We start from the raw sequence: 55,241 nt of genomic DNA, 5'->3' as shown, positions 1-55,241 counted from the left end.
TTTCCCCTAACGACCATGATGATCATCGGGCGGATTATTGCTTGCAGTGGTCCTGCGATTTGCCTGACCCTGCTTTTCGCTGACGTGAGGAATGTAGTTGCGTTGCTGGGCCCTTGCATTCTGGTTGGCATTGGCAATGGCTTGACCATGCCGAGCGCCAATGCCGGTGCTCTCTCCGTTCGACCTAACCTTGCTGGCAGTGCAGCCGGACTGGCCGGCGCGATTACGCTTGCAGGTGGGGCTACCCTAGCCTCGATCACGGGCGCCGTGCTGACAGAGGGCAACGCACCCTATGCGCTGTTTATCATCATGCTTCTTTCCACCGCGTTCGCGCTAATGGCGTCGGTTCTCGCTGCGCTCGCCGAGAAGCATAGCTCCATAGCTACGACATAACTTACAACCTGCCTTGCCTGGAACGATCAATGATGGATCAGACACCAATCTTAGCAGCTAGCGCCGTAATTCTCGATGGGCAGAAGCGCATCCTTCTGGTTCAACGGGCCAACCCGCCAGATAAAGGATGCTGGACCTTGCCCGGTGGGCGCGTCGATCCTGGCGAAACATTGGAGCTGGCTGCAATCCGTGAGACCTTCGAGGAAACAGGGCTGGTGATCAAGATCGTCAATGAGCTGGGAAGATTGCATGTCCCCGACGGCAAAGGAGGCATCTATGAAATTCACGATTTCTTGGCCGAAAAAATCTCCGGGGAAGCCTCCGCCGGCGACGATGCCGCAGCCATTGGTTGGTTCAGGAATGACGAGCTTTCCGAGCTTCCGCTCACGCCAGACTTGCTTCACTATTTGAATCTGTACGGCGTCTATCCATAGTCGCGCGAAGCGACACTCTTGCGGCGGCGCATGACCGGTTTGGGCCGAATGCAGCCGACGATGTGCCTGGTCCCAGCGAGAGTCACACCTCACTCAATCTCATACGGCATCGGGTTCCTAACCCGATGATCCACCACCAGCTTCCTTTTCAGCGGCGGCACGGCGCGGCTGGTGCATTTGACGCGTTCGCAGATGCGGCAGGAAATGCCGATGGGGTCAAAGGCGCCGCGGTTGGAGAGGTCGAGGTCGTCGGCATAGACGAAGGCACCGGCATAGGAGATCTCGCAGCCGAGCGCCAAGGCATAGCGCGGATTGGCGGCGCGGAAGCCGGCGGAGCCTTTTGACACTTGCGTCGCGATGCAGAGATAGCGCACGCCATCGGGCGTTTCCGCCGTCTGGCGGATGATCCGGCCGGGCATCTCGAAGGCCTGATGGGCATTCCACAGCGGACAGGCCGCCCCGAAGCGGGCGAACTGCAGGCGGGCCGCACTGTGCCGCTTGGTGATGTTGCCGGCCCGGTCGATGCGGGCAAAGAAGATCGGCACGCCCTTCAGCCCCGGTCGCTGCAGCGTCGAGAGACGGTGGCAGACCTGCTCCAGCGAGGCCTCGAAACGGGCGGCGAGCAGTTCGATATCGTGGCGCAGGTCCCGCGCGGCGGTGAGGAAGCTGCGATAGGGCAGGATCAGCGCGCCGGCGAAATAGTTGTAGAGCCCCATGCGACAGATCTCGACCGCCTCTTCGCTGCGGAAATTCGCCTGTTTCAGCACCTGGTCGATCTTGGTGGCCGCCGCGAGCTGCGCGATCTGGATGGCGATCTGGAAATCGCGGGTCGGGGCGGAAGCATAGCGGCTGACGGTCAGGATCCGCCCGACCGGATCGAAGCGGCGGATCGCCTCGTCTCCCGCCTCGCTGCGCACCACGCGCACGCCGTGGCGCGCTTCGAGATGGCCTGAAAGGGCTGCGTAATTCTCCCCCTCCCCGAGCTTCAGTTCCGTCGCCAGCTGCTCGGCGGCGAGGTCGAGATCGTGGATGTAATTGTCGACGAAATGGAAGAAGTCGCGCACCTCGTCGTAAGGCGTCACCTCCTGGCTGGGCGCTGCCCCCAGCCGGTCGTCGAGGCTCGCCAGCTGCTCGTTGCCGCGCCTGTAGGCCTGATGCGCGGCAATCAGCGCATGGGCAAAGCCGGGGGCGTTCTGGGTAACGAGCTTCAGCTCCTGCAGGCTCGGCGAATAGGTCTCGAACAAGGGATCGGACAGCGCCTCCGTCAGCGCCGACATCAGCCGGTCGTTCTGGCCGGAGGACAGCTCGGTGATATCGATGCCGAACTTTTCCGCCAGCGACAGCAGCACCGAGGCCGAGACCGGGCGCTGGTTGTTTTCGATCTGGTTGAGATAGCTGGTGGAAATGCCGACCATATCGGCAAATTGCGCCTGGGTGGCACCGTTTGCCTGGCGGATGTCGCGGACCTTGCGGCCGATGAAGAGTTTCCCGATGGCCATTTCGCAAATTCGCAATTTTCACTTTGCAAATTCATAAATCCACAGATGCACCTGTTCAACCGTTTTCTTCTGCGGCACAGTGCAATAGGTGTCACACAAGGCTCAAAGCCAAACAGATCATTCCGGAGGAAGCATGTCGACGATCCTGGACCAGCTCGAAGCCCGTCGCGACGAGGCCCGCCTCGGCGGCGGCGAAAAGCGCATTGCCGCCCAGCACGGCAAGGGCAAGCTGACCGCCCGCGAGCGCATCGAGGTCCTGCTCGACGAAGGCTCGTTCGAAGAATACGACATGTATGTCACCCATCGCTGCACCGATTTCGGCATGGCCGAGCAGAAGGTGCCGGGTGATGGCGTCGTCACCGGCTGGGGCACGATCAATGGCCGCCAGGTCTATGTCTTCTCCCAGGATTTTACCGTGCTCGGCGGTTCGCTGTCCGAAACCCATGCCCAGAAGATCTGCAAGATCATGGACATGGCAATGAAGGTGGGCGCACCGGTCATCGGGCTGAATGACTCGGGCGGCGCCCGCATCCAGGAAGGTGTCGCCTCGCTCGCCGGTTATGCCGATGTCTTCAAGCGCAATGTCGATGCGTCAGGCGTCATCCCGCAGATCTCCGTCATCATGGGCCCCTGCGCCGGTGGCGCCGTCTATTCGCCCGCCATGACCGATTTCATCTTCATGGTGCGCGATAGCTCCTACATGTTTGTCACCGGCCCAGACGTGGTGAAGACCGTCACCAACGAGATCGTCACGGCGGAAGAACTGGGCGGCGCCTCGACGCACACCAAAAAATCCTCCGTCGCCGATGGCGCCTATGAAAATGACGTGGAAGCGCTGGAACAGGTCCGCCTGCTCTTCGATTTCCTGCCCTTGAACAACCGCGAAAAGCCGCCGGTCCGCCCCTTCCATGACGATCCGGCCCGCGTCGAAATGCGGTTAGACACGCTGATCCCGGACAGTTCCAACAAGCCCTATGACATGAAGGAGCTGATCTACGCGCTGGCCGACGAAGGCGATTTCTTCGAGATCCAGGAAGCCTTTGCGAAGAACATCATCACCGGCTTCATCCGGATGGAAGGCCAGACGGTCGGCGTCGTTGCCAACCAGCCCATGGTGCTCGCCGGCTGCCTCGACATCGATTCATCACGCAAGGCCGCCCGCTTCGTCCGCTTCTGCGATGCCTTTTCAATCCCGATCCTGACGCTGGTCGACGTGCCCGGCTTCCTCCCCGGCACAGCCCAGGAATATGGCGGCGTCATCAAGCACGGCGCGAAACTCCTCTTCGCTTACAGCCAGGCGACCGTGCCGATGGTGACCCTCATCACCCGCAAGGCCTATGGCGGCGCCTATGACGTCATGGCCTCCAAACATATCGGCGCCGACATCAACTATGCCTGGCCGACGGCCGAAATCGCCGTCATGGGCGCCAAGGGGGCGACCGAGATCCTCTACCGCTCGGAACTCGGCGATGCCGAAAAGATCGCGGCGCGGACCAGGGAGTACGAAGTCAACTTCGCCAACCCCTTCAAGGCGGCCGAACGCGGCTTCATCGACGAAGTGATCATGCCGCATTCCTCGCGCCGCCGCATAGCCAAGGCTTTTGCGAGCCTCCACAACAAGCAGGTCGGCACGCATTGGAAGAAACACGACACGATCCCGCTGTGAGGCCCATTGTGAGGCTCTGTGTGAGGAAGGCGAGATGCCGACGATCTTCGAATGGAAAGGCTGGAAATTCTTGTTTTTCAGCCTGGATCGGGCCGGACCGCCTCACATCCATGTCCGGAAGGATCGCAAGGAACTGAAACTGTGGCTAGATCCCGTGCGCGTGGCGTATAATCGCCGAGTGGCAGATCACGAGGTCAACGCCATCATTGATGTCGTGAATGAACATCGGAAGGAGTTCATTGATGCCTGGAAGCGCTATTTCGGATGAGAGCTGGGAAGAGTTCGAACCGGTTGAGGCGACATGCAGCGACAGCGAGCTGATTGTCGTGCTTGCGAATGGACTGAAGCTCTCGACGCCTTTGTGGTGGTATCCGCCGCTGCTGGCGGCGAACACGGAAGCGCGAAACCGCATCGAGCTTTCGCCCTCGGGCGTTCATTGGCCAGAACTCGATGAAGATCTCAGCATCGACGGGATGCTGAAAGGCCAAAAATATCCGGGCGCGAAACCGCCCGCAGAAGCTGCGGAGTAAGGTGGACGGACGACGAACGACAGAATAGGGGCTGAGGCGAAGCGCCATCATCGCCTATATAGAACCCTGTAGCGCTGTTCGCGCCCCCACCAAACAAGGATCCGATTTCATGACCGACGAAAAAATCCCGCCCGAGAAGAACCTGCCAGCCGGCTACGTGCCCCCGAAGGTCTGGACCTGGGAGCCCGGCAATGGCGGCCAGTTCGCCAGCATCAACCGCCCGACGGCCGGCGCGCAGACGGAGGTCGAGCTTCAGGTGGGCAGACATCCGCTGCAGCTCTATTCGCTGGCAACGCCGAACGGCCAGAAGGTGACGATTCTTCTGGAAGAACTGCTGGCAGCAGGTCATGACGGCGCTGAATACGATGCCTGGCTGATCAATATCGGCAAGGGCGACCAGTTCGGCTCCGGCTTTGTCGAGATCAACCCGAATTCGAAGATCCCGGCGCTCGCCGACCATGCACCTGTCGATGGCGGCAAGCCGATCCGCCTGTTCGAGTCAGCCTCGATCATGACCTATCTGGCGGAAAAATTCGGTGCCTTCCTGCCGTCGGAAACCCGCGCCCGCGCTGAAGCGCTCAACTGGCTCTTCTGGCAGATGGGCTCGGCCCCCTTCGTCGGTGGCGGTTTCGGCCACTTCTTCTCCTATGCGCCGATGAAGATCCAGTACGCGATCGATCGTTACGCCATGGAGGCCAAGCGCCAGCTCGACGTGCTCAACCGCCAGCTCGCCGACAACGAGTTTGTCGCAGGCAAGGACTACACCATCGCCGACATGGCGATCTGGCCCTGGTATGGCCGCTTGGCGCTGGACGAATCCTATGCCGATGCCGGCACGTTCCTGTCGACCCATGAATATGCGCATGTCCTGCGCTGGGCAAGGCAGCTGGCTGCCCGTCCCGCCCTCAAGCGCGGCATCATGGTCAACAAGACCTCCGGCCCGCTTTCCGAACAGCTGCATGAACGTCACGACGCCTCCGACTTCGACACGAAGACGCAGGACAAGATCGAGAAGGCGTAAGGAGATCATCATGGCCAGTCTGCCCGACATGACGAAACATCGCGGATTTCCCGGCGGCATGCCGGGCACTGGCGTGCAATTCACCATCCGCCGCGCCAATCCGCGCGGCGTGACCCCGATCAAGGCCCTGCCAAGAAAGGCGAGACCAGGCACCAAGGAACACCGCATCGACGCGGCCTTCCTGCATGCGCTCTGGCACCATTTCGGGGCGGAGCCTTTCGAGCGTGGCAATCTGGACGCCGCGCGTTTGAGCCTGCTCTTCGGCCGCGAGGTCGTGTCCGCCACCAAGGAATTCGACCCGCTCTCTTACGAAGCCATGCTCGTCATCGACGAGAAGGTGGCGCGCAAGAACTTCCCCGAATCCTTCGACGACGTGTTCGAGGTCTAAACGGATGGCCAAGGACCCGCTCATGCCGAAACACCAGGGCTTTCCGCTCGGCCTGCCCGGAACGCAATGGCAGTTCACGATCCGCCGGCCGAACCCGAAGGTGACGCCGCTCACCAACTGGCCCCGCCACCGCACGATGGACAAGACGGTGGCGCTGGCCGACCTCGGCTTCGTCCAAGCACTCTGGCAGTTCTTCGGCACGGAACCATTCGAGCGCGGCAATCTCGACGGCGAACGCCTTTGCCGGCTGTTCGGACGCGAGGTGATTGCGGCCGAACGCGGCTTCGATCCGCAATCCTATTTTGCCAAGCTGAAGCTGAATGAACCGCTGGCGCGGAAGAACTTTCCGGAAGCGTTCGAGGACCTGAAGGACGAGCAGAGCGTGGCGAAGGGATTGAAGAAGAAGGTGCGGGAATAGCGGACATGCCGACACTCCTTCTTTGGAAAGGACATCGTTTTCTTTTCTACTCGAAGGAGATCGGCGAGCCGCCACATATTCACGTCCTGAAGGACGGAAAGCAGTTGAAAGTGTGGTTGCGGGATCTCGGTGTCGCCCGCAACGCAGGCTTCGCGGCCCATGAGGTGAACGCAATCCTCAAGGTTGTCGCGGAACACCGGCAGGGTTTCGAGGAGGCGTGGAATGACCACTTTGGACATTGACGAGCGACAACTGCAAGTCCGTTCCGTAGACGTCACGGAGGACAGCATCATCTTCGATATGGTGGACGGGCGCAGGATCGTGGCGCCGCTCTGGTGGTATCCGCGCCTCGCAAAGGCATCCTCAGAGCAGCGCGCAAAGGGTGAAATCTTGCCCTTCGGCGATGCCGTCGGCTGGGAAGAGATCGACGAATACATCAGCGCCAAGGCCCTCATCATCGGAGGTGCCGCTCCCGGCGCCATCCCACCTGCTCAAGCTGCCGAGTGACAACAATGATCCAGAAAATCCTCATCGCTAACAGGGGCGAAATCGCCTGCCGGGTCATCAAGACCGCGAAGAAGCTCGGCATCAAGACGGTCGCCGTCTATTCCGATGCCGACCGCAATGCACTGCATGTCGAGATGGCCGATGAGGCGGTGTTTATCGGCCCGGCGCCGTCGAATCAGTCCTATATCGTCATCGACAAGATCCTCGATGCCATCAGACAGACCGGCGCCGATGCCGTGCATCCCGGCTATGGCTTCCTCTCGGAAAACGCCGCCTTTGCCGAAGCGCTGGAAAAGGCGGGCGTGACCTTTATCGGCCCGCCGGTGGGCGCCATCCAGGCCATGGGCGACAAGATCACCTCGAAGAAGCTCGCGGCCGAAGCCGGCGTCTCGACGGTGCCCGGCCATATGGGCCTGATTACCGATGCCGACGAGGCGGTCAAAATCTCCGATCAGATCGGCTATCCCGTGATGATCAAGGCGTCTGCCGGCGGCGGCGGCAAGGGCATGCGCATTGCCTGGCACGCGGAAGAAGCCCGCCAGGGTTTCCAGTCGTCGAAGAACGAAGCGAAGAATTCCTTCGGCGACGACCGCATATTCATCGAGAAATTCGTCGCCGAGCCGCGCCATATCGAAATCCAGGTGCTCGGCGACAAGCATGGCACAGTGCTCTATCTCGGCGAGCGCGAATGTTCGATCCAGCGGCGTAACCAGAAGGTCATCGAAGAGGCCCCCTCGCCCTTCCTCGATGCCGCCACCCGCAAGGCCATGGGCGAGCAGGCGGTCGCGCTCGCCAAGGCTGTCGGATATCACTCGGCTGGTACAGTCGAATTCATCGTCGATGGCAAGCAAAACAAGTTCTACTTCCTCGAGATGAACACCCGCCTGCAGGTCGAGCATCCCGTGACCGAGCTGGTGACCGGGCTCGATCTCGTCGAGCAGATGATCCGCGTGGCCGCCGGCGAGAAACTCGCCTTCGGCCAAGGCGACGTGAAGCTGAACGGCTGGGCGATCGAAAGCCGGCTTTATGCCGAAGACCCTTATCGCAACTTCCTGCCCTCGATCGGCCGACTCACCCGCTACCGTCCGCCGGCAGAGGGAACGAGCGCTGACGGCACCGTGGTTCGCAACGACACGGGCGTCTTAGAAGGCGGCGAGATCTCGATGTATTACGATCCGATGATCGCCAAGCTCTGCACTTGGGCCCCAGACCGCCTCACCGCCATCGAGGCAATGAGCGAAGCGCTCGACAGCTTCGAGGTCGAAGGCATCGGCCACAACCTGCCCTTCCTCTCGGCTGTCATGAACCAGGAGCGTTTCCGCTCCGGCAAGATCACCACGGCCTATATCGCCGAGGAATTCAAGGACGGCTTTACCGGCGTCACCCCGGATGCGGCCTCGGCCGAAAAGCTCGCAGCGGTCGCTGCCGTGATCAACCACCGCCTACAGGCGCGCGCGATCCAGATCTCCGGCACCATCGGCAACCATACCCGCAAGCTCGGCAAGGATTGGGTCGTCAATCTCGCCGGTAGCGACCATGGGCTGACCGTCACCGAAGGCACCGGCAACACGCGCGTCGCCTTCGAAGCCGGCAACGAGCTGGTGATCGCCACCGACTGGCAACCGGGTCAGACACTCGCCCATGCCGACATCGGCGGCGAGACGCTCGCGGTTAAGGTCGACCTCAAGGGCCCCGCCATCCGGCTCCGCTGGCGCGGCATGGATTTGACCGCCCGCGTCCGCTCGCCGCGTGTCGCGGCGCTTGCCAAACTCATGCCCGAAAAGCTGCCACCGGATACGTCGAAGATGCTGCTCTGCCCGATGCCGGGCGTTATCACCGGCGTTGCGGTCAAGGAAGGCGAGACCGTGGAGGCTGGTCAGGCACTCGCGACAGTCGAGGCGATGAAGATGGAGAACATCCTGAAGGCCGAACGTCGGGGTACGGTGAAAAAGATCGTCGTCAAGCCGGGCCAGAGTCTCGCGGTCGATGAACTGATCATGGAGTTCGAGGGGTGAGGACGCCGTCGACAATTGCGGTCGGGGTACCCCCCTCTGTCGGCTACGCCGACATCTCCCCCTCAAGGGGGGAGATTGGCCGCTGGCGTTTCGTCCACCTTTACCACTCGACGTCAGCAATCCGGCAGAAGGCAAGCCCCCCTACAATCTCCCCCCTTGAGGGGGAGATGTCCGGCAGGACAGAGGGGGGTGATGCATCCGCTGCGGTCGACGTCGGTCAGCATGCCTCAGGACAGACGCTTCAGCATATGCCGCTGATGGTCCTGCCCGCCGAAGAAGACGGCGATAACTTGAATGGTGTGCGTCGCCTCGTAGACGTCGAAATAGATGACTGCGCGGTTCTTGGTGACGTGACGCAGACCGTCGCCAATCTCCTTCGACAATGTCCCCTGATAGGGCGCTTTCCCGAGACCAAAGATATCGCTGCGGATTCGGCGAACGCGTTCAGATGCTTGATCAAAGGCATCTTCGAGAGGTTCACCCAACTGGGTGTAGGACTGAACAAGATGATCGAAGATCTGCTTGAGATCGCTCTCGCTTTCTTCCGAAAGTTCGACCTCAAAGGCCATACTCGGCCTTCTTTGCAGCAATCATCGCCTCGATCCGCTCGTGGCTTTCAGCCTCAGAGAGGAATGGCCCCTTGCGCCGACGCTCAATTAGCGCCCGCAACGCCTCCACATCCTCTTCCCGCATCTCCGTCTCTTCGCGCACCAGATCCAGCCCTCGCTCGACGACAGCGGCAAGGCTTGGAAAATGGCCGTCCTCGACCAGCTTGCGGGCGAATTCTTCCTGCTGGGGCGAGAGCGAGACAGAGGCTTTCACGGTCATGGCAAGGCGCTCCGGTTAAGGCCTTCAGAATAGCCCGGACCCCAAATCCCGTCAAACTGACCTCCCTCGGCGAACAGCCGAACCGCGCAGCCTTCAGATAAGGATCGCATCGATGACCAAGAAAACCATCGCCGACTGGCAGGCGCATGCCGAAAAGGAGCTGAAGCGTCCGGCCGACGCGCTCACCTGGCACACGCCAGAAGGCATCGACGTCAAGCCGCTCTACACGGCGGACGACATCGCCGGCATCGGCCACCTCGACAGCCTGCCGGGCTTTGCCCCCTTCGTGCGCGGGCCGCGCGCCACCATGTATGCCGGGCGCCCCTGGACGATCCGGCAATATGCCGGCTTCTCGACCGCGGAGGAGAGCAATGCCTTCTACCGCAAGGCGCTTGCCGCTGGTCAGCAGGGCGTCTCCGTCGCCTTCGATCTTGCCACCCATCGAGGCTATGACTCAGATCATCCCCGCGTCGAGGGCGATGTCGGCAAGGCGGGTGTGGCGATCGACAGTGTCGAGGACATGAAGATCCTGTTCGACGGCATTCCGCTGCAGGACATCTCGGTGTCGATGACCATGAATGGCGCCGTCATCCCGATCCTCGCCAACTTTATCGTCACCGGCGAGGAACAAGGTGTCTCGCGCGAAAAACTGTCCGGAACCATCCAGAACGACATCCTCAAGGAGTTCATGGTCCGCAACACCTATATCTACCCGCCCGAACCCTCCATGCGGATCATCGCCGACATCATCGAATACACGGCGAAGGAGATGCCGAAGTTCAACTCGATCTCGATCTCCGGCTATCACATGCAGGAGGCCGGGGCGACGCTGGTGCAGGAGCTTGCCTTCACGTTGGCCGACGGGCGCGAATATGTCCGCGCCGCCATCGCCAAGGGCATGGATGTTGATGAATTCGCCGGCCGCCTCTCCTTCTTCTTTGCCATCGGCATGAACTTCTTCATGGAGGCGGCAAAGCTGCGCGCCGCCCGCCTGCTCTGGACCCGCATCATGCAGGAATTTGAGCCGAAGAAGGCGTCCTCCCTGATGCTGCGCACCCATTGCCAGACCTCGGGCGTGTCGCTGGCCGAACAGGACCCCTACAACAACATCATCCGCACCGCCTTCGAGGCGATGTCGGCAGCGCTCGGCGGCACGCAGTCGCTGCACACCAATTCCTTCGACGAGGCAATTGCGCTGCCGACGGAATTCTCCGCCCGCATTGCGCGCAACACACAGCTCATCCTGCAGAACGAGACGGGTGTCACCAAGGTCGTCGATCCGCTGGCCGGCTCCTATTATGTCGAGAGCCTGACCAACGAACTCGCGGAAAAAGCCTGGGCGCTGATCGAGGAAGTCGAAAGCCTGGGTGGCATGACCAAGGCTGTCGATGACGGCCTGCCGAAGCGTCTGATCGAGGAAGCCGCCACCCGCCGCCAGGCCGCCGTCGACCGGGGTGAGGAGGTGATCGTCGGGGTCAACAAGTTCCGTCTGGAAAACGAAGAACCGATCGACATCCTGCAGATCGACAACACCGCCGTCCGCCTGTCGCAGATCAAGCGCATCGAGCAGACACGCCGGCAGCGCGACCCGAAGCGGGTGAGCGAAACGCTCGCGAGGCTGACGGACGTCGCCAGAACCGCCAACGGCAACATCCTCGAAGCAGCCGTCGACGCGGCCCGCGCCCGTGCCACCGTGGGCGAAATCTCGGACGCCATGCGCGCCGTCTTTGGCGATCACGTCGCCGTCCCCGAAGTCGTGCATGACATCTATGGCAAGGCGTACGAGGGCGATCCGGAAATGGAGACGCTCACGACCCGCCTCAAGGATTACGGAAAGGCCGCGTCCAAGCCGCGTATCCTGATCGCCAAGCTCGGCCAGGATGGCCATGACCGCGGCGCCAAGGTGATTGCATCCGCCTTCGGCGATATCGGCTTTGATGTCGTGGCAGGTCCCCTCTTCCAGACACCGGAGGAAGCAGCGGGCTTGGCCGTGGCCAACAAGGTCCAGGTCGTCGGCATGTCCTCGCTCGCCGCAGGCCACAAGACGCTGGCTCCGCAGCTGGTCGAAGCGCTGAAGGCCAAGGGCGCAAACGACGTGATCGTCGTCGTTGGCGGCGTCATTCCGCGCCAGGACTACGACTTCCTGCTGGAGCATGGTATCTCCGCCGTTTTCGGCCCCGGAACCAATGTCATGGATGCCGCCCGCTCCGTGCTTGACCTCCTGGAGGGTCGCCTACGAAACAGTTGAGACGCAGGCAGCGCTCGGGGAGGAGCATGGAGACCTACGATTACATCGTCATCGGCGCCGGCACCGCCGGCTGCCTGCTCGCGAACCGGCTCTCCGCCGATCCCATGCGGCGCGTGCTTTTGCTCGAAGCCGGCGGCAGCGATAACTATCACTGGATCCATATCCCGGTCGGCTATCTCTACTGCATCAACAATCCGCGCACCGACTGGTGCTTCAAGACGGAAGCCGAACCGGGGCTGAACGGCCGGGCCATCGGCTATCCCCGTGGCAAGGTGCTCGGCGGCTGCTCCTCGATCAACGGCATGATCTATATGCGCGGCCAGGCCCGCGACTACGACCAGTGGCGCCAGATGGGCTGCGACGGCTGGGGCTGGGATGACGTGCTGCCCCTCTTCAAGAAGACCGAAGATTTTTACAAGGGGGCCGACGACAAGCATGGCGTGGACGGCGAATGGCGGGTGGAAAAGGCCAGGCTTCGCTGGGAGGTCCTGGAAGCCTTTCGCGAGGCCGCCAGACAGGCCGGCATTCCCGAGACCGCAGACTTCAACCGTGGCGACAACGAAGGCTCCGGCTTCTTCGAGGTCAACCAGCGCTCCGGCATTCGCTGGAACACGGCAAAGGCTTTTCTGAAACCGATCCGTCACCGCAAGAACCTGACGATCCTCACGCGCGCCCATGTGAAACGGCTGACCATCGAAGGCGACCGCGTGACCGGGGCCGAAGTGTATCACGATGGCGAATTGAAGCGTTTTGCCGCCCGCCGCGAGGTGGTGCTGTCAGCGGGTGCCATCGGCTCGCCACAGATCCTCGAACTCTCCGGCATTGGACGCGGCGATGTGCTACAAAGTGCGGGGATCGAGACAGTGCGTGAGGTGCCAGCCGTTGGCGAAAACCTGCAGGACCACCTGCAGCTCCGCCTCGTCTTCAAGGTAACGGGCGTGCCGACGCTCAACGAACGTGCCTCAAGCCTTTACGGCAAGGCAATGATCGGGCTGGAATATGCGCTCCGCCGCTCGGGCCCGATGTCCATGGCGCCGAGCCAGCTCGGCATCTTCACCCGCTCCGGCCCGGACAAGGAGACCGCCGACCTCGAATACCACGTCCAGCCGGTCTCGCTCGACAAGTTCGGCGATCCGGTTCACCCCTTCCCGGCGATGACGGCCAGTGTCTGCAATCTCAGACCAGAAAGCCAGGGATCGGTGCACATATCGGGGCCGGACTTCGCGGCCCAACCAAAGATCGCGCCGAACTATCTCTCGACAGCTGCTGACCGCGACGTCGCCGTCCGCTCGATCCGGCTGACCCGCCGCATCGCTTCCCAGCCCGCCTTTGCCCGCTACCAGCCCGAGGAATATCGTCCCGGACCTGATCTCGAAAGCGATGCGGAATTGGAACAGGCAGCAGGCGACATCGGCACGACGATCTTTCACCCCGTCGGCACCTGCCGCATGGGAGCGGATCCGGACAGCGTCGTCGATCCACGCCTGCGGCTCCGCGCCTTGAAGGGCCTGCGCATCGCCGATGCCTCGGTCATGCCGACCATCACCTCGGGCAACACCAATTCCCCGACCCTGATGATTGCCGAAAAGGCATCAGCGATGATCCTGGAGGATCACCGCTGACCGGTAAACATGCCATTGGCTTGGAAATGGGTCTCCGCTTGGTGTAGCACTGGCCTTCTTGCCGCAGCGCTTCATCCGACTCGCGAGGACACCCGCGCAGAGGCACGGCACCGACAAAGGACAAGACCATGCCCGCCGCACACTTCAATCCGCTCGTCGCAGATCTCTCGGCTCCGCCGGTCCCCTCCGTTTTTGCCTGGGCACGCGCCTATGATGGCGCTCGCGGCCGGATGATCGACTTGAGCCAGGCGGTCCCCGGTTATCCGCCGCACCCGGATCTCTTCGCCTGGCTGGCCGAGGCTGCATCGAGCCGCGCCAATGCCGGATACGGCCCGATCGAGGGCGAGCCTCCGCTGCGCGAGGCCTATGCGGCCGAGGTTTCAGCCGTCTATGGCGCACCGGTGACGGCCGAGAACATCCATATCACCGCAGGCTGCAACCAGGCCTTCATGGCTGTGATGTCGGCGATTGCCGCAAGCGGCGATGCGGTGGCGCTGACAGATCCCTTCTACTTCAACCAGGAGACCACGCTGGCGATGATGGGCATCCGGCGCGAGCTGATCCCGCTCGACCCGGCAACCGGCTTCGTGCCCACCATTGAAGGCATCGAGGCGGCATTGGCCAAAGGCATCAAGGCCGTGGCCCTGGTCTCGCCCAACAATCCGACCGGTGCGATCTATCCAGCGGCTCTCTTGCATCAGGCCTTCGAGGCCTGCCGGAAGGCCGGTGCCTTCCTGATCCTCGATGAGACCTATCGCGACTTCCTCCCCGGCGAAGGCCGCACGCATGATCTGCTCTCGGTCGAAGGCTGGGAAGAGAACCTCATCCTGCTCTACTCCTTCTCCAAATCCTTCTGCATCCCCGGCCATCGCCTCGGCGCGATCACGGCCGGGCCTCGCGCGGTCTCCGAAATCGCCAAGGTGATGGATAACCTGCAGATCTGTGCGCCCCGCGCGCCGCAGGCGGCTGTCGCCAAGGCCATTCCGGCGCTGAAGGCGTGGCGTGACGACAACCGGATCGAAATCCTCAAGCGCGCCGATACGCTGAAAGGCGTGATGGCCAAGCTTCCCGCCTGGAAGATGGACTCGCTCGGCGCGTATTTCGCCTTCATCCGCCATCCCTTTGAAGGCCAGGACTCCGCGCATGTCGCCGAACGGCTGGCAAAACAGGCCGGCGTGCTCTGCATCCCCGGCGCCTATTTCGGCGACGACTGCCAGGATTACCTGCGCTTCGCCTTCGCCAATGCCGACAGTACGACGATCGAAGGCCTGGTTGATCGCCTCTCGACCTTCACACCGGACTGATCCGCAATGGCAAAGAGCGTGGCGATCATCGGCGGCGGCCCGGCGGGCCTGATGGCGGCGGAACATTTGGCCGCCAAGGGCCATGCCGTCACCATCTATGACGCCATGCCGACAGTGGGTCGCAAGTTCCTGCTCGCCGGAAAGTCGGGCTTGAACATAACGCATGCCGAGGACTATGCGCGCTTCGTCACCCGCTATGGCGCGGCCAACGAAAGGCTACGCCCGGTGCTGGACCTGATGACACCCGAGGCAATCCGCGTTTGGGCAGCGGATCTCGGTACAGAGACGTTTGTTGGAACCTCCGGCCGCGTCTTCCCGACGGTGATGAAAGCCTCACCGCTGTTGCGTGCCTGGCTGAAGCGGCTGGAAGGGCTGGGCGTGACCATCCTCACCCGCCACCGCTGGATCGGTTTCGACAAAGATGCCCTGCTTTTCGAGACACCAGAGGGTCCGAAGCAGGTCATCGCGGACGCGACACTTCTCGCCCTCGGCGGCGCAAGCTGGCCAAAACTCGGCTCGGATGCGGCCTGGGTGCCGCTGCTTGCAAACGAAGGCGTCGCCATTGCCCCGCTTCGCCCAGCCAATTGCGGTTTTGACTGCGACTTCTCAGAAAGCTTCAACGGCCGCTTTTCCGGCCAGCCGGTGAAATCGGTGAAGGCCACATCGACGGCCGGCACCACCCAGGGCGAATTCGTCATCAGCCGCGGCGGCATCGAGGGGAGCCTGATCTACGGCCATTCGGCCGCACTCAGGGATGCGCTCGAGCGTGATGGGCACGCCGAGCTTCTGCTCGATCTCGCGCCGGGCCGCACTGTGGAGAAACTGGCAGCCGATCTCGACCGCCAAGACCGCAAGACAAGTTTCTCGACCCGCCTGAAGAAGGCCGCCAATCTTGATGGGGTGAAGATCGCGCTTCTGCGTGAGGTCAACCCCGAGGCCAACCAGCTGACGTCGGGCGCACTGGCACGCCTCATCAAGGCACTGCCCCTCCCCGTCAAACGCCCACGCCCGATCGCCGAGGCGATCTCGACCGCAGGCGGCGTAACCCTCAACGCGATCGACAATGGCTTCATGCTGAAAAACCGACCGGGCACCTTCGTCTCAGGCGAAATGCTCGACTGGGAGGCGCCAACAGGCGGCTATCTACTCACCGCCTGCTTTGCGACGGGCATTGCCGCGGCAGATGGCATCGACCGCTGGCTTCTGCGATCACAGGGGTGAGGCCTAGCGGCTTGCCGTCTTGTGCGAATAGCCGGGCTTGCGGAATTCGACGGTGGTCTTTGCGACCGGGATGCCGAACTTGGTGACAAGCGCCGTGTTCAGCACCGTACCGTCCTGACGCAGCACCATCTTGTCCCAGAAGCGCACCTTGTTGCCTTGGGTCTCGGGGCTGAGATAGACGAGGTAGTTGAAGCGCGCGACGGCACCATTCAGCCGCACGGTTGTCTCGCCAATGACGTCCTCGCGCGTGCCGCTATAGGTCGTCGGGCTGGTCTTGGTGAAGCGCCAAGTCTTGCGGTCTTTTGTGCCGTCATCGAAGACGAAATCTTCGCGCAGTGTCAGCGTCTTCCCATCCCACTTGCCGGTCAGATCGACCGTGAAGCTGCGCTTGACGCCGTTGATGGCGCTGAACGAACCGACGGCTTCGGTGCGGCCTGAGAAATAGTCTTCAAAGGTAAACTTCTCGGCGGCCTGTCCGGTGACCGGCAGCAGGCTCAGGGCAAGCCCGACAAGGGCCAAGCTGAACTTCGGCATGGGGCGTCTCCATCGTTGGCGCGTTTGTGCACCCACTACGGCGCCGCTCGCCCAACGGATTTGGAGTGGCTCCCAGAAACGAATTCGTGAAGACGCTTGCCGCCTCTTGACCGGTTTCACTTGCTGTCGCGCTGATAGATCCAGTCGTGGTCGGGATGGTTCTGGAAGCGCCATTTGCGCAAGGGGCCAGCCATGACGTTGAGATAATACATTTCGTAGCCATGCGGCACGCCACAGGGGTGATGCCCCCTAGGCACCAGCACCACATCGCCATCGGACACCGCCATGGTCTCGTCCAGCGAGCCATCTTCGGTAAAGACACGCTGGAAGCCGAAACCCTGGGCGGGGTTCAGCCGGTGGTAATAGGTTTCCTCAAGATAGGTCATCTCGGGGAAATTGTCCTCGTCATGCCGATGCGGCGGATAGGACGACCAGTTGCCCGAGGGGGTAAAGACCTCCGTCACCAAGAGGCTGTCGGCCACGTCCCGGTCTTCCATGGCGATCGGATAGATGTGGCGGGTATTGGCGCCTTTGCCGCGCTCGACGAGCGAAATGCCCTCCGGCCCGATCTGCTGCGCCTCGCGGCCGGGCATGGCCGGTGCGGTACAGACAGCCAGCACGCAGTCGGTCGTTGCCTTGGCAGACCAGTCGGCACCCGCCGGCACGTATACGCAATGCGGCGGGGTTTTCTCGAACACCGACATGCGCTGACCGAGTTCGCCGAAGTCCTTGCCACCGCCTGATATCGTGGCCTTGCCCTCGACAAGCACCAGAATGACCTCTGTTTCGCCGGTCGGCTCGGCAGCGGTCTCGCCCGCCTTCAGGCGATAGAGCCCGAAGCCGACATAACCCCAGCCGGCGCTGGCCGGCGTGATGTCATGCACCTTGCCGGATGTGTTAGAAGGCTTGCGCAACAGGTCGGCCATGTCTCGTCTCCCAAATTTCGGCGCTCAGTCCGCGTCCGGCCGTTCAGCTTCGGCTGCGATCCGCGCCCGCTCGGCCTCCGCCTTGGCTTCGGCCTTTTTCATCGTGTGCTCATACATGAACAGCAGTTCGTAACCGGCATAGAGACCGGTGGCGGTGAAGATCATCGCCCAGCCGGTCGCACCGTTCGAATATTCTACCCCGGCCCAGGCGAGCGGCAGCACCGTGCAGAGAAGGCGGATCCACAGCGGCTTGAAAAACGGATGGGTCGGATCGAGGATCTGGAACTTCAAGGCTTTGCTCCCGGCAGTCTTGTGAATGGGTCGCCTGCAATAGAGCCCAAATCCGTGTGCTGTCAAAACACGGGGCGGAGATAAGTCGCCGCCCCGGCTTCACTATCAGATCAGGCCGGCATCTTTGGCGAAACCCTTGAGCGATTTCAGGCCGAGGCTCTGATATTCGAAGGGATTGCGCACGTCAGGGTCCTGCTCGGCTTCGATGACGATCCAGCCTTCATAACCATGTTCGGCCGCGATCTTGAGCACCGGCGTAAAATTCACGCCACCTTCGGTATCGCCGGGAACGGTGAACACGCCGCGACGCACGCCTTCGAGGAAGGAGAGCTTCTCGCTCCGCACCTGATCGGCGATGACGGGACGGACATTCTTCGCGTGGATATGGCCGACGCGGTGCATGTATTTTTTCGCAACGGCTTCCGGATTGCCACCGCCGAAATAGCAATGGCCGGTATCGAGCAGCAGCTTGGCATGCGGGCCGGTGTGTTCCATCAGCTTGTCGATCTCGGCCTCGGTCTCGACGACCGTGCCCATGTGGTGGTGATAGACCAGCGAGATGCCCTGGGAAGCCGAGAATTCGGCCAGCGCCTCGACGCCGGCGCCGAACTTGGCCCATTCGGCATCGGACAGAACCGGGCGGTCGGCAAGTGCCGCATCATCGGCGCCATGGATGGCGTTCGAGGTTTCGCAGACGATGATGACCTTGCAGCCCATGGCTTTGAGCACATCGAGGAAGGGCTGCATGGCGGCCTTTTCTTCCTCGATTGAGTTGGTGAGCAGGTTCAGCGAATGCCAGCCGGAGACGAATTTCAAGCCGCGCGGCTCCAGCACCGACTTGAGACCCGCAGGATCGGTCGGCAGCTTGTGGCCCTTCTCGATGCCGTCGAAACCGATCTTGGCGGTTTCGTCCAGGCACTGTTCGAGGCTGATATGGGCGCCGAGACGGCGGTCGTCGTCGTTCGACCAGGCGATCGGGTTGGTTCCGAAAAGGATCATGATCAGGTTCTTTCCTTCAGAGCCGCTTCATAGGCAATGCGGGCTTGATTGACTTCGGCGCGGGCCGAGACTTCCGGCACCGCGACATCCCACCAATAGCCGCCGGCTCCGGTGGTTGGATAAGGATCGGTATCGATGACGATGACGGTGGTCTCGGTCGCCTCGCGGGCGGCATCGAGGGCTGTTTCGAGCTCTGATATCGACGACACCTTCTGGGACCGCGCACCCATCGATGCCGCGTGTGCCGCGAAATCGATGCCGATCGGGCTGACATTGGTATGGGCGTAGAGATTGTTGAACTGCGCGCCCCCGGTGCCCATCTGCAGCCGGTTGATGCAGCCGTATCCCCTGTTGTCGGTGATCACCAGCGTGATCTTGACGCCCATGCCGACCGCCGTTGCCAGCTCCGAATTCATCATCATGTAGGAGCCGTCGCCGACCATGACGATCACGTCGCGATCGGGCTCGGCCATCTTGATGCCGAGACCGCCGGCAATCTCGTAACCCATGCAGGAGAAGCCGTATTCCATGTGATAGGAGAGCGGCAGCTTTGACTTCCACAGCTGATGCAGCTCGCCCGGCATGGTGCCGGCGGCGCACATGACGACGGTATTGTCGCGCGAGGCGCGCTGCACGGCGCCGATCACCTGCATGTCGGTCGGCAGCGCATTGCTGTCGACAGGCGCTGCCGTCACGGCATCCGCCTTGGCGAACCAGGAGGCCTTGAGACCGGCATCGGGTGCGGCATACGTGTGATCGCCGAGTGCTGCCGAGAGCTTTTCGAGGCCGATCTTGGCATCCGCCACCAGCGGGATCGCATCATGCTTGGCGCTGTCGTAAGGCTGCACGTTGAGCGCCAGGATCTTGCGATCAGGGTTCTTGAACAGCGCCCAGGAGCCGGTGGTGAAATCCTGGAAACGCGTGCCGACACCTATGACGAGGTCGGCTTTTTCGGAAACCACATTGGCGCTTTCGGCACCGGTCACGCCGACAGGACCGAAATTGAGGCCATGGTCCCAGGCGAGCGCCGACTTGCCGGCCTGCGTCTCGACGACAGGGATCTGGTGCTTCTCGACAAAGGCCTTCAGCGTCTCCGTGGCGCCTGCAAAATGCACGCCGCCACCGGCGACGATGACAGGGTTCTTGGCCGCCTTGAGCGCCGCAACTGCCGCTTCGAACTCGAAGACATCAGGCTCCGGACGACGGAAGCGCCAGGTCTTTTTGGCAAAGAAGCTCTCGGGATAATCATAGGCCTCGGCCTGAACGTCCTGGCAGAAGGCGAGCGTCACAGGACCGCAATCGGCGGGATCGGTCAGCGTGCGCATGGCGCGCGGCAAAGCGGTCAAGAGGTGTTCCGGCCGCATGATCCGGTCGAAGTAGCGCGAGACAGGGCGGAAGCAGTCATTCGCCGACATCGTGCCGTCGCCGAAATCCTCGATCTGCTGCAAAACCGGATCAGGGCCACGATTGGCGAAGACGTCGCCGGGGATGAAGAGCACCGGCAGACGATTGACATGCGCAAGCGCCGCCGCCGTCACCATGTTGAGCGCGCCGGGCCCGATCGAGGACGTCACGGCCATGGCGCGGCGACGGCCGAGCTGCTTGGCATAGGCGATCGCCGCATGGGCCATCGACTGCTCGTTCTGGCCGCGATAGGTCGGCAGTTCCTCACGGATGCCGTAAAGCGCCTCGCCGATACCGGCGACATTGCCGTGACCGAAGATCGCCCACATGCCGGCGATATAGGGAACGCCATCCTCATTCATCTGGTTGGCGAGGTAACGCACCATCGCCTGTGCGGCGGTCAGCCGGATCGTCTTCATGTTTTTCCTCCCTTGGCGGAAACCGCCTTCTGCCGCGCAGCGTCCCAGATTGCACAGAGGCTCTGGTAACGCGCGGCCATATCCTCCACGGCAGCGGCATCGCTCAGCGAACCGGCGAGCCACTTGCGCGCGGCATCGCCAAAGATCGTGCGGCCGACGGCAAAACCCTTGACCAGATCGAAGCCGGCGGCAAGCTGGAAGCTCGCCTCCAGTTCCGCCTGCGGCGCATCAAGCCCGAGCACGACGATGCCGCGTGTATAGGGGTCGTTGCGCTCGATCGCATTGCAGGCATTGGCCCAGGATGCCACCGTCTTCATCGGCTCCAGCTTCCACCAGTCGGGATAGACGCCGATTTCGTAGAAACGCTCGATGATCTTGGCCACCGTCTCGTCATCGCAGGCCCCCACCTTGGACGGAATGACCTCCAGCAGGAATTCCAGCCGGTTGCGGCGCGCCGAATGGAAGAGCCTGAGCACCGTCTGTTCCTGCTCCGCCTTCATCTCGGGCGTATCGTCAGGATGATAAAAGGCGAGAACCTTCACCACATGATCGACAGGCCATTCGACCAGACCGCCGAAATCAGGGCCGATTTCCGGCTCCAGCGTCAGCGGCCGCGACCCCGGCCATTCGACCGGACGACCGATCCACAACCCCGTGCCGGCGGCGCGGTAGAGCGCATCGCGACCCAGGCGGCTGTCGCAGAGCAGGCCATAACCGGCTTTGCCATCGGAAACCTTGAGGGCGGCATCCAGGCAGAGGTTCTTGAAGGCACCGATCCGATGTTCGGAAACGCCCGCCTCCTTGGCCATGGCTTCAAGCTGCATGCGGTGATCGAAGGCAAAGACCCGCATGGTCGACCAGTCACCCTTGCGGTTGGTCGACCAGTGCACCTGCTCAAGCGCTGCATCCTTGCGCAGCGCCTTGTTCTTGATGCCGGTGCGAAAGAAGTATTGAAGCTCTTCCCAGCTCGGATAGGCCGGCGTGCAGCCGTGGCGCGAGACGGCAAAGGCACCGCAGGCATTGGCGAACTTCAGCGAGGTCGGCCAGTCTTCACCCGTCAGCCAGCCCTTGAGAAGGCCCGACATGAAGCCGTCGCCGGCGCCGAGAACGTTGAAGACTTCGATCGGGAACCCCTCCCCGGCCTGCCCCTCGTCCAGACTGTCGGGAATGGCATCTTCAAAAACCACAGCGCCCATCGGCCCGCGCTTGCAGACCAGCGTTGCCGGCGAGACCTGGCGCACGGCGCGCAGAGCTTCGATCGTATCGGTCGAGCCACCGGCAATATGGAATTCCTCTTCCGTGCCGACGATCAGGTTGAACAGATGCAGGGTCGACTGCAGTTTCCGCGTCACCTTCTCGGATTCAACGAAGCGGCTTTCGCCATCGCCGTGACCGGCAAGGCCCCAGAGGTTCGGGCGGTAGTCGATGTCGAGTGCCGTGAGCCCGCCATATTCGCGAGAGATCGCCAGCGCCTTGAGGACTGCCTGCTCGGTACGCGGATTGGACAGATGTGTGCCGGTGACACAGACGCAACGCGCCTCGGCAACGAAATCCGGATCGATATCGTCTTCCGACAGCGCCATGTCGGCGCAGTTCTCGCGGTAGAAGATCAGCGGAAACTGGTGTTCGTCCCGGATGCCGAGCAGCACCAGCGCCGTCAGCCGCTCCTTGTCAGTCTTCACGCCGCGCACATCAACGCCCTCGCGCACCAGCTGCTCGCGGATGAAGCGGCCCATATGCTCGTCGCCGACGCGGGTGATCAGCGCCGATTTCAGCCCGAGCCGTGCCGTGCCGGCTGCGATATTGGTCGGGGAGCCGCCGATATACTTGTTGAAGGAGGCCATATCCTCCAGCCGACCGCCGACCTGGGCCCCGTAAAGGTCCACGGACGAGCGGCCGATCGTGATCAGATCGAGCGAAGCCAAATTGTCCTCCCTGCTGCGGGATCTACCTGCCCCGCTCTCCACCGGCCATTCCATGGAATGGAACGGCCATTCTTCAAAATGGACTATAAATTCTATTTTTCAGAATTTCAATACGGACGTTCAATCTTCCTGCCGCGCCGTACCCACGGCAACAGACAAAGTAATGGCGAGACAAAGGGTCGCGGAGAGCGACCGGAAGGCGCCGAAATCCACTTCCGAGACTGAGAGCAAAGTGGCATTCATCCGCCGGAGCGGGCTGACGACCGTATCGGTGACGGCAACCACGGGAATCCCCCTGCTGGCGACGTCTTCCACGAGATCCAGCGTCTCGGCGGAATAGGGCGAAAAGGTCACGGCGAGCAGCGCATCGCCCTCGCGAATGGCGTGGTGATTGTCGAGCCGCCCGACCACGCTGTGCAGCATGGCCGGCACACCCATCTTCTCAAAGGCATAGGCCATGTAACTCGCCACCGGAAAGGAGCGCCGCAAGCCGATGATATGGATCATCCGCGCCCTGGAGAGCAACCCGACAGCCGCCTCAAGTGCCTGAGGATCAACGGTTTTGACGAGATTTTCCAGCGACATGCGGCCGGCCTCGACGAATTCGGCGAGAAGCGCAGACGGCGTGCCTTCCTGCATCTCCCGCAGGTGCTGAAGCCGCGTCGAATAATCCGGCCAGCCGCCGACAAAGCTCTCGCGAAACAGCTTCTGCATTTCGGAAAAGCCGGTGAAACCCATGATCTGACAGAAGCGCATGAAGGCCGAAGGCTGCACGCCCGCCCCTTCCGCCATCTCGGCTACGGTCGACACGGCGATGCGGTCCTTGTTGGCAGCGACATAGTCGGCACACTGCTTCAGGCGCTTCGGCAGCGTGCTCGACACCTCCAGCAGCCGGTCCTCGAAGGCCTTGATCGTCTGTGGCCCGACACTCTCGTTCATCCCGCCCCCGTTTGCCTGAACTTCGCTTGACATGATCAGTGTCACGATCTAGCAAAATAGAACATATATTCCAAATCGTCACATTTGCCAGCGCGAAATGGAACAGAGACAGAGTGCTCGGCGCGAGCGCCTGACAACACAACAATCGCCTCGTCTGCGAACAAGACCGGGCACAGGGAGGAATGATCATGGTCACGAGACTGGCCCTTCTGGGCGCCGGGCGTATCGGCAAGGTTCACGCAAAAGCCATTGCCGAAGACAAGCGCGCCAAGCTGGTCGCCGTTGCGGACGCCTTTGCAGACGCTGCCAACGCCATTGCGGCCCAGACCGGCTGCGCGGTGAAGACGATCGAGGAGATCGAGGCTGACAAGGACATCGACGCCGTCATCATCTGCACGCCGACCAACACCCATGCCGACCTGATCGAACGTTTCGCCAAGGCCGGCAAGGCGATCTTCTGCGAAAAGCCGATCGATCTGGATGTTAACAGAGCCAAGGCTTGCCTTGAGACCGTGCGCGCCGTTGGCGGCAAGGTCATGCTCGGCTTCAACCGCCGCTTCGATCCGCATTTCCAGGCCGTGCGCAAGGAAATCGACAAGGGCTCGATCGGCAAGGTCGAGATGGTGACGATCACCAGCCGCGATCCGGGCGCGCCCCCGGCCGAATACATCAAGGTCTCGGGCGGCATCTTCCGCGACATGACCATTCATGACTTCGACATGGCCCGATTCCTGCTCGGCGAAGAGATCGAAACGGTCCAGGCCTCGGCTTCCGTTCTGGTCGATCCCAAGATCGGCGAACTCGGCGATTACGACAGCGCCTCGCTGATTTTGACGACGAAGAGCGGCCGCCAGGCGATCATCTCCAATTCGCGCCGCGCGTCTTACGGCTACGACCAGCGTATCGAAGTGCATGGTTCGCTCGGCTCGGTCTCGGCCGAAAATCAGCGCCCGGTCTCCATCGAAGTTGCCAACAAGGACGGTTACACCCGCCCGCCGCTGCACGACTTCTTCATGACCCGCTACACGGCAGCTTACGCGGCCGAAATCTCCGCCTTCATCGACGCGCTCGACAACGGCACGCCGATGGCGCCGTCTGCCGAAGACGGCCTGATCGCGCTGGCGCTTGCTGACGCGGCCGTAAAGTCCGCCAAGGACAAGTCGGCTGTCACGGTCAGCTACTGAGCCACAAGCTCCTGCGCTGCCATAAGGTTGCGCAGAATGGAAACGCCGCCCGAACCTCCTCGGGCGGCGTTTTCGTGTGTGTGAATGAGAGAACCCTCAGATGGCGAGTTCGCGCCGCTCGACTTCCGTCAGCATGGCAAGGTCGAGGATCTTCTGCAGGTTCGCCGCATGGCGGAAGTTCGGCTCCTGGGTATAGCCGGACTGGATGGCCGCAATGAACTTCTGATAGTTCGTCTGCACCGGATCGACCTCGATCGCGCGCCAGACTGCCTTTTCAACGTCTTCCTGAAGGCAGGCCCTGAGGGTCGATCCATCGAGACGATGGATAACCTCGAGCGCGCCCTTGTCGCCATGCACCCGGAGACGAAGCTCGTTGAGATGGCCCGTCGCCCAGCGGCTGGCATGGATGACGCCCATGGCCCCGTTGGTGAACTCCGCCGTCATGGTGAAGCTGTCATTGGCATCCAGATCATACTCGCCGATCTTGTTGCCAGGCGCCTTCTCGAAGGCCTTCAGCCGGGCAAAGACATGATCGATGTCGGTGGCGGCACCATAACCGACGAAGTCGAGGATATGGATGCCGACATCGCCGAGCACGCCGTTCGAGCCGTGTTTCGTCGACAGCCGCCAGAGCCATTGGCTCTCGGTTGCCCAGTCACCCCAGGCCTTGGAGACGAGCCAGCTCTGCAGATAGGAGGCCTCGATATGGCGCACCTTGCCGATCTCGCCGGCCAAGACCATCTGCCTTGCCTTCTGCACCTGCGCCACGTTGCGATAGGTGAGGTTGACCATGTTGACGAGGCCGGAGGTTTCCGCCGCCGTCGCCATTTCATCGGCCTTGGCATAGTTCTCGGCGAGCGGCTTCTCGCACATCACATGTTTGCCGGCCGCCAGGAGCTTGAGCGTGGTCGGATAATGGACCTTGTCAGGCGTGACATTGGTGACCGCATCGAACTCGCCCCAGGCAATCGCCTCGTCGAGCGAGGTGAAGGTGTTGGGTATGTTGTGACGGGCGGCAAAGGCCCGCACCGTCGCCATGTCCAGATCGACGGCCGCCACAAGCTGCACGTCGGTAATCGTGGAAAAATTCATGGCATGGCTATTGGCCATGCCACCCGTGCCAAGGATCAACAGGCGTATGGGGGCAGTGCTCATTTGTAGCCTTCCTCGCCGGCCTGATGAAGACGAGGGCCGCGCTCGGTGATCGGCTCGAGCGCCATTTCGACCGGCACATTCGGGGCGTCATGCACGGCGCCGTATCGCGGCATCGGATTGTACGCCCATTTCACCCCGTTGCGGATGACCTGCTGGACGGTCGCATCGTGATAGGTCGGATAGGTCTCGTGGCCGGGCCGGAAATAGAAGATATTGCCAGCACCGCGCTTCCAGGTCAGCCCTGAGCGGAAGATTTCGCCGCCGGCAAACCAGGAGATGAACACGGTTTCGAGCGGCTCGGGAACCGAGAAGAACTCGCCGTACATCTCCTCGTTTTCCAGCACGAAGTTTTCCGGGATTCCCGCTGCGATCGGATGGCCGGGATTGACCGTCCAGATCCGCTCGCGTTCACCCGCCTCGCGCCATTTCAGCGCACAGGGCGTGCCCATCAGCCGCTTGAACGGCTTGGAAAAGTGGCCGGAATGCAGGACCAGCAGCCCCATGCCTTCCCAGACCCGGCGTGCAACCCGCTCGACGATCTCATCGGAGACTTCGCCATGCGCCTTGTGGCCCCACCAGACCAGCACATCCGTCTCCGCCAGCCGCTCGACCGACAGGCCGTGTTCCGGCTCTTGCAGGGTTGCGGTGGTCGCCTCGATCTCGCTGTCGGTATTGAGGGCAGCCGCAATCGTCGAATGCATGCCATCGGGATAGATCCCGCGGACGATGGCATTTTCCCGTTCGTGGACGTTTTCGCCCCAGACAACTGTTCTGATCGTCATCTGAATTCTCCTTCGGTATCGGTCCCCCGCCATGGAGGACCGTATTTCATTTTGGCGCTCAGGCAGCGCCTTTCATCAGGCCGCGGCCGATGGCGCGGCCATCGCGGTCGAAACGGTGCAGTTCATGTTCAACAGGCGAGAGAGCGACGGTTTCGCCGGGCTTCAGCGTCGCCGTCCCTTCCTGCCGCACGACGACCGGCTCGGACGTGCCGATGTCGACATAGACATAGCTGTCCGATCCCAGCATTTCGGAATGCACGACAGAACCCCGCCAGCGTCCATCTTGTTCAATCGAAAGATGCTCGGCGCGGATGCCGATGGTATGGGCGCCCATTTCGTCCGAAAAGCGCCCGTCGAGGAAATTCATCTTCGGCGAGCCGATGAAGCCGGCGACGAAGAGCGAATTCGGGCTCTCATAGAGTTCGAGCGGCGTGCCCACCTGCTCGACCACGCCGTCGCGCAACACACAGATCCGGTCGGCGAGCGTCATGGCTTCCACCTGGTCATGGGTCACATAGATCATCGTGGTGTTGTGCATGCTGCGATGAAGCTTGGCAATTTCGAGACGGGTGGCGACGCGCAGCGCGGCATCGAGGTTGGAGAGCGGTTCATCGAAGAGGAACACGCGAGGATCGCGAACGATGGCGCGACCGATCGCCACACGCTGGCGCTGACCGCCCGAAAGCTGCCGGGGCAGCCGTTCCAGATACGGGGTCAGCTGCAGCATGTCGGCTGCCTCCCGCACCCTTCGGTCCCGTTCCGCCTTGTCCTGGCCGGCAAGCTTCATGCCGAAGGCCATGTTGTCGAACACGGTCATGTGCGGGTAAAGCGCATAGGACTGGAAGACCATGGCGATGCCACGCTTGGCCGGTGGCAACTGGTTCATCACCTCGCCGTCGAAGGCGAGTGTGCCGGATGAAATGTCTTCCAGGCCTGCGATCAGGCGCAAAAGCGTGGACTTGCCGCAGCCCGACGGGCCGACAAAGACCATGAATTCACCGGAGCGGATTTCCATGTCGACGCCCTTGATGACCTCAAGCGCTCCAAACGATTTGCGGATGTCTGTGAGTTGGATATGGGCCATGGGTTATCCTCCTATCCCTTGACGCCGCCGGCTGTGAGGCCGGAAATGATGCGCCGCTGGAAGATCAGAACGAGTACGACCAACGGAATGGTGACGATGACCGAGGCGGCCATGATGCTGCCCCAGGGGATTTCGAACTGGCTGTCGCCAGAGAGCAGCGCGATGGCGACCGGCACGGTGCGCTGCGTGTTCGACGAGGTGAAGGTGAGTGCAAAGAGGAACTCGTTCCAGGCGGTGATGAAAGCGAGAAGCCCGGTCGTCACCAGCGCCGGCCACATCAGCGGCATGAAAACCTGCGTGATGATCACCCAGGACGAGGCTCCGTCAACGATCGCCGCCTCCTCGATCTCGATCGGCAGGTCCCGCATGAAGGTGGTGAGCACCCAGACGGTGAACGGCAGCGTGAAGATCATGTAGGAGAAGATCAGCGCGATCGGCGTGTTGAAGATCCCCATCCAGCGGATCAGTTCGAACAGTCCGGCGAGCACGGCGATCTGCGGGAACATCGAGACCGCAAGGATGGTGAGCAGCAAAAGCCCCCGCCCGCGAAACCGGATACGGGCCAGCGCATAGGATGCCGTCACCGCCAGAAACAGCGACAGCACCACCACGACGGTTGCCACCAGCAGCGAATTGCCGAGACTGCGCACGAAGCTGCCGCGCGACAGCACGCTTTCGTAGTTCCCGAATGTCACGGTGTTGGGCCAATAGCTGATGTCGAAGAGCGCACTACCGGGTTTCAGGCTGGTGATAACAGCGTAGTAGAACGGGAAGACCGCGATGACGACGATGATCGCAACGAGCAGATAGAAGGCGGATTGTTTGACCACGGTCGGCATCAGCGCTCTCCTCCGGAAAGATTGACGCGGCCGAAGACGATGTAAATGACCGTGATCGAGGCGATGATCAGGAAGAGCATGGTGGATGCTGCTGCCCCATAGGCGAACTTGTCGAACTCGAAGAGGTTTTCCCGCGCCATGACCGACATGGTCTTGGTCTGCGAATTGTTCGGCGTCAGCACATAGATGAGATCGAAGATGCGCAGCGCATCAAGCATGCGGAAGATCACCGCCACCATCAGTGCCGGGCGGATGAGCGGCAGCGTGAGCCTGAAAAACACTTTGACCGGATGAACCCCATCGATCTTCGCCGCTTCATAGATATCCTGCGGCACCATCTGCAGGCCGGCGAGAATGAGCAGCGCCATGAAGGGCGTGGTTTTCCACACGTCGACGATCAGCACGGCCACCATCGCCGTCTCCGGATTGGCCGTCCAGGCGATCTTCTGGCTGATCAGGCCGAGATTGAGGAAGATGTCGTTGAGGATGCCGAACTGGTCGTTGAGCATCCAGGCCCACATCTTGGCCGAGACGATCGTCGGGATGGCCCAGGGGATGAGGATCGCGGCACGCACGATGCCGCGTCCGGGAAACCTGGCGTTCAGCACCAGAGCGACGACAAGACCGAGCACCGTCTCGATCGAGACCGACAGCAGGGTGAAGCGCAACGTATTCGCCACCGCCCCCCACCAGGCCGGATCTACAAGCAAGCCGCGATAGACCGTGCGGCCGCTCTGCAGCGTGATCCAGGTCAGATAATTGCCGAAACCGATGAATTCGGCACCGGCGAGGTTGTTGAGGGTCGCATTGGTGAAACTGAAATAGATGGTCCGGATGAGCGGCCATCCGGCGACCATGGCAAGCACGATCAGGGTCGGCGCGAGAAAGATCCAGGCGGAGCGGGTGCGCTGGGCGCTGAGATCCGAGCCGGCTGTGGCTTTGGCCGGCGGTGGGCGCACGGCAGGGTTCATGCTGATGTCTGACATGGGCGGTCCTCCCTTGGGGTGACGGGGGGCTGACGGGAGCCGGGCGACGAGGAGGTCGCCCGGCGGCTGGATCACCAGCCATTGCCCATGAGTTCGTTCAGCTCGATTTCGAGCAGTTCGAGATTTTCTGCCGAAGTGCCCGAGCCGGACAGCGTGTTGTGCACGGCGCTCCAGAAGCGCGAGGAAACCTCGTTATACTTGACCTTGGTCGTGGCAGACGGACGCGGCACGGCATCCTGGAAGATCGGCTTCCACTGCGGCATGAAGGGCTGGGCCGCCGCGACATCCGCGTCGTCATAGAGCGCCGAGCGCGTCGGCAGGTTCGACAATTCGATGGCGCGGCGCTTCTGCACCTCGGCCGAGGTCAGGAACTTGACGAGGTCGATCGAGGCTTCCTGTTCTTCAGAATATTTCGACACGGCGAGGTTCCAGCCGCCCAGTGTCGAAGACGGCTTGTCGCCGGTGGCAGCCACCGGAAGCGTCGCCACATCGAACTTGCCCTTGACCGCACTGTCGTCACCATTGCCAAGCGCATAGGCATACGGCCAGTTGCGCATGAAGACGGCATTGCCGGTCTGCCAGACGCCGCGCGATTCCTCTTCCTGATAGGCGAGAACGCCGGGCGGCGTGATCGTACCGATCCAGGACTTCGCCTGATCGAGGGCGGCCGCGGCCTTTTCGTTGTTGACCGAGATCGTGCCATCCGGCTCGACGATCTGCCCGCCGCCGGAGGACTTGATCCATTCAAGCGCATTGCAGGTCAGCCCCTCATAGGCATTGGCCTGGAAGACATAACCCCAGAGATCCTTCTGGCCGGCCTCGCGCTCCTTGTCCTGGATGTCCTTGGCGACGGCCGCCATGTCGGCCCAGGTCTTCGGGACCTCCTTGCCGTATTTCTCCAGCAGGTCCTTGCGGTAGAACAGCGCCGGCGCGTCGGTGTAGAGCGGCATCGCCACGAGACGGCCGTTCACCGTCTGCGACTCGATGATCGAGGGAAAGAAATCGGTGATCCCATCACCGGCGGCCGCCTTCAGATCGACGAACTGGTCGGCCAGCTGCGGCGCCCAGATCACATCCGTCTGGTAGACGTCGACGTCTTTGTTGCCGGCGGCAAGCCACAGCCTGTACTGAGCGAACTGCTCGGAACTGGAGGGCGGCATGGTGACGAGTGACACCTTGTGCCCGCTCTTTTCTTCGAACTCGACGAACAGCTTGCGCAGAAAATCCAGGTTCTTGCCGGTGGAATTCGCCGCGACCGCAATCTCGGCCGCCTGGACGGATCCGCACAACGCAGTGGCCGCGATCAGGGCGGCGCTCAACAGTGTCTTCATCAATATCTCCTCCCGAGAAACCAAAGCCGTTGCAACCTCCACAACAAATTTGAAAACGCTTTGGTTGGTGGAGACTGGCAAAAAACAGAAAACGAGTCAAACCTTGTTCCAGCGCTCGCGCATAAGAAAAACACAAACACATGATATTTCATTATCTTTTTTGAATAAACGAACATCCTGCTCTATTTCGAGATCCTGCCAGCCATCACCCATCAAGCCAATGACACTGAGATTTGTAATCGCTTTAAATCGCGGGGGAGGAATCTTGCCAGAGGCGCCGCAGCCATGGGATAAGCACCATTGGGAGCCTGGCAGGGCAGCCTGACAGGAGGAAGTAGGGCACGGGATGAAGCTCAAGGAATTTGCCCAGCAGATCGGTCTTTCGCCGACGACCGTCAGCCGTGCCCTGAGCGGCTATCCGGAAGTGAGTGAAGCAACGCGGAAACGCGTGATGGAAGAGGCGGCCAAGCTCGGCTATCGCCCCAACATCAACGCTGTGAGGCTCGCCACCGGCCGTGTCGGCGCGATCGGTGTCGTGACCAGCCGGGCCGGCGAATACCAGTTTGCGGAATTCATGGGCGGCATTTCCGAACGCCTGAGCGCCGAGGATATCGACATCCTGATCACGCCCATGGCGGAGCAGGACAGCCGCGACGAGTTACAACTCTATCGCCGTCTCGCGGAAAGCCGCCGTGTTGACGCCGTTGTCATCACTGCGCCGCGCCCCAACGACCCGCGCATTGCCCTGCTCAACGAATTGAAGCTGCCCTTCATCGTGCATGGACGCTCCGCCACCGACGCGCCGTATGCCTGGCTGGACATCGACAACGAGGGCGCCATATGCCGGGCGACCCAGCACCTGCTCGATCTCGGCCATCGCCGCATCGCCATGATCAACGGTCGCGAGGGACTGACATTTACCCAGCACCGCGACAAGGGGTATAGGGAAGCGCTGGCGGAACGTGACGTGACCTATGATCCGAAGCTCGTGACCCATGGCAATTTCACCGACGAGATCGGTTTTCGCGTGGCGCGCGCAGTGCTGGAGCAAGGGCAGCGCCCGACCGCCTTTGTCGCCGGCTCGATGATGAGTGCGCTCGGCGTCTACCGCGCGGCCCGCTCGATGAACCTCGTCGTCGGCCAGGATATTTCGGTCATCGCCCATGATGACGTCTTCCCCTATCTGACGGCCGACAACATGGTGCCGTCGCTGTCGACGACCCGCTCCTCGATCCGCGCGGCGGGAAGCCGGATCGCCGACCTCCTCTTGCAGATGCTGAGCGGCCGCCCGGCGACCGATATCGCCGAACTGTGGCCGGTGGAGCTGATCCTGCGGGAATCCAGCCGCCCCGTGCACAAGGATGCCGGGGAATGAGCACGCCAACAGCAGACCGCATCGTCGTCGTGGGCCACGTGAACCACGATCGCATCTGGCGGCTGACCGAACCGTTGCGGGCCGGTGGCCGCATCCTGTGGAGCGCCCGCCATACGCGGCTGGGCGGCGGCGGATACTTTACCGCGAGGCGGTTGCGGGATCTCGGTCATTCGGTCGCGATCCTGTCGAACCTGATGACGGATGAACACGGCGATACGGCGATGGCGGATCTTGCCGGGCTGGGCTTCGACATCTCGCTCATCACACGGGTGCCGGGCGGCACGGATTTTGCCGACATCCTGCTTGACCCCGAGGGGGAACGCACCATCCTGTCGAACGAACGCCGCCTGTCGCGCGCATTTGTTCTGGACGAGGCCCTTTCGGATGGCGTCTTCTACGTCAACGCACCACTCCTGCCTGACACGATCCTCGCCTCCCTGGCTCAGGCGCGGCTGGTCGTCTCGCAACTGCCGCTGCGCCGCGCGGCCCCGCGCCCGGCGGATATCATGATCGGCTCCAAGGCGGATATGCCCGACAGGAGCATCGCCGATGTCTGGTCGCTTGCGGCAGAGCTAAGCGGCAGCCGGCTCCGCCATCTGGTGATGACTGACGGGCCCGATGCCATCTCGATCTACGACGGCACACGGGAAATCACGGTTGCGATAGCGCAGCGGGTCAGCGTGCGCGACACGATCGGCGCCGGCGACAGCTTCAGCGGCGGATTGATTCACGCCCTGCTTTCCGGGGCCGATATCATTGAGGCGGCGCGGATTGCCGCCGATTTGACCGCCCGATGGCTGGTGGGGCGTGAGCAGCAAACCGCCCAAATGACAACTGAAAAATCAACGCTCTAGCCAATTTTATTTGATCTCCGCTCCGGAACCCACCCCACGCCTGACGAGTTTGTGGGTGCAATACGGAGGAAGGCATGACCGAATACGATTTCACCTGGAACCGACCCGTCGAACTGGAACTGCCCTGCGGGCTGACTCGACGGTTTCAGAACGCCTATGATGCCCTGGATTTTCTTGACGCCGAATGGCCGACCCGTCGCGGCCCTGCCTATGAGCAGGCAATCCGCCTGTGCCGGAACGCCCTGCGCGATCTGCACGCCGCCGAACTCGCCCGCGCCGCCTTTATCGCGGCAGCTGAAGAAGCCGGCATGCGCCTGGCAACCGACCCCGACCGGCTGGTGAGCTTCCTGCCGCAGCGTCGCAAGGCGGTCGCTTGAGACGAAAGCTGTTCGAGGCCGTCACATCCTGGCGGCCACGAGCAGCGCAACGGTTTGCCCCTTCAGCACATCGCGCATCAGAAGCCTCGGCGTGGAGGGGATCGCACGATCCATCAGCGCATCCCGCCAGGGCATGACCGCCAAAGTATCCGGCAACGCGACCGACGTCTCGCCCCAGAAATCCGCATCGCTCCCCTTGTCCGCTTCCACAAGCATCGACAGAGGTAGTCGGCAAGCAATGGTGATCGTGGCCTCGTCGCCCCGCACTCGCGCAAACGCCAGGATGTGGCGGCTTTTCTCCCCCTCTGCCACCAGCGGCACATAGTCCCCTCGGGCGAAGAGCTCAGGGTGCTGGTTGCGCAGACGAAGCCCCCGTCCGACCACTGCCTGCTTGACCCGCCCGGCGGCCAGCGCCTGCGGATCGGCAAACGCGATCGGGGCATCCGGATCAAATGCAGAGAGCACCGCGAAGGCCGGCAGACGACGGTTGTCGGGGTCGACGAAACTGAGGTCGATCCCCTCGCTGCCCTGGTAAATGTCGGGAATACCGGGCGCCGTCAGCTTGATGACGGTCTGGGTCAGTCCGTTGACAAGACCAGCCGGGATCAGTTGCTGGATCTGGTCGACGAAATCAGCGACAAAGTCGGGGTGATCGAGCAGCAGACTGCGGACATAGCCGGTCACGGCCTTCTCGTAGTCCTCGTCCACGGCATTCCAGTCGCTGCGAAGCTTTGCCTCGCGCAGCGACTTCTCGACGAAAGCCGCGACCCGATCGGCGAAATCGGCGAGCCCTTCCCGGTCCTCAGCCCGCAGGTCGATCGGCCAATGCCCGACCAGTGCCTGGAAGATCATCCACTCGATCTCCGGTTCGGGCGCAGGTCCGTCGGTCAAGCGCTTGACGTGGGGTTGGGCGATCTGCCGCCAGCCGGCGATCCGCTCCGCCATGGCAGAGGCATCTTCGGCAAAGGCGAACAGCCTCGCACGCGCATCTTCCCCACGCTTCGTGTCATGTGTCGAGGACGCCGACAATCCGTGCGGCTGTTCCTTTGCGCGCCGCGCCATCTCCTGGTGGAAATGTTCGAGACCGCCTTCAGGCAATTCCAGTTCGCCCCCCACTTCGTTGAGGGCCAGGAATTCGCCGTGGCGGAAGAACAGCGTGTCCTCCAGCGATTTCGCCATCAACGGTCCCGTCAACTGCTGGAAGCGCCGGCGCAGGATCGCGGCGTCCTCGTGGTCTGCCGCTCCCGCATTCTCGCCCTTCAGAAGCGCCACGAGCCTGTGGGCCGCCTGCGCCTCCTCGTCCGTTAAACTGCGACCGGCATCACGAAGGACATCATCGAGCAAAGCGCGATCCCCATCCGCGACGCCGTCGTCGCGGCCATAGGTCCGGTAGCGCGGAAAGGAAAGCAGGATTTCCTCAAGTGCATTTCGCAGAACCGGCTTGTCGAGACCGGTGAACTGGCCCGCCTCCCGCAAAAGGGCGCGGACCTCGCCCGCAAAATTGACGCGGATCATCTGCCGCTTGGCGGCACGCATTTCGAGAGGAATGTCGGAGGGACCGCCACTCACCTGCTCATAGGCCGCGCGAACTGCAAAAAAGCTGTTCTCATCCAGAAGAACCGGCACCTGGGCGGCGATGAACTCGTAGCCTGTCGTTCCATCGACGGGCCAATCCTCGGGCAGGCTTTCCCCCGGCGCGAGGATCTTCTCGACAACCAGATAGACTTCGTCGCCGATTGCCGCGCGCAGCTTGGCGAGATAGGCAGCCGGATCGGCCAATCCGTCGACATGATCGATCCGCAGCCCTTGAACGATATCCTTGCGGACCAGGTCGAGAACCGTTTCGTGCACGTCGTCGAACACGGACTGGTCTTCTACGCGCAGGCCGACAAGCCCGGCAATTTCGAAGAAGCGGCGGTAGTTCAGGCCCTGCGCTGCTTCGGTAAAATGCATCAGACGCCAGGGCTGCAGGCTGTGCAGGAAAACGAGAAAGTCGGCATCGCGGGCACGGGCATCAAGGTCGCGCAGCAGGCCCTCGCAGTCGCCGCCATGACAGAGGTCGAGGACAGCACGGTGAAATTGCGCAGCATTCCCGGACTTCGCCTGGCGTCCGAGATCTGCCAGACGAGCCGCCATCGGGTCGGTAGATTCGCTGAGAACAGCCGGATAGGTCGCGGGATCGAGCGGATAAAGGCTGTCGAAATACTTGAGTGCGAGACCACCTTGCCTCCCATCCAGCACCAGCGAGAAGGCGCGTTCCATCACGGCCTGCTCGAAGCTCGATCCGAGAAAGGGCAGCGTCAACTTGCGGTTCCAGTCGATATCGAAATGGCGCGCGAAAGGGCTCGCCTCTCCCCAGGTGACCACGCTGCGCCACCACGGATTTTCGAGGCTCGCCGCCATGTGGTTGGGCACGATGTCGAGGATAAGGCCAAGCCCTTCGGACTTGAGAGCGTTCGACAGGCTCTCCAGCCCTTCCCTCCCGCCAAGGACGGGATCGATGACATTGGCATCGGTGACGTCGTAGCCATGGGTGGAGCCCTTGGTCGCGGCAAAGATGGGTGAGGCATAGAGATGGCTGATGCCGAGACGCTTCAGATAGGGCACCAGGTCGACGGCACGTTCGAAATCCATCCCGTTTCGAAACTGCAGGCGATAGGTCGAAACGGGAATGGGCATGCTGGCATCCTCGGGAGAAATTTTGATTGACGCTGCGTAACGCCAGCATCCCCGGGTTGTTCCGCAAAGAACGCATCCAAGCGCCCGCGCGTATCGCTGACCGGACCAGAGGTAAAGTGCACAAAAAATGACACCTCACCCAAAAGGCGAAATTGCTACATAAGCAGATCTGGAATTTGCAACCCTCGCCGACATGTTGTGCCTGATCTTTTTTGGGCTTCGCTTCAATAATTCATTTCATTCAAATATGCTTGATTTAGCAGCCGATTCGAGACGGCAGCGGGGCTAAATGACTTAGCTGGGGTGCGGACATGACTGACCAAATGGAAATCGAGACCTGGGCCATGGTACGGGCGCAAGAGATCGTCATGCAGCAAGGCGCCAATCTGGTGGTTGCGGCGCAGCGCCTGGACCACAAGAAGACCACGGCAAACACCTATGCTCTGCGCGCGGCGATCGTGAAATCGCTGATGGAAGCCATGTCGGCCCCTCCGGCAAAGATGGCCGGACAGATGCAGGCCGGAGAATAAGCAGCCCACTTGAAACGATGAACGCCGCGTCTGCAAAGCAGAACACGGCGTTTTCCCTTGGGAGGATCGGCAGGAGGCCGGCAGTCGCTGCCGGCCAGAGTGTTTACTGGGCCGACGCTTCGGCAGCAGCCAGTGCACGGCGGCGCTTTGCCCGCCAGCCGAGGAGAACTGGCAGAACCGCAACCGCAATGGCAAGCACCCACAGAATGAGCGAGATTTTGCTCTGGAACAGGATGGAGATGTCTCCACCGCTGATCGCCAGCGCATTGCGCAGGTTCACTTCCATCACCTTGCCCAGAACGAAGCCGAGAATGATCGGCGCCATGTCGAAGCCTGCCTTGCGCAAGAGCCAGCCGGCAATGCCGATCGCCAGCATCAGATAGATGGCGAAGATGGAGGCATGGGTGGAATAGACGCCGATGACCGAAAGCACGAGGATGCCGGGCACGAGGATCCAGTTCGGCATGGTCAGCACGCGGGCAAAGATGTTGACCAGCGGCAGGTTGAGCGCGAGCAGGATGAAGTTGCCGACAAACAGCGAGGCGACGAGACCGCCGACGATTTCCGGGCGCTCGACGAGCAGCATCGGGCCGGGCTGGATGTTGTAGAGCATCAGCGCACCGAGCATGACCGCCGTGGTGCCGGAACCGGGCACGCCGAGCGTCAGCATGGGCACGAAGGCGCCGGCCGCGGTTGCATTGTTGGCGGCTTCCGGTGCTGCCAGACCACGAACGTCGCCATGGCCGAAGGTGCCTTCAGTATCGGAAATCCGCTTTTCAGTCGTGTAGGAGACGGCACTGGAGACCGAGGCACCGGTACCCGGCAGAACGCCGACGATGAAGCCGATCAGCGAGCCGCGCAGGGTGGCGCCCATGCTCTTTACGACGTCCGACATGCGAGCGGTCATGCGACCGAGTTCGCGGATCACGGTGACGCCCTTGGTCTGATGCTCGAGGATCAGCATCGCTTCTGAGATCGAGAAGAGACCGATGACCAGCGTCACGAACTCAATGCCGTCGCCGAGTTCCGGCTCGTTGAAGGTGAAGCGATAGGCACCCGAAGTGGCATCCAGTCCGACGGTCGCCAGCATCAGGCCGAGCACGCAGCCGATCAGAGTCTTGGTGGGCTGCGAACCGACCATCGAGCCGAGAGTGGCGAAGGCAAACACCATCAGCACGAAGTATTCGGCGGGGCCGAAGCCGATCGCAAGGCCCGAGAGCAGCGGCGCGAAGAAGGCAAGACCGATGACGCCGATGATACCCCCGATGAAGGAGGCGATGCCCGACAAGGCGAGTGCTTCGCCAGCGCGGCCCTGCTTGGCCATGGGATAACCGTCCATCGCCGTCATGACGGCACCGGCATCACCGGGCACGTTGAGCAGGATGGAGGAGATACGGCCACCATATTCCGCCCCGCAATAGACCGAGGCAAGCAAGATCATCGTGCTTTCGGCGGGAAGCCCCATGGAATAGGCGATGGGCATCAGGAGGGCGATGCCGTTGATCGGGCCGATGGCAGGAAGGGCGCCGACCAGCGTGCCGATGAAACAGCCGATGAAGCCGATCAGCAGGTTCTGCCCCGTGAGGGCAACGCCGAAGCCGTGCCAGAGATATTCGAAGCTCATGAAATTATCCTTTCAGGTCCTGGCGACGGTCAGCCGAAGATGGCGCCGGTCGGCAGGTAGACCTCGAGCAAGAAGGAGAAGATGAACCACCAGAGGGCGGCATGAACGACACCACCGATCAGCGACAGCTTGGGTGAAGCGCCGAAGATCCAGCCGGTCACGGTCGTCAGAAGGAAGATCGAGATGGCGAAGCCGAGCGGCTCCATGAGCGCCACGCAGACGATGAGCGTGGCCGGCACGGCGAGCACCCGAACCAGCGCGTTTCCGGTCGGGAAGTCTTCCGCCGATCCAGGAAACTTGAGGTAGAACAAGGTGAACAGGCCGAGCAGAATGGCCAGCATGACAGGCACGAAACGTGGCCCGAGCGGATCCGACGAAAAGGCATATTCGATCATGCTGCCGCCGATGCCATAGGCAATGGCGAGCAAAAGCAGGACCAGCGCGCTGATGCGGCCGATGAGCTGGTGGGTTCTCGTGTTTTCCGACATTTTAGTGTTTCCCCGCATTCGGATCGGCGGCCACATCGAAGCGCCGCGATCACCCAAGGTCATGACGCCTTCAGCCGCGGCCGTGGCGTGTGTTGAAGGTGCAGTTCCGCGCACACGCTCCGCGCGGATGGGGCGATGCGACCATCAGGGGCCGCATCGCCCGCCGGATCAGAAGCCGGCTTCTTTGGCCAGGATCTTGAACTTGGCGACGTCGCTCTTGACGCGGTCATCGAAGTCCTTGCCGAGCAAGGTGAATTCGAAAAGGCCACGCGACTCGCGTTCCTTGGCGAATTCCGGCGTCTTGCTCATGGCGTCGAACGCCTTGACCCACCAGTCGTAGTCGGCGTCGGACACGTCCTTGCCGACATAGAAGCCACGCCAGACGGGCCATTCGAGGTCAAAGCCCTGTTCCTTGGCGGTCGGAATGTCCTTGAGTTCACCCGGCAGGCGCTCAGGCGACATGACGGCGAGGATGCGGACCTTGCCTGCGAGGTGATGCTTGCCCATTTCGGCAGCGTCGCCGGAGCCGACCTGCACATGGCCGCCTTCGAGCGCGGTCAACACGGCGCCACCACCTTCAAGCGCGACGTAACGCATCGACTTCGGATCCTGCTCCGCAGCCTTGGCGATCAGCGAGCCCTTCATCCAGTCCTGCGAACCGACGGCGCCGCCGCCTGCGATCGCAAAGGTCGTCGGGTCGGCATTGTAGGCGGCAACGAGATCGGCCATCGTCTTGTAGGGCGATTCGGCATTGACCACGATCACGCCGAAGTCTGCACCGAGTGCACCAAGCCAGCGCACGGCACTCTCGTCATACTGGCCGAACTTGCCCTGAGCGAGCAGAAGTGCCGAGCCCGAGGATGCGGCGGTGATCAGGTTCGGATCGCTGGCACGCTTGGAGATGACGTGGTTATAGGCCACGGCGCCGACACCACCTTCCATGTAGGTGACGGCCATGGGCTGCTTGATCTGCTTGGTTTCGAGCAGGGCATTGGCAGCGAGCCGGCAGGTCAGGTCGAAACCGCCGCCGGGCTTGGCACCCGCCAGGCATTCCGGCTTGCTCGGCTCGGCCATGGCGGAGGTCGCGGCAGCAAGGCCGATCAGGGCAGCACCGGCCAGAAATTTCATCGTGTTGCGGATCATCATTCTCTCCCGAATATCTCAGCGTTCCCGGACAATCCCAGCGCAGGCCACGAAAATAGCGTTCACGCAGGACGTGCGTCCGCGTGTTGCTGATGGCGATGGCGTTGGGATCCTCCCCAAATGCCGGCGTAAGCTCTCTCCCTATGCCGGCCGGACATTGATAGGCCTCAATCCTGTCACGATCCTGTCAAACCCGTTAACGGCAAGATCACCCCGACCACCGCTTGATCGATGCCCGCAGACATGCGACCGTCCGCCCATGCGCATCCTGCTCGTGGAAGACACGCTCGACGTCGGCGAGGCAATCAGCCGCCGCTTTGAAACCATCGGTCACACGGTCGACTGGCAGACGGACGGCCATGCCGCCGCGGAGATCCTCGATTTCACCGAATACGATCTGGTCATTCTCGACGTCATGCTGCCGGGGCTCGACGGTTTCTCGATCCTGAAGGGACTTCGGCAGAACAAGAACCCGGTGCCCGTGCTGGTCCTGACAGCGCGCTCGGAAATCGACGACCGGGTCGGTGCGCTTGATCTGGGCGCCGACGACTACCTCGTCAAACCCTTCGACTTCCGCGAACTGGAGGCGCGTGCACGCGTGTTGATGCGCCGCAGCAGCGGTGGAGAGGCGACCAATGTCATTGTCTGCGGCGATGTGCTGCTCGACCGCTCGCAGCGCTCGGTCCGCGTCGGCAAGCGCGAGGTGCAATTGAAACGCCGCGAAATGACCCTGCTCGAAATCCTTGCAAGCCGGCCGGGACGCGTTTTCAGCAAAGAGCAGCTTCTCGACCAGCTGTTCGGTTTCGAGGAGGCGGCTGGCCCCAACGCCATCGAACTTTATGTCGGCCGCCTGCGCAAGAAACTCGAGGGGGCCAAGGCCCGGATCGTGACCGTCCGGGGTTTGGGCTATCAGCTGGTGTCCGATGCAGAGGACTAAGCCGTCCCTCTTCTCCCGCCTCGTTCTGCGCGTTGCGGTGGTCCTCGCCGGTGGAGCGGCGGTGCTGATGACGGCCGCATGGTTTTACGCCAGGGCAGCCGCCGACGAAGCCTATGACCGGTTGCTGCAAGGGGCGGCGATCCAGATCCTGGACAGCCTTGTGGTCGAGGACGGGAAGATTGCCGTCAACCTGCCCCCCAGCGCCTTCGAACTGCTGGGCCTCGCCCCGCGCGATCGCATCTTCTACCGGGTGATCGCGCCCGACGGCAGCACCCTGACAGGTTACGACGATCTTTCCGCGAGCACCGACAAGGACCATGCACTCAACAGCCCGTTGTTCGAGACGGGAAGCTACCGCAACCAGCCGGTCCGCCTCGTTCAGACCAGCCGGGCGATCTCCGACCCTAGTGTCGGAGGCTGGGTCCATGTGCTGATCGCCCAGACCACGGAAGCGCGCCAGGCCCTGACGACGGAACTCACCTCTCGCGCCTTGATCCTCGTGACGATCATGAGCCTGCTGGCGCTTGCCGGGACGGTGCTCGCGGTTCGTTACTCTCTGCGGCCGCTCGATGCGCTGGGCGACACCTTGCGTCGGCGGGACTCCCAGGATCTCACGCCGCTTGCCGTCGATGTACCCCGCGAACTCGTGCCTTTCGTCGATTCCATCAACCACTTCATGCGCCGCCTCGACGAGCGGCTGAAGCTGCTGCAGCGCTTCATCGCCGACAGCGCTCACCAGATCCGGACACCTTTGACGGCACTCTCGGCGCAAGTGAGCCTGATCGACGAGGACGCCCTGTCGGAAAGCAACCGCCGTCACTTAAGCCGCGTGCGCGACCGCACCAACGAGCTCGCGCGGTTCACCACGCAGCTGCTCAACCATGCCATGGTCATCCACCGCTTCGATTCCGCCCAGCTATCCCCGCTCGACCTGACCGATGTCGCCCGCAAGGCGTTTCGCGCAGCAGTACCGATCACCATCGATCCGGATACGGTTGTCTCCTTCGAGGCGCCCGACGAGACACTGACCATTCTCGGTGATGGCTTGAGCCTGCGCGAGGCCATCGTCAACATCATCGACAATTCGTTGCGGCACGGTACGCTGTCGAAGCTGGAAGTCCGGGTGGTCAGACGCGGCGACTTCGGCCTGGTCGAGGTCGAGGACGACGGCCCCGGCATCCCGCAGGCCGATTGGTCACATGTCACGCAGCGCTTCGTCTCGTCGAAATCGGGCGAAGGCAGTTCCGGCCTCGGTTTCGCCATCGCTTCGGAGGTCGCCGGCGCGCTGAAGGGCGCCCTCTCCTTCCGCGAGAAAACCCCGCAACGCGGCTTTACCGTCGTGCTCGAACTGCCGTTGATGCGGAAGGAGGGGGCATGATCGCCCGTTACGCACTCAGATCGGTGCTGCTGCTCGGCGCAAGCCTGCTTGCCGCTCGGGCATTGCCGGCTTTCGCGCTGGAGGGCGAACAGACGGTCTTTCCAGCGATTGCCACGGAGCAGGTGCGCCTTGTGATCAATGGGGCGACGGATGTCGATGCGATGAAGCCGCTGATCCTGGATTTCCAGCAGATCGCGCCGGAAGTGACCGTCGAGTTCAACGATTATGTCACCAATGACCTCTTCCGCGAGGCGGAGAATGCCTGCCTCAGCCGCACACCCTATGGCGACCTTTTGCTCTCGTCTTCGGTTGACCAGCTCGTGAAGCTCGCCAACGACGGCTGTGCGCAGGACCATCGCTCACCGGAGACCGAGCGCGTGGCCGACTGGGCCAACTGGCGCGACGAGGTGTTCGGCTTCACCTTCGAACCCGCCGTGATCGTCTATGACGGCAAGCGCGTGCCGCCGGAAGACGTGCCGCGTTCGCATGTCGAGATCGCCGAGCTCCTGCGCGCCAAGCCGGATGTCTATCGAAACCGGATCGGCACGTATGACGTGCGTGCCTCCGGGATCGGATACCTGCTGGCCTTTCACGATGCGCTCCAGGCGCCCACGACCTATGGCCGGCTGCTCGAAAGCTTCAGCCGCGCCGACGTCGTCACCCGCTGCTGCAACAGCGAGGTGCTGGGCGAGATCGCCAATGGCCGGCTGCGCATCGCCTACAACGTGCTTGGCTCCTATGCCTATGCCGCATCGCGCCGCAATGCGGACCTGCGGGTGGTGATCCCGCGGGATTATGCCCTGATCCTGTCGCGCGGCGCACTGATTCCGGAACTTGCGCCAAACCCGGACCTCGCCAAACGCTTCCTCGATTATCTTCTGTCGCAGCGCGGGCAGAAGGTGGCGCGGGAGAAGGCCTTCTTCTTCTCCGAAGGCACGCCTTTGCCGCCCGATGTCGACGGGCCGATGTCACTGATCGAATCCGGCATAGGCAGACCGATCCGCATTGGGCCAGCCCTGCTTGCCGCCCAGGATCAGGCGACTCGTGACCGCTTCATCGCCAACTGGTCCTCGTTGTTTTCACCCAACAAGCCGTGATCGTCGCGAACACAAAAGCCGCCGGCAGTGTCCCGCCGGCGGCCTGATCCGGTCCCTGCAGCCTTCGTCAGGCGGCGCGGTGATGGGCGGTGTTTGCCTGGGCGCGTCCTTCGGGTGCGAGCTTGAACTGGTTGATCAACTGCATCAGCGCATCGGCCTCGTCAGCCAGCTGACGCGTCGCAGCATTGGTTTCCTCGACCATGGCGGCATTGCGCTGGGTCATCTGGTCCATCTCATTGACCGAGGAATTGACCTCGCCGAGCGCATTGGACTGGTCGCGGCTGGCCATGGCGATGACCGAGACACGCTCTGCGACCGTGATGATATTGGTCGAGATTTCGGCAAGAACCGCCCCCGTCTGCTGGACCAGCTTCGATCCCGCCGACACTTCCGTGCTCGACTTGTGGATCAAGTCCTTGATCTGCTGCGCCGCCCCGGCAGAGCGCTGCGCAAGCTCACGAACCTCCTGGGCAACGACGGCAAAGCCCTTGCCCGCTTCGCCGGCGCGTGCCGCTTCGATCCCGGCATTGAGCGCCAGAAGGTTCGTCTGGAAGGCGATCTCGTCGATGACGTCAATGATCTGCACGATCTGGCCCGAGGCATCCTCGATCCGGCCCATGGCATCGATGGCGCTCGCGACAACGACCGACGAGGTGTCGGCACGGCCCTTGGTATCGGCAACGATGGTGTTGGCCTGTTCCGCCTGCTCTGCCGACTGCTTCACGGTGACCGTGATCTCGTCGACGGCAGCCGCCGTCTCCTCCAGCGACGCCGCCTGCTGCTCCGTGCGCTTGGCGAGCTGGTCGGCAGCACTGCTCATTTCGGCAGCATTGCGCTGGATCATGTAGGTGTTCGAGCGGATCTGCGTCATCGTATCCTGCAGATGCTCAAGCGACTGGTTGAAGTCGTTGCGCAACTGCTCAAGACGGCCGTGGAACGGGGTGTCGATCGTCTCGGAGATGTCGCCCTTTGCCAGGCGACCGAGACCGGAGGCAAGCGCATTCACGGCAAAATTGATCTGCCGGTCGATTTCCTGCTTTTCCAGATCGTTGCGGCGGCGCTCTTCTTCCGCTTGCGCCCGCTCTGCCTCGCTGCGGCTTTCGATTTCGATCTTCGACAAGGCATTCTGCTTGAAGACGCCGAGCGCGCGCGCCATCTCGCCGATTTCGTCGACGCGGGTCTCGCCGTTGATCTTGGTGTCGAGAACGCCCTCTGCCAGGCGGCGCATGGCGCCGGTGATCTGCCCGATCGGCCCCTTGAAGGTGAGCACGAGTCCAATGCCGGCGAAGATCGAGATCAGGATGCCGAGGCCGGTGGCGCCGATCGAGATGGAGTTCGCATCGCGGCGCTCTTCACCCGCAGACACCTTCTGCATTTCGGCAAAGGTCGTCAGCTGCTTCCAGATGACATTGAGATCGGCACCCGCCTGGTCGTAGCTTGCCTTGCGCGCCTGGCTGACCTTGACGAGTTCGACGCTGGCAGCGGCCATGGTATCGATTGCCGGGGCAAGCTCGGCCTTGACCTGCATCAGGACCGGCTGGTCGGCGGCACTGGTGCCAAGGGTCTCAAGCGAGGTCTTGAGGGCAGAAAACTGCTTGTCGAGCAATGCGCGGTTTTCGTCGGTCGGCTCGAGCAGGAAACGGGCCATCATGATCTGCAGGCCATAGCCGGCGGACATCAGCTGGCGACCATCATTGATGACGGCCTGCGCCTTGGCGAGCGGCGCGTCGAGTTCACCGAACTTGATTGTCGCATCCTTCATCTTCTGCTGGGCTGCCAGCCCGAGATAGGAGTTCAGCTGCGTGAAGTTGCGCAGCATGCCCTGCATGTCGGTGATCACGGTATCGGAGCGATCGTTCGTTTCCAGAATGGTCTTCAGCTGGCCGCCGATCTTTTCCAGCGTGTTGGCCGCCGACTTGTTCGCCTTTGGCAGAACGGAGGCCAGCAGTTGCTGGCGCGACACCAGCTCGGCATGACGCGCGCTGATGGCGGCGAACTTCTCGTCCGGGGTCTTGGCCTTGGTGAAGGCAGAATTCATTTCCATCAGGAAGGTGCCGGAGCTGCGAATGCTTTCGGCATCACGCAGCATCGACTTCGCCGAGGCATCATCCGCCTGAACGGCCTTTTCCATGTCGGTCATGGCCGCCATGATTTTGTCCTGCGCGGTGACCACCTGGGAGGTCCCCTGCTGGAGCGTCGCGACAACGGCCGCTTCCGATTCATGCAGCTTCCACAGCTCGTCGGTGCGCGCAACGACCGTGTCGACAAGCGTGCGGGCCTGTTCCAGTTCGGCACGACCATCGGCATCCGCAGTCAGCTGCGACAAGGTTGTCTGCAGATCCTGCTGTTGCTGCTTCAGGCGCGTCGTCACATCGTCGCGCGACTGGGCCGTGGTATTCTCGAGGAAATCCGTCATCGAAGCCGAGACATCGCGGAAACCGCTCAGCGACTGCAACACGCTGTTGGAGATCTCGATCCGGCCCTGCAGCAATCCGGATGCGTAAAGGCCGGTAAATCCGACAGCCGATATACTGATCACAAAGGGCAGAATGAAAATCAGCACCTTGGTCTGAATATTGAAACGGGACAGGATACGGTCGATGAACACGATTGAATTCTCCTCCGACGCAGGCACGGCAAAGAATGCGGTGAAGCGCCTTAATCAATCCACTAAGAATGGATGGGGAAAACTAATAACGGCTTAATTAGAAGCCTGCGAATTCGCATGTTTACGGTAAGTCGAGCCGGCGACAAGCCCGACGGCCGGCGGCCGTTTCAGCCGCCGCGCCCATAAATTTTATAAATTTTTTTCAAGTGCTTATGTTTTCAGGACGCCTGGCTCAGGCTCTCCGTGGAACGGTCCGTTCCATCCTCCGACGCCACCCAGCGCCCCTGCCCCTCGTAACGCCAGGCCAAGCGCCCCTCTTCGTCCAGCGCAAACAGATGCAGCCAGCCGTTGTCGAACAGCGCGCGCACGGTCTCGTGCCGCAGGAGGATGGCCGTGATCGCCTCTTTCGGAGCTTCGATCGCGACCGTCAGCCGGACGGGCTCATGCAGGTAGGCCGAACCGTCATGCACGGATTGAAAGGGCAGACCGGCTCTGAGAGTGCCGCCATTGCCCTCGACGACACCGATGCCCGCAACGACATTGTGCAGCAGCTTGTTGCCGGCGCCGAACAGGGAGGGGGCAACGGTCGACCCGAAATACTGCAAACTGATCCAGCTTGCCACGACCACCGGCGCAGTCAGGATCAGCTCCAGGATCTTGAACCCATCATCCTTCTGCCAGAGATAGTCGTGCAGGAAAGCCCGGCCTTCGAGCGCCCGCCCCTGCGTCCGGCTCCGTGGCGCGGCGATGAAGGCGCTGCAGCCCGCAAGGCCAAGTTCAGGCCGAACCTGCGACCAGTCACGGCTGCGCCCGGCGATCGATTGCGCGGACGCGCCCTCCATCCGGCTTGCACGCTCGGCCCGTGCAAGGGCACCGGACTGCTGTAGCCACTGCCGGATCGTGTTCACGCCGTCCGCATCCGCCGCCGCCTGCAGGTCATCGACGAAGAGGGTCACGGCATCGGTCGTGGTATCATGGAGGCCGGCGAGGAACACGGTGTCGGCAGGCACGGCGATGCCCCTCTGTGCCAGTCGTTCCCGCACGGCACCGTCGTTCAACAGCGAAGCCAGCAGCCGCGCATTCACATCGCCCGCATGGCCGCCGCAGGCGCCGCAATGCAAAGCGCTGGCATAGGGATTGTTGACGACATTGGCACCATGGCCGCAGAGCAGGACGAAGCGGCCGAAGGTATCGGTCAGCGACATGGCGCGCAGCACGGTTTCGGCAATGGTCGCGCGCGTTGAAAGATCGAGCCCGGGAGAGAAGTGTGGCTTGGCCCTTTCCGCTCCGCGCCCCATGCCGAAACCCAGGCCGTCACGCAGCAGCTTTCCGGCGTAAACCGGCCCCATCGCCTCGACGAAGGCGAAGGAAGAGACCGCCGCAAGCTTGAACCGTCCCCAGGCGCGGATCGCGCGGGCGCTGAAACGGGCCTGCCTGTCGGAGTCGTCATCCTCAACCGCCGCGCAACTGAAGACCGACGGCGTGAGAAGCACGGGCAGTCGGTGCTCTGAAACGTCGGAGGCAAAGCCGCGATGGCTGGCGCCAAGACCGAAGAACCCGGCAAAACCGAGGGTGCGGATTCCGGGATCGACGCTTTCGAGCGCCCGGCGAAAGACCTCGGAACGCACGTCGATGCAGAAGGCGGCCTGCAGGAAGGGCCGTGTTTCCGGCAAAGCCTGGAAAGGGGACGGGCGCGACAGCATCCGGCCGAGCCGCCGCTGGCCGGCCCGCTCGGCTGCAAGTTGCAGGACCGTGTCGGTCAATGTTTCCCGATCTGCGACCAGAGGCTCGCCATGCGCCCTCCGAATGCTGCGCCAGCGGTCGTCGATGAGAGGCTGATGACGCAGATAAATCGCCTCCTCGAAGACCAGGCGGACAGCGAGCAGTTCGAGCGCGGTCGTATCGGTCCGCCCCTCCAGTTCGGCCTTCCATTGCAGATGGCGCGCATGCTGGGCCCAGCCGCCGAGGCCAAGCAGCAATTGGTGGAAATAGGTGCCGGGATCGCGCCCGAGGCCAAGCCGCACGGCCGCGCGCTCGATCGCCCCTTGCGCCGTTTCCGGCGTTTCCGCGACATGGGCACCGAAGCCGGTGAGGCCGAGAATTTCCGGCGTCAGGTCATGGGTCGCAAAGGCCCGCCAGGCGGCATAAAGCCCATTGCGGGTTGATGCCGCCCAGAGCGCCTGCCCCTCATCGAAGAAACCGGCGGCAAAACTGCCGATCCGGTCGGCAATCAGGGCTGGCCAGTCCTGACCGGAATGCCGTGCAGCAAGGTCAGCCACAGTCGGCAAGGCCCGTGGCGGTGCCACATCCTCGGCGACAGCCGCCTTGAGCGCATCCAGATCGAGGCCAGACACGCTGGCTGCGAGCGCCGACGAAAGATCCTCGTCCGTGATCTCCCCGGCTGTGATCTTCTGCCGATAATACGGACGGGACAGGGCCAACCGGACGCCCCCGATCCGGGCCAGTCGGGTCGCGGTCGTTTCGAGGCGCTCGCCGACCTGGCCAAGGAAGGGATTGACGGCGACGGTCGCGGTGAGCGGCCATGCTGGCGCAATTGCGCGAACGGCCTGATCCGCCGCCAAGGCAAGCGTTTCGCGATGCAGGGTATCGACGGTGGTGAGATCGGTCATCGGTTCACTCCTGGACATGGGCGGTGGACGGGGTGGAGAAAGGGCGGATTGCCGTGCGCGGTCGCTTCAGTCTCCAGCCGCCAAGCAATCGGTCGAACAGCGCATTTACATAAAGACCGTTCGCGAGATGCACCCGGAGGCCAGCCGCTGCGGGATGATAGGCCCAGAGTGGGAAGAGCGCCTGGGCGACGGCAACGGCGCCGAAGGTGACGACGGCAAGCACCATCAGCGTCCATTCGAGCGGCCCCGGCTGGGGCGCTGCCGGCAGCGTGCCGATCAAGAGCTTGTCGGCGCCGCGCTGCAGGGCGAAATAGGCAGTGGCGGCAGAGACGGAATAGAGCGATGTGCGCCAGGTCAGCGCCCACGGCGCCGCATCGGCGAGCCCTTGCGCGATCAGATAGGCCGTGCCGAAGATCAGGATCGCGCCCAGCGCCAAGGCCTGGAGCGGCTTGTCGACAAAGCCGAACAGCACGCCGATCACCGCATAGATGGCAAGCGCCAGCAGGAAGGCACGGCCGACCGCTCGGGCATTCGGAATGGTGACCGGACCCGGCCGACGGGCCGCAGCGACCGTTTCGATGGCCGAGCCGGAGGCAAGGAAGGCATGCGCCTTGTAGAGCGAATGGGCAACGATATGCAGCAGCGCGATCGGGAAGAGCGCCAGCCCGCATTGCAGGATCATGAACCCCATCTGCGCCACCGTCGACCAGGCGAGCGAGGTCTTCACCGCCGATTGCGTCAGCATGACGAGGCTGCCGAACAGCGCCGTGAACCCGCCGATCATCACCAGCACCGCCAGCACGCCCGGCGCCTGCAGCATGACATCGGCAAAACGGATCAGCAGAAAGCCGCCGGCATTGACCACGCCGGCATGCAACAAGGCTGACACCGGCGTCGGTGTCTCCATCACTTCGGTGAGCCAGCCATGGGTGGGGAACTGCGCCGACTTGAGCAGCGCGGCCAGCGCCAGCAGGGCGGCAGCCGCAATCGTCAGGGGTTGGACAGCACCTTCGCGGGCTTCCGCCAGGATTGAGGTTATGTCACCGGTGCCAAAGACAAGCCAGAGCAGCGCGGCAGCCCCGATCAGCGCGAGATCACCGGTGCGCGAAACGATGAACTTCTTGCGCGCCGCCCGTTGCGCCGCGATCCGCTCGGGATAGAAGAGCAGCAATTGATGCAGCAGCAGGCTTGTCGCGATCCAGCCGGTGACGAGCTGAGCAAGAGTGCCGGACTGGACAAGCAGGAGAACGGCCGCCAGCGTCGCCGTCATCCAGCCGGTGAAGGCTCCTTGCCGAGGCTCGCCATCCAGAAAAGTGCCGGCATAGCGCAGCACCACCCAGCCGATAAAGGAGACCAGCCCCAGCATAATGAGGCTGACGAGATCCAGCCGTGAGGCGAAGGAGAAGGGCGCCAGGCCAATCGCGGGGCTGCTGCCGGCGCCGAACTGCCAGAGAACGACACCCGAGCCCACCGCAACCGCGATGCTGCCGAGGGCCGCCGCCTGTGCCACCTTCAGCGCGAAGCGCGGACGCAGACCCGGACTGAGAAAGCTGATAGCCGAAGCGATGAGCAGCAACAATGGAGCGATGAGCGGCAAAGCGTAGATCACGAGACATCTCCGGTCTGGCGGCCCTGATCGGCCGGCTGGAAACTTCACGGACCAGTTACCAGCCAGTGATGCCCAATAAAAATTCATTGTTTCGAGAAATTCGTTCTATAAAATAGAACCATGTTGGAGCTGAACTATCACCACCTGCGCTACTTCCGCGCCGTTGCCCATGACGGCAACCTGACCCGCACCGCCGAGCGGCTGAACCTGTCGCAATCGGCTTTGTCGATCCAGATCAAGAACCTGGAAGAGCGGCTGGGCCACGCCTTGTTCGAGCGCCGTGGCCGTCAACTTTATCTGACCGAAGCCGGCCGCATCGCGCTCGACCATGCCGACACGATCTTCTCCGCTGGCGAAGAACTGGTAGAAACGCTGAAGGAAACCGGCCGCACCCGCCGGGCCATCCGCATCGGCGCGCTCGCCACCCTGTCGCGCAACTTCCAGATGGAGTTTCTGCGGCCAATCCTTGGCCGCTCCGATGTCGACATGATCCTGCGCTCCGGCAGCACCAGCGAACTTTTGGGCGCGCTGGAAAGCCTCAATCTGGATGTCGTCCTGCTCAACCAGGCACCGATGGCCGACAGTGTGACACCCTTCGTCGCCCAGCATGTCTACCAGCAACGGGTGAGCCTCATCGGCAAGCCTGATTATGGCGAGGCCGGCACGGATCTGGCCGGGTTGCTGACCCGCCACCCCGTCATCCTGCCGACGCTGGAAAGCGGCGTGCGTTCGCAATTCGAGGCCCTGGTCGAACGGCTCGGCATCGTGCCGCAGGTCGCAGCCGAAGTGGACGACATGGCGATGATGCGCCTTCTGGCGCGCGAAGGTGCGGGGCTGGCCGTGCTGCCGCCGATCGTCGTCAAGGGCGAATTGGAGGCCGGCAGTCTCATCGAATTCGACGCCCTGCCCGGCATGATCGAGAATTTCTATGCCGTGATCACCAGGCGCCGCTTCCCCAATCCCCTGATCCGCCCCCTGCTCGAAGCAAGCCAGGACACCCGATCCGATCGCGCCTGAGCCGCGTATTGCATGGCGTCAACATGCAGAGGGGACAGAGTGCCAACATCCATCGCGATCATCGGAGCGGGACTTGCGGGCTTGACGCTCGCGCGCAGACTGGCGCCCCTCGCCGACGTCACGCTCTTTGAAAAGAGCCGAGGCCTCGGCGGGCGCTTGGCCAACCGTCGGCGCGGTGATTATGCCTTCGACCACGGCGCCCAGTATTTCACCGCCCGATCCGAACGCTTCAAGGCGGTGGTGGCGGAGGCATTGGCAGCTGGCAGCGTTTCAACCTGGCCTGAAGCCGTGCCGACGCTGAGCAGATCCGGCGAATGCACGCCCCACCCGCGCGTCGGCGAAACCCGTTACGTCGGCACACCCGGCATGACCGGCCTTGCCAACCATCTGGCCAAAAACCTGGACATCCGCAAGGAAACGACGGTTGCCGCACTCGGCAGGGAAGACAGGCGCTGGCGCCTGCGCGATGCGGACCAGAGCGATCTGGGCCTCTTCGACATCGTCATCTCCACTGCGCCGGCTCCACAGACCGCCACACTGATGCCGGCTGCATTCACCGGTCACGAGGCTCTTGCCCGCGCCCGCATGAGCGGCTGCTTCACCCTGATGATCGGCCTTGATGAGCCGCCAGACCTGGGGTTCGACGCTGCCCGCCTCGAGGACGAGATCCTGAGCTTCATTGCCATCGACAGCAGCAAGCCGGGGCGCGCCGGAAAACCCGCTCTTGTCGTTCACAGCCGCAACGACTGGGCCGAAGCCCATCTGGAGACCGACCGGACCCAAGTGCAGGAGCAGCTGTTGGCCGCATTGGCCCGATGCACCGGCCGCAATTTCCGCTCCGCCCGCTGGATCGACCTCCATCGCTGGCGCTATGCGGCTGTCGACCAACCGGCGAGTGAGCCTTTCCTTTTCGATCCCGATCTCGGCCTTGGCGCCTGTGGCGACTGGTGCATCGGCAACCGGGTCGAAGCCGCCTTCGAAAGTGCAGCGGCATTGGCTGGTGTGGTGAGCGAACGCCTTGCAGATGGATAATCCCATGTATCGAGAAAAGCCCCTCTCCAGCCTCCTCGCTTACCTCGGCGCCCTCCCCTTCTGGGCCATCGCCATCGCCCCTTTTGCCGGGATTGATGCTGCCATGGCGCAAAGCGCTTTCATCGCCTACGGGACCGGTATCGCCTGCTTCATGGCTGGCACGATCTGGAGCCAGGCGCAGATCAGTCCGGCGAAGTCGAGCGGCCTTCTGCTCTTCAGCAATGCGGCGGCGCTGATTGCGATTGCAGCTCTGTTGTTGCATCACGCCTTGCCCGTGCCTGCCCTTCTGCTTCAGGCCGGCACTTTTCTGCTGTTGCTTTTGGCCGACCATCGGATGTTCCGCAAAGGCGACCAGCCGGCCTGGTATTTCGCCCTCAGGCGCAATGTGACGGCCCTCGTCTTGCTCGCCTATGGCCTCGCGATCATGGGCGCGTAAATTTTCTGAGCCCCGCCTGTAAGAAGCCCTCCGCTTCTGCGACTATACCTCTGCTGGCCTTTTTGCCGGCAGAGGCGTGAGGGCAAGGCATGCAGAAACGGCGTGAAGAGATTGCGGGGGCCGATGATCGGGCGTCCGCCTTTCTGTCGGATGGTGTCTATGTGGGAGAACTGCGCGAACGCATGCTGAAATTCGCCATGCTGCAGCTTTCCGATCCTCAGATGGCCGAAGACGCGGTCCAGGAAGCCTTGGCAGGCGCGCTCCGCAACGCCGGCGCCTTTGCCGGCCGCTCCGCCTTTCGCACCTGGGTCTTCGCCATCCTGCGCAACAAGATCGCCGACCAGCTGCGCCACAAGAAGCGGACGGCAAACCTGATTTCCATTCCGCTCGGCACCGGCGACGATGATGAGCCAGGTTATTTCGATGCACGCGGCCACTGGTCGGTCGAGCATCAGCCGAGCCATTGGGGCAATCCGGAAGTCGACCTGCTCGGCAAGGATTTCTGGCGGATCTTCGAGACCTGCCTTGATCATCTGCCGCCGGATCAGGGCCGCGTCTTCATGATGCGGGAATTCGTCGAGCTGGAGACACACGAAATCTGCGCCGAACTCGAAATCACCGTGACCAATCTTCATGTGCTGATGCACCGGGCGCGCCTGCGGCTGCGCAACTGCCTCGAGGGACACTGGTTCGCACCGAAGGAGACGATGGCATGATCAAATGCGACGAGGCGACGAGATTGGCATCCGACCGACTGGATCGCGGCCTCACGGTGCGCGAAGGCCTGGGCCTGCGCCTGCATTTGTTCGGCTGTGACAAGTGCAGCCAGTTCGTGCGTCAGGTGCAGACCATTCGCAGGATCAGCCGGCGTTATGTCGAGACGGATGGATCCGGACGCGGCGAGGACTAGAGCCGTTCATTTCTAAATGGAATCAGTTCTGTTGGCTCAAACGGAGTCGGGTGGTCGACCGGCCGGCGCGTGTCGTAGCTACTGCCTACGGCCAAGCCGGCCGGTCGATCAGGCGGCCCGTTTCAGCCAACCCGAAGGGCCGGGCATCTTTCCGCCGGGATCAGCGGCGATCGGCTCGCACATACATCCGGGTATGCACGTCGCCGATCGCCACTGCCCCGACAAAAACCTGCTCCGGCAGAACTGCTTCCATTTAAAAATGAACGGCTCTAACCCAGGTTTTCGACGGAGCCGAGCAGCTCTGCCGCGATCCGCGTCGATGCCCCCGCTGCGACGGCCATCTGCGGCAGCAGCATCCATTCGAGTGTCCAGGCCGCCCCCGACCGTTCCTGCTCATGCACCATCGCCTGGTGCAAACCGGATATCTGGACGGCGTTGAAACGGGCGAGCGTCACCAGGACCTCGGCCTTGACCGGATTGCGCTTGTGCGGCATGGCCGAGGATGCACCGCCGCCGCCGAGGAGCGCCGTTCCGGCATCGGCCATCAGCGCCAGATCCTGCCCCGTCTTGCCGAGACTGCCCGTGATGCGGGCAAAAAGACCGCCGAGTTCGGTGATGATACTGCGCTGGCTGTGCCACTGCGACCTGTCGGAAAGGCGAAGTTCTGCGGCGAGCCGCGCCCGGACCGGAACGGCCGATGTTCCGAGCTTTTCCAGCGTGCCGGCCGCACCACCGAACTGAACCGGTAGCCCCGCACCGGAGAGCGCCGCCACCGCATCACGCAGTTCCACCAGCGGCAGGCGCCAAGACTTGAGGCGGGCGGCAACCGTGATCTCGATCGCCGCCTGCATGCGCGTCTTGCCCATCAGAGGCTGGGGGCCGAAGCGGGTTTCCAAGCCGTCGAGCGCGGCGATGATGGCAGCAAGCCGTTGCGATACAATCCGGAGCACCTCGCTCAGTCGCAGCATCAGACCGCTGTCGATGGCGTCCTGACTGGTCGCCCCGAAATGCAGGTGCGATGCATGCTCGCCAAGGGCCGCACGCCATTGGCGCACCAGATCCGGGATCACCACGCCATCGCGCGCGGTTGCCTGGTTCAGCGCATCAAGATCGGCAACGAAGTCTTCTGCAAGACCGGCAATCGCCTCTGCCGCAGGGACCGGGATCAGTCCCTCCTCCGCCTCGGCCTTGGCCAGCGCCGCCTCGAAGGAAAGCATCGCCTGGAGTTCGGCGGCAGCGGAGAATTGCGCTGCCACCTCTGTATCGCCGAGAAGACCGGAGAGGAGGGGATGATCGAAGACGGATGCGGTCATGCTGTTTATGGCGTCCTTCTCAGAGGTCGAAGAAGACCGTCTCCTTCTCCCCCTGCAGGTGAATGTCGAAGTGATAGGTCGAACTGTCCCGCTGCGCAATCAGGGTGGGCACACGCACCCGGTGCTCGATGCGCGCCAGGATCGGATCTTCGGCATTCGCCGCCTCTTCGTCACCGAAATAGAGGCGCGTGTTGAGGCCGAGATTGATGCCGCGCGCGACGATCCAGAACGAGATATGCGGCGCCATCAGGCGTCCGTCCCGGAAGGGCACCCGGCCCGGCTTGATCGTTTCGAACCGATACTCGCCGCTGA

The 55,241-nt window shown here is 62.4% G+C and carries 52 protein-coding genes and 1 pseudogene (1 of these 53 only partly in view); 28 read left to right on the top strand and 25 right to left on the bottom strand.

The window, feature by feature from the left end; translation table 11 throughout:
• Positions 1–393: pseudogene (locus DMY87_RS24345) on the top strand (Bcr/CflA family drug resistance efflux transporter); the annotation flags it as partial.
• Between the two features lie 29 nt (positions 394–422).
• The gene (locus tag DMY87_RS15830) at positions 423–827 is read left to right on the top strand and encodes an NUDIX hydrolase (RefSeq protein ID WP_205908176.1); all 405 of its coding nucleotides are present in this window, start codon (positions 423–425) and stop codon (positions 825–827) included.
• Between the two features lie 89 nt (positions 828–916).
• Here the strand turns inward: DMY87_RS15830 and DMY87_RS15825 are convergent, their stop codons facing one another.
• A complete protein-coding gene (locus DMY87_RS15825; RefSeq protein WP_110792581.1) occupies positions 917–2,326 on the bottom strand; it encodes a helix-turn-helix domain-containing protein in 1,410 nt (469 codons plus the stop codon).
• A 133-nt stretch (positions 2,327–2,459) separates the two neighbouring features.
• Here DMY87_RS15825 and DMY87_RS15820 point away from each other — a divergent pair, with 133 nt between their 5' ends.
• The 9 genes from DMY87_RS15820 (at position 2,460) to DMY87_RS15780 (ending at position 8,871) form a co-directional block, all read left to right on the top strand.
• A complete protein-coding gene (locus DMY87_RS15820) occupies positions 2,460–3,992 on the top strand; it encodes an acyl-CoA carboxylase subunit beta (RefSeq protein ID WP_110792580.1) in 1,533 nt (510 codons plus the stop codon).
• Between the two features lie 34 nt (positions 3,993–4,026).
• Positions 4,027–4,260 carry a DUF4160 domain-containing protein gene (locus tag DMY87_RS15815; RefSeq protein ID WP_110792579.1) on the top strand — a complete coding sequence of 78 codons (234 nt, stop codon included), beginning with the start codon at positions 4,027–4,029 and terminating at the stop codon, positions 4,258–4,260.
• Positions 4,235–4,522, top strand: a complete 288-nt coding sequence (locus DMY87_RS15810) for a DUF2442 domain-containing protein (protein ID WP_110792578.1) — start codon at positions 4,235–4,237, stop codon at positions 4,520–4,522. The genes DMY87_RS15815 and DMY87_RS15810 overlap by 26 nt, the downstream gene beginning before the upstream one ends.
• Positions 4,523–4,631: 109 nt before the next feature.
• The gene (gene yghU, locus DMY87_RS15805) at positions 4,632–5,543 is read left to right on the top strand and encodes a glutathione-dependent disulfide-bond oxidoreductase (RefSeq protein WP_110792577.1); all 912 of its coding nucleotides are present in this window, start codon (positions 4,632–4,634) and stop codon (positions 5,541–5,543) included.
• Positions 5,544–5,553: 10 nt separating this feature from the next.
• Positions 5,554–5,931, top strand: coding sequence for a hypothetical protein (locus tag DMY87_RS15800; protein WP_110792576.1), 378 nt, complete (start codon positions 5,554–5,556; stop codon positions 5,929–5,931).
• A 4-nt stretch (positions 5,932–5,935) separates the two neighbouring features.
• Positions 5,936–6,349 carry a hypothetical protein gene (locus DMY87_RS15795; RefSeq protein ID WP_110792575.1) on the top strand — a complete coding sequence of 138 codons (414 nt, stop codon included), beginning with the start codon at positions 5,936–5,938 and terminating at the stop codon, positions 6,347–6,349.
• 5 nt (positions 6,350–6,354) lie between these two features.
• Positions 6,355–6,591: a DUF4160 domain-containing protein gene (locus DMY87_RS15790; protein WP_110792574.1), complete on the top strand. Its 237-nt coding sequence runs from the start codon at positions 6,355–6,357 to the stop codon at positions 6,589–6,591.
• Positions 6,572–6,856, top strand: coding sequence for a DUF2442 domain-containing protein (locus DMY87_RS15785; protein WP_110792573.1), 285 nt, complete (start codon positions 6,572–6,574; stop codon positions 6,854–6,856). Before DMY87_RS15790 ends, DMY87_RS15785 begins: the two co-directional genes overlap by 20 nt.
• 5 nt (positions 6,857–6,861) lie before the next feature.
• The gene (locus DMY87_RS15780; RefSeq protein WP_110792572.1) at positions 6,862–8,871 is read left to right on the top strand and encodes an acetyl-CoA carboxylase biotin carboxylase subunit; all 2,010 of its coding nucleotides are present in this window, start codon (positions 6,862–6,864) and stop codon (positions 8,869–8,871) included.
• Between the two features lie 227 nt (positions 8,872–9,098).
• Here DMY87_RS15780 and DMY87_RS15775 read toward each other — a convergent pair whose 3' ends face one another.
• Together DMY87_RS15775 and DMY87_RS15770 are read right to left on the bottom strand one after the other, a co-directional pair.
• Positions 9,099–9,440: a type II toxin-antitoxin system RelE/ParE family toxin gene (locus tag DMY87_RS15775; protein ID WP_110792571.1), complete on the bottom strand. Its 342-nt coding sequence runs from the start codon at positions 9,438–9,440 to the stop codon at positions 9,099–9,101.
• Positions 9,430–9,699 (bottom strand): ribbon-helix-helix domain-containing protein, encoded by a 270-nt coding sequence (locus tag DMY87_RS15770; RefSeq protein WP_110792570.1) that lies wholly within the window; start codon positions 9,697–9,699, stop codon positions 9,430–9,432. Before DMY87_RS15770 ends, DMY87_RS15775 begins: the two co-directional genes overlap by 11 nt.
• A gap of 112 nt (positions 9,700–9,811) precedes the next feature.
• Between DMY87_RS15770 and scpA the strand changes: the two genes are divergently transcribed.
• The 4 genes from scpA (at position 9,812) to DMY87_RS15750 (ending at position 16,094) form a co-directional block, all read left to right on the top strand.
• Positions 9,812–11,947: a methylmalonyl-CoA mutase gene (gene scpA, locus DMY87_RS15765; protein ID WP_110792569.1), complete on the top strand. Its 2,136-nt coding sequence runs from the start codon at positions 9,812–9,814 to the stop codon at positions 11,945–11,947.
• A 26-nt stretch (positions 11,948–11,973) separates the two neighbouring features.
• Positions 11,974–13,569: a GMC family oxidoreductase gene (locus tag DMY87_RS15760; RefSeq protein WP_110792568.1), complete on the top strand. Its 1,596-nt coding sequence runs from the start codon at positions 11,974–11,976 to the stop codon at positions 13,567–13,569.
• A 128-nt stretch (positions 13,570–13,697) separates the two neighbouring features.
• Positions 13,698–14,873: an aminotransferase gene (locus DMY87_RS15755; protein ID WP_110792567.1), complete on the top strand. Its 1,176-nt coding sequence runs from the start codon at positions 13,698–13,700 to the stop codon at positions 14,871–14,873.
• Between the two features lie 6 nt (positions 14,874–14,879).
• Complete coding sequence (locus DMY87_RS15750; RefSeq protein ID WP_110792566.1) at positions 14,880–16,094, top strand: TIGR03862 family flavoprotein; 1,215 nt, start codon at positions 14,880–14,882, stop codon at positions 16,092–16,094.
• A 3-nt stretch (positions 16,095–16,097) separates the two neighbouring features.
• On the opposite strand, the gene DMY87_RS15745 is transcribed toward DMY87_RS15750, so the two are convergent.
• The 7 genes from DMY87_RS15745 to DMY87_RS15715 all read right to left on the bottom strand — a co-directional run bounded on the left by DMY87_RS15745 (position 16,098) and on the right by DMY87_RS15715 (position 23,531).
• A complete protein-coding gene (locus DMY87_RS15745; RefSeq protein ID WP_110792565.1) occupies positions 16,098–16,628 on the bottom strand; it encodes a DUF3833 family protein in 531 nt (176 codons plus the stop codon).
• A gap of 116 nt (positions 16,629–16,744) precedes the next feature.
• Complete coding sequence (gene iolB / locus DMY87_RS15740) at positions 16,745–17,554, bottom strand: 5-deoxy-glucuronate isomerase (RefSeq protein ID WP_110792564.1); 810 nt, start codon at positions 17,552–17,554, stop codon at positions 16,745–16,747.
• A 24-nt stretch (positions 17,555–17,578) separates the two neighbouring features.
• Positions 17,579–17,845 carry a hypothetical protein gene (locus DMY87_RS15735; protein WP_110792563.1) on the bottom strand — a complete coding sequence of 89 codons (267 nt, stop codon included), beginning with the start codon at positions 17,843–17,845 and terminating at the stop codon, positions 17,579–17,581.
• A gap of 105 nt (positions 17,846–17,950) precedes the next feature.
• Positions 17,951–18,844: a myo-inosose-2 dehydratase gene (gene iolE, locus DMY87_RS15730; protein WP_110792562.1), complete on the bottom strand. Its 894-nt coding sequence runs from the start codon at positions 18,842–18,844 to the stop codon at positions 17,951–17,953.
• A 2-nt stretch (positions 18,845–18,846) separates the two neighbouring features.
• Positions 18,847–20,667 carry a 3D-(3,5/4)-trihydroxycyclohexane-1,2-dione acylhydrolase (decyclizing) gene (gene iolD / locus DMY87_RS15725; protein WP_110792561.1) on the bottom strand — a complete coding sequence of 607 codons (1,821 nt, stop codon included), beginning with the start codon at positions 20,665–20,667 and terminating at the stop codon, positions 18,847–18,849.
• On the bottom strand, positions 20,664–22,592 hold the full coding sequence (locus DMY87_RS15720) for a bifunctional 5-dehydro-2-deoxygluconokinase/5-dehydro-2-deoxyphosphogluconate aldolase (RefSeq protein ID WP_110792560.1): 1,929 nt from the start codon (positions 22,590–22,592) through the stop codon (positions 20,664–20,666). Before DMY87_RS15720 ends, iolD begins: the two co-directional genes overlap by 4 nt.
• Positions 22,593–22,712: 120 nt before the next feature.
• On the bottom strand, positions 22,713–23,531 hold the full coding sequence (locus tag DMY87_RS15715) for a MurR/RpiR family transcriptional regulator (RefSeq protein WP_110792559.1): 819 nt from the start codon (positions 23,529–23,531) through the stop codon (positions 22,713–22,715).
• A 188-nt stretch (positions 23,532–23,719) separates the two neighbouring features.
• Between DMY87_RS15715 and iolG the strand changes: the two genes are divergently transcribed.
• Positions 23,720–24,715 carry an inositol 2-dehydrogenase gene (iolG, locus tag DMY87_RS15710; RefSeq protein WP_110792624.1) on the top strand — a complete coding sequence of 332 codons (996 nt, stop codon included), beginning with the start codon at positions 23,720–23,722 and terminating at the stop codon, positions 24,713–24,715.
• Positions 24,716–24,811: 96 nt separating this feature from the next.
• Here iolG and DMY87_RS15705 read toward each other — a convergent pair whose 3' ends face one another.
• From DMY87_RS15705 to DMY87_RS15680, 6 genes are all read right to left on the bottom strand, one after another.
• A complete protein-coding gene (locus DMY87_RS15705; RefSeq protein WP_205908175.1) occupies positions 24,812–25,870 on the bottom strand; it encodes a Gfo/Idh/MocA family protein in 1,059 nt (352 codons plus the stop codon).
• On the bottom strand, positions 25,867–26,652 hold the full coding sequence (locus DMY87_RS15700) for a ThuA domain-containing protein (protein WP_110792558.1): 786 nt from the start codon (positions 26,650–26,652) through the stop codon (positions 25,867–25,869). The genes DMY87_RS15705 and DMY87_RS15700 overlap by 4 nt, the downstream gene beginning before the upstream one ends.
• A gap of 58 nt (positions 26,653–26,710) precedes the next feature.
• A complete protein-coding gene (locus tag DMY87_RS15695) occupies positions 26,711–27,736 on the bottom strand; it encodes an ABC transporter ATP-binding protein (protein ID WP_110792557.1) in 1,026 nt (341 codons plus the stop codon).
• A gap of 11 nt (positions 27,737–27,747) precedes the next feature.
• Complete coding sequence (locus tag DMY87_RS15690; protein WP_183041820.1) at positions 27,748–28,575, bottom strand: carbohydrate ABC transporter permease; 828 nt, start codon at positions 28,573–28,575, stop codon at positions 27,748–27,750.
• Complete coding sequence (locus tag DMY87_RS15685; RefSeq protein WP_110792555.1) at positions 28,575–29,561, bottom strand: carbohydrate ABC transporter permease; 987 nt, start codon at positions 29,559–29,561, stop codon at positions 28,575–28,577. The genes DMY87_RS15690 and DMY87_RS15685 overlap by 1 nt, the downstream gene beginning before the upstream one ends.
• 71 nt (positions 29,562–29,632) lie before the next feature.
• Positions 29,633–30,892, bottom strand: a complete 1,260-nt coding sequence (locus DMY87_RS15680; RefSeq protein WP_110792554.1) for an ABC transporter substrate-binding protein — start codon at positions 30,890–30,892, stop codon at positions 29,633–29,635.
• Between the two features lie 346 nt (positions 30,893–31,238).
• Between DMY87_RS15680 and DMY87_RS15675 the strand changes: the two genes are divergently transcribed.
• The 3 genes from DMY87_RS15675 to DMY87_RS15665 all read left to right on the top strand — a co-directional run bounded on the left by DMY87_RS15675 (position 31,239) and on the right by DMY87_RS15665 (position 33,498).
• Positions 31,239–32,267 carry a substrate-binding domain-containing protein gene (locus tag DMY87_RS15675; RefSeq protein ID WP_110792553.1) on the top strand — a complete coding sequence of 343 codons (1,029 nt, stop codon included), beginning with the start codon at positions 31,239–31,241 and terminating at the stop codon, positions 32,265–32,267.
• Complete coding sequence (locus tag DMY87_RS15670; protein WP_110792552.1) at positions 32,264–33,121, top strand: PfkB family carbohydrate kinase; 858 nt, start codon at positions 32,264–32,266, stop codon at positions 33,119–33,121. The genes DMY87_RS15675 and DMY87_RS15670 overlap by 4 nt, the downstream gene beginning before the upstream one ends.
• 74 nt (positions 33,122–33,195) lie before the next feature.
• Positions 33,196–33,498, top strand: a complete 303-nt coding sequence (locus tag DMY87_RS15665; protein ID WP_110792551.1) for a DUF982 domain-containing protein — start codon at positions 33,196–33,198, stop codon at positions 33,496–33,498.
• Positions 33,499–33,519: 21 nt separating this feature from the next.
• On the opposite strand, the gene treY is transcribed toward DMY87_RS15665, so the two are convergent.
• The gene (gene treY, locus DMY87_RS15660) at positions 33,520–36,177 is read right to left on the bottom strand and encodes a malto-oligosyltrehalose synthase (RefSeq protein WP_110792550.1); all 2,658 of its coding nucleotides are present in this window, start codon (positions 36,175–36,177) and stop codon (positions 33,520–33,522) included.
• 311 nt (positions 36,178–36,488) lie between these two features.
• Here treY and DMY87_RS15655 point away from each other — a divergent pair, with 311 nt between their 5' ends.
• Positions 36,489–36,707: a hypothetical protein gene (locus DMY87_RS15655; protein WP_110792549.1), complete on the top strand. Its 219-nt coding sequence runs from the start codon at positions 36,489–36,491 to the stop codon at positions 36,705–36,707.
• A gap of 103 nt (positions 36,708–36,810) precedes the next feature.
• On the opposite strand, the gene DMY87_RS15650 is transcribed toward DMY87_RS15655, so the two are convergent.
• The 3 genes from DMY87_RS15650 to DMY87_RS15640 form a co-directional block, all read right to left on the bottom strand.
• Entirely contained in the window at positions 36,811–38,331 is a 1,521-nt protein-coding gene (locus DMY87_RS15650; RefSeq protein WP_110792548.1) for a tripartite tricarboxylate transporter permease, read from the bottom strand.
• A 29-nt stretch (positions 38,332–38,360) separates the two neighbouring features.
• On the bottom strand, positions 38,361–38,819 hold the full coding sequence (locus DMY87_RS15645; RefSeq protein ID WP_205908174.1) for a tripartite tricarboxylate transporter TctB family protein: 459 nt from the start codon (positions 38,817–38,819) through the stop codon (positions 38,361–38,363).
• 168 nt (positions 38,820–38,987) lie between these two features.
• Complete coding sequence (locus DMY87_RS15640) at positions 38,988–39,962, bottom strand: Bug family tripartite tricarboxylate transporter substrate binding protein (protein WP_245408935.1); 975 nt, start codon at positions 39,960–39,962, stop codon at positions 38,988–38,990.
• Between the two features lie 259 nt (positions 39,963–40,221).
• Here DMY87_RS15640 and DMY87_RS15635 point away from each other — a divergent pair, with 259 nt between their 5' ends.
• Genes DMY87_RS15635 through DMY87_RS15625 form a run of 3 tightly spaced genes read left to right on the top strand, consistent with a single transcriptional unit; the run spans position 40,222 to position 43,374 of the window.
• Complete coding sequence (locus DMY87_RS15635) at positions 40,222–40,899, top strand: response regulator transcription factor (RefSeq protein WP_110792547.1); 678 nt, start codon at positions 40,222–40,224, stop codon at positions 40,897–40,899.
• Positions 40,886–42,277 (top strand): sensor histidine kinase, encoded by a 1,392-nt coding sequence (locus DMY87_RS15630; protein ID WP_110792546.1) that lies wholly within the window; start codon positions 40,886–40,888, stop codon positions 42,275–42,277. The genes DMY87_RS15635 and DMY87_RS15630 overlap by 14 nt, the downstream gene beginning before the upstream one ends.
• On the top strand, positions 42,274–43,374 hold the full coding sequence (locus tag DMY87_RS15625; RefSeq protein ID WP_110792545.1) for an ABC transporter substrate-binding protein: 1,101 nt from the start codon (positions 42,274–42,276) through the stop codon (positions 43,372–43,374). The genes DMY87_RS15630 and DMY87_RS15625 overlap by 4 nt, the downstream gene beginning before the upstream one ends.
• A gap of 67 nt (positions 43,375–43,441) precedes the next feature.
• Here the strand turns inward: DMY87_RS15625 and DMY87_RS15620 are convergent, their stop codons facing one another.
• From DMY87_RS15620 to DMY87_RS15610, 3 genes are all read right to left on the bottom strand, one after another.
• The gene (locus tag DMY87_RS15620) at positions 43,442–45,982 is read right to left on the bottom strand and encodes a methyl-accepting chemotaxis protein (protein ID WP_110792544.1); all 2,541 of its coding nucleotides are present in this window, start codon (positions 45,980–45,982) and stop codon (positions 43,442–43,444) included.
• Positions 45,983–46,200: 218 nt separating this feature from the next.
• Positions 46,201–48,630 (bottom strand): YbcC family protein, encoded by a 2,430-nt coding sequence (locus tag DMY87_RS15615; RefSeq protein WP_425353508.1) that lies wholly within the window; start codon positions 48,628–48,630, stop codon positions 46,201–46,203.
• The gene (locus tag DMY87_RS15610) at positions 48,617–50,221 is read right to left on the bottom strand and encodes a proton-conducting transporter transmembrane domain-containing protein (RefSeq protein ID WP_245408934.1); all 1,605 of its coding nucleotides are present in this window, start codon (positions 50,219–50,221) and stop codon (positions 48,617–48,619) included. Before DMY87_RS15610 ends, DMY87_RS15615 begins: the two co-directional genes overlap by 14 nt.
• A 120-nt stretch (positions 50,222–50,341) precedes the next feature.
• On the opposite strand from DMY87_RS15610, the gene DMY87_RS15605 reads away from it, so the two are divergent.
• From DMY87_RS15605 to DMY87_RS15585, 5 genes are all read left to right on the top strand, one after another.
• The gene (locus DMY87_RS15605; protein ID WP_110792541.1) at positions 50,342–51,238 is read left to right on the top strand and encodes a LysR family transcriptional regulator; all 897 of its coding nucleotides are present in this window, start codon (positions 50,342–50,344) and stop codon (positions 51,236–51,238) included.
• Between the two features lie 39 nt (positions 51,239–51,277).
• Positions 51,278–52,270, top strand: a complete 993-nt coding sequence (locus DMY87_RS15600) for an NAD(P)/FAD-dependent oxidoreductase (RefSeq protein WP_165826255.1) — start codon at positions 51,278–51,280, stop codon at positions 52,268–52,270.
• Positions 52,271–52,274: 4 nt separating this feature from the next.
• Positions 52,275–52,706 carry a DUF3429 domain-containing protein gene (locus DMY87_RS15595; protein ID WP_165826253.1) on the top strand — a complete coding sequence of 144 codons (432 nt, stop codon included), beginning with the start codon at positions 52,275–52,277 and terminating at the stop codon, positions 52,704–52,706.
• A gap of 89 nt (positions 52,707–52,795) precedes the next feature.
• Positions 52,796–53,422, top strand: a complete 627-nt coding sequence (locus DMY87_RS15590) for a sigma-70 family RNA polymerase sigma factor (RefSeq protein ID WP_110792538.1) — start codon at positions 52,796–52,798, stop codon at positions 53,420–53,422.
• Positions 53,419–53,616: a zf-HC2 domain-containing protein gene (locus tag DMY87_RS15585; RefSeq protein ID WP_110792537.1), complete on the top strand. Its 198-nt coding sequence runs from the start codon at positions 53,419–53,421 to the stop codon at positions 53,614–53,616. The genes DMY87_RS15590 and DMY87_RS15585 overlap by 4 nt, the downstream gene beginning before the upstream one ends.
• A 269-nt stretch (positions 53,617–53,885) precedes the next feature.
• Here the strand turns inward: DMY87_RS15585 and DMY87_RS15575 are convergent, their stop codons facing one another.
• On the bottom strand, positions 53,886–54,929 hold the full coding sequence (locus DMY87_RS15575) for a 3-carboxy-cis,cis-muconate cycloisomerase (protein WP_110792536.1): 1,044 nt from the start codon (positions 54,927–54,929) through the stop codon (positions 53,886–53,888).
• A 19-nt stretch (positions 54,930–54,948) separates the two neighbouring features.
• Positions 54,949–55,241, bottom strand: partial view of a protocatechuate 3,4-dioxygenase subunit alpha gene (gene pcaG / locus DMY87_RS15570; protein ID WP_110792535.1) — the final stretch only. 322 nt of this gene lie beyond the right edge of the window; only the last 293 of its 615 coding nucleotides appear in the window; its start codon lies off the right edge, out of view; it ends in the stop codon at positions 54,949–54,951.

It is taken from the genome of Peteryoungia wuzhouensis, assembly GCF_003205195.1.
Lineage (GTDB): Bacteria > Pseudomonadota > Alphaproteobacteria > Rhizobiales > Rhizobiaceae > Allorhizobium > Allorhizobium wuzhouense.
Note: the sequence above shows the minus strand (reverse complement) of the source record. Positions and strands in the feature narration are given on the sequence as shown.

What these genes read in the sequence shown, in the direction of transcription:
- DMY87_RS15775 (WP_110792571.1), bottom strand. Translation starts at nt 9,440, where the DNA reads ATGGCCTTTGAGGTCGAACTTTCGGAAGAAAGCGAGAGCGATCTCAAG.
- DMY87_RS15790 (WP_110792574.1), top strand. Translation starts at nt 6,355, where the DNA reads ATGCCGACACTCCTTCTTTGGAAAGGACATCGTTTTCTTTTCTACTCG.
- DMY87_RS15700 (WP_110792558.1), bottom strand. Translation starts at nt 26,652, where the DNA reads ATGACGATCAGAACAGTTGTCTGGGGCGAAAACGTCCACGAACGGGAA.
- DMY87_RS15635 (WP_110792547.1), top strand. Translation starts at nt 40,222, where the DNA reads ATGCGCATCCTGCTCGTGGAAGACACGCTCGACGTCGGCGAGGCAATC.
- iolG (WP_110792624.1), top strand. Translation starts at nt 23,720, where the DNA reads ATGGTCACGAGACTGGCCCTTCTGGGCGCCGGGCGTATCGGCAAGGTT.
- DMY87_RS15685 (WP_110792555.1), bottom strand. Translation starts at nt 29,561, where the DNA reads ATGTCAGACATCAGCATGAACCCTGCCGTGCGCCCACCGCCGGCCAAA.
- DMY87_RS15640 (WP_245408935.1), bottom strand. Translation starts at nt 39,962, where the DNA reads ATGATCCGCAACACGATGAAATTTCTGGCCGGTGCTGCCCTGATCGGC.
- DMY87_RS15750 (WP_110792566.1), top strand. Translation starts at nt 14,880, where the DNA reads ATGGCAAAGAGCGTGGCGATCATCGGCGGCGGCCCGGCGGGCCTGATG.
- DMY87_RS15755 (WP_110792567.1), top strand. Translation starts at nt 13,698, where the DNA reads ATGCCCGCCGCACACTTCAATCCGCTCGTCGCAGATCTCTCGGCTCCG.
- DMY87_RS15695 (WP_110792557.1), bottom strand. Translation starts at nt 27,736, where the DNA reads ATGGCCCATATCCAACTCACAGACATCCGCAAATCGTTTGGAGCGCTT.
- DMY87_RS15705 (WP_205908175.1), bottom strand. Translation starts at nt 25,870, where the DNA reads ATGAGCACTGCCCCCATACGCCTGTTGATCCTTGGCACGGGTGGCATG.
- DMY87_RS15655 (WP_110792549.1), top strand. Translation starts at nt 36,489, where the DNA reads ATGACTGACCAAATGGAAATCGAGACCTGGGCCATGGTACGGGCGCAA.
- scpA (WP_110792569.1), top strand. Translation starts at nt 9,812, where the DNA reads ATGACCAAGAAAACCATCGCCGACTGGCAGGCGCATGCCGAAAAGGAG.
- DMY87_RS15800 (WP_110792576.1), top strand. Translation starts at nt 5,554, where the DNA reads ATGGCCAGTCTGCCCGACATGACGAAACATCGCGGATTTCCCGGCGGC.
- DMY87_RS15645 (WP_205908174.1), bottom strand. Translation starts at nt 38,819, where the DNA reads ATGTCGGAAAACACGAGAACCCACCAGCTCATCGGCCGCATCAGCGCG.
- DMY87_RS15770 (WP_110792570.1), bottom strand. Translation starts at nt 9,699, where the DNA reads ATGACCGTGAAAGCCTCTGTCTCGCTCTCGCCCCAGCAGGAAGAATTC.
- DMY87_RS15630 (WP_110792546.1), top strand. Translation starts at nt 40,886, where the DNA reads ATGCAGAGGACTAAGCCGTCCCTCTTCTCCCGCCTCGTTCTGCGCGTT.
- DMY87_RS15590 (WP_110792538.1), top strand. Translation starts at nt 52,796, where the DNA reads ATGCAGAAACGGCGTGAAGAGATTGCGGGGGCCGATGATCGGGCGTCC.
- DMY87_RS15810 (WP_110792578.1), top strand. Translation starts at nt 4,235, where the DNA reads ATGCCTGGAAGCGCTATTTCGGATGAGAGCTGGGAAGAGTTCGAACCG.
- DMY87_RS15675 (WP_110792553.1), top strand. Translation starts at nt 31,239, where the DNA reads ATGAAGCTCAAGGAATTTGCCCAGCAGATCGGTCTTTCGCCGACGACC.
- DMY87_RS15650 (WP_110792548.1), bottom strand. Translation starts at nt 38,331, where the DNA reads ATGAGCTTCGAATATCTCTGGCACGGCTTCGGCGTTGCCCTCACGGGG.
- DMY87_RS15815 (WP_110792579.1), top strand. Translation starts at nt 4,027, where the DNA reads ATGCCGACGATCTTCGAATGGAAAGGCTGGAAATTCTTGTTTTTCAGC.
- yghU (WP_110792577.1), top strand. Translation starts at nt 4,632, where the DNA reads ATGACCGACGAAAAAATCCCGCCCGAGAAGAACCTGCCAGCCGGCTAC.
- DMY87_RS15760 (WP_110792568.1), top strand. Translation starts at nt 11,974, where the DNA reads ATGGAGACCTACGATTACATCGTCATCGGCGCCGGCACCGCCGGCTGC.
- DMY87_RS15670 (WP_110792552.1), top strand. Translation starts at nt 32,264, where the DNA reads ATGAGCACGCCAACAGCAGACCGCATCGTCGTCGTGGGCCACGTGAAC.
- DMY87_RS15715 (WP_110792559.1), bottom strand. Translation starts at nt 23,531, where the DNA reads ATGAACGAGAGTGTCGGGCCACAGACGATCAAGGCCTTCGAGGACCGG.
- DMY87_RS15795 (WP_110792575.1), top strand. Translation starts at nt 5,936, where the DNA reads ATGGCCAAGGACCCGCTCATGCCGAAACACCAGGGCTTTCCGCTCGGC.
- DMY87_RS15605 (WP_110792541.1), top strand. Translation starts at nt 50,342, where the DNA reads ATGTTGGAGCTGAACTATCACCACCTGCGCTACTTCCGCGCCGTTGCC.
- DMY87_RS15745 (WP_110792565.1), bottom strand. Translation starts at nt 16,628, where the DNA reads ATGCCGAAGTTCAGCTTGGCCCTTGTCGGGCTTGCCCTGAGCCTGCTG.
- treY (WP_110792550.1), bottom strand. Translation starts at nt 36,177, where the DNA reads ATGCCCATTCCCGTTTCGACCTATCGCCTGCAGTTTCGAAACGGGATG.
- DMY87_RS15615 (WP_425353508.1), bottom strand. Translation starts at nt 48,630, where the DNA reads ATGTCCAGGAGTGAACCGATGACCGATCTCACCACCGTCGATACCCTG.
- DMY87_RS15665 (WP_110792551.1), top strand. Translation starts at nt 33,196, where the DNA reads ATGACCGAATACGATTTCACCTGGAACCGACCCGTCGAACTGGAACTG.
- DMY87_RS15780 (WP_110792572.1), top strand. Translation starts at nt 6,862, where the DNA reads ATGATCCAGAAAATCCTCATCGCTAACAGGGGCGAAATCGCCTGCCGG.
- iolD (WP_110792561.1), bottom strand. Translation starts at nt 20,667, where the DNA reads ATGAAGACGATCCGGCTGACCGCCGCACAGGCGATGGTGCGTTACCTC.
- DMY87_RS15680 (WP_110792554.1), bottom strand. Translation starts at nt 30,892, where the DNA reads ATGAAGACACTGTTGAGCGCCGCCCTGATCGCGGCCACTGCGTTGTGC.
- DMY87_RS15830 (WP_205908176.1), top strand. Translation starts at nt 423, where the DNA reads ATGATGGATCAGACACCAATCTTAGCAGCTAGCGCCGTAATTCTCGAT.
- DMY87_RS15575 (WP_110792536.1), bottom strand. Translation starts at nt 54,929, where the DNA reads ATGACCGCATCCGTCTTCGATCATCCCCTCCTCTCCGGTCTTCTCGGC.
- iolB (WP_110792564.1), bottom strand. Translation starts at nt 17,554, where the DNA reads ATGGCCGACCTGTTGCGCAAGCCTTCTAACACATCCGGCAAGGTGCAT.
- DMY87_RS15785 (WP_110792573.1), top strand. Translation starts at nt 6,572, where the DNA reads ATGACCACTTTGGACATTGACGAGCGACAACTGCAAGTCCGTTCCGTA.
- DMY87_RS15625 (WP_110792545.1), top strand. Translation starts at nt 42,274, where the DNA reads ATGATCGCCCGTTACGCACTCAGATCGGTGCTGCTGCTCGGCGCAAGC.
- DMY87_RS15595 (WP_165826253.1), top strand. Translation starts at nt 52,275, where the DNA reads ATGTATCGAGAAAAGCCCCTCTCCAGCCTCCTCGCTTACCTCGGCGCC.
- DMY87_RS15825 (WP_110792581.1), bottom strand. Translation starts at nt 2,326, where the DNA reads ATGGCCATCGGGAAACTCTTCATCGGCCGCAAGGTCCGCGACATCCGC.
- DMY87_RS15820 (WP_110792580.1), top strand. Translation starts at nt 2,460, where the DNA reads ATGTCGACGATCCTGGACCAGCTCGAAGCCCGTCGCGACGAGGCCCGC.
- DMY87_RS15585 (WP_110792537.1), top strand. Translation starts at nt 53,419, where the DNA reads ATGATCAAATGCGACGAGGCGACGAGATTGGCATCCGACCGACTGGAT.
- iolE (WP_110792562.1), bottom strand. Translation starts at nt 18,844, where the DNA reads ATGATCCTTTTCGGAACCAACCCGATCGCCTGGTCGAACGACGACGAC.
- DMY87_RS15690 (WP_183041820.1), bottom strand. Translation starts at nt 28,575, where the DNA reads ATGCCGACCGTGGTCAAACAATCCGCCTTCTATCTGCTCGTTGCGATC.